Source organism: Lachnoclostridium phocaeense (assembly GCF_959599685.1).
GTDB classification, from domain to species: Bacteria; Bacillota; Clostridia; order Lachnospirales; family Lachnospiraceae; genus Claveliimonas; species Claveliimonas monacensis.
This window is the reverse complement of the sequence record NZ_CAUGIN010000025.1, coordinates 1-41,592: the sequence shown is the minus strand read 5'-3', so window position 1 is coordinate 41,592 and position 41,592 is coordinate 1. Positions and strand designations below refer to the sequence as shown.

Genomic DNA, 41,592 nt, shown 5'->3' with positions numbered 1-41,592 from the left:
AGATGGGTGAACCCGGGCATGATCGTCTCCGTATGCTCCTCCATAGTATTCAGAATGGCAAACAGCAGCTCCTTTAACAGGTTGTCGATGAGATGTACTTCATCTCTTGTGTAGAGCTTCATATCCAGCGCCACCTGGTCATTTCTGCTCCTTCCTGTGTGGAGTTTCTTTCCCGGCTCACCGATCCTCTCTGTGAGCACTGCCTCCACGAAGCTGTGGATGTCCTCATATTTATCCGAGATCTCAAGCCTTCCCTTTTCTATATCATCCAGGATCCCCTCCAGACCTTCTACGATCTTATCCTTGTCTGCGTCTGTCAGGATCCCCTGCTTTGCAAGCATCATCACATGCGCGATGCTGCCTCTTATATCCTGGGCATACAGCCTTTTATCAAAGGAAATAGAGGCATTGAAATTATATACAAGCTGATCCGTCTCCTTTGTGAAGCGTCCGCCCCATAACTGTGCCATTTTCGATCCCCTTTCTTTTGTATAAATATTTATAAAATGTTATATATACGCTATAGTTTATCACACTTTCACCGCAAAACACAACTAAAACTGCTGGTTTCTGCGTTTTTCAGCCTCCCGGAACGAAAATTCGCAGCCGCAGTAGTCCTGTCTGTACAGTCCGTACTCCCTGGACAGCTCTATGGAACGCTTGTATCCGTTCTTTTTCTTGAAATCCGAGTGAAGGTATCTCACTCCGTACTCTTCCGCCAGCCTGCCGCCGATCTCATTGAGCTTTGCCGCGTTTTTCATGGGACTGATGCTCAAGGTAGTTGTAAAATAGTCAAATCCGCCCTGCGCGGCTATCTGTGCTGACTCCCGCAGACGCAGCTCATAGCACCGCATGCATCTTTCTCCGCCCTCTCTCACATGTTCCAGTCCTCTTGCCATCTCGTAAAACTTCTCTTTGTCATAGTACCCTGCAAGAAACGACACCGGATGCTTTGTCTCCATCCCGCTGATCAGCGTCTGCTGCTCCAGGATCCGCTTGGTGTACTCGCTTTCCGGAAAAATGTTGGGATTGTAATAGAACACCGTGATGTTGAAATATGCACTCAGATACTCCAGCACGTAGCTGCTGCAGGGCGCGCAGCAGCTGTGGAGCAGAAGAGAGGGCACCTGTTTCTCCTCCTGTAGCCTTGCAAGGAGCTGATCCAGTTCTTTCTGATAATTGACAGCCATCATCTCTACCTCACCTTTTCTGCCCGCTCAAGGAAGGACCGGATCACACTGCATGACTGGTGGAACCTCGCCTCTTCCTCTTCTGTGAGAGCCACTTCCAGGATCTCCTCTACCCCGTCTTTTCCAATCACGCAGGGGACGCCTGCTGCCACATTCTCTTCCCCGTACTCTCCTTCCAGAGCCACGGAGACAGGCCAGATCAGCTTCTGGTCATGGAAAATGGCTTTCACCAGCTTGGAGGCCACTGCGGCTATGCCGAATTCTGTACAGCCCTTTCCTTCCACCTCTGCAAATCCTTCCCATTTAATGTCCTTTTCCATCTGCTCCAGATCGATCTTTCCGATTGTGTCCGGCCTTTCCTCTCTCAGCTCCATAAAGGACTTGCCGTTCAGCGTCACCCTGGAGTAGATGGGCACGTGGGAGTCCCCGTGCTCTCCCATGCAGAATCCCTGTATGGACTGGGTACTGTATCCCGTAGCCTGGGAAATATATTTATAGAGACGGAATGTATCCAGACTGGTTCCTGTAGAGAAAGCTTTTGTCCGGTCAAAGCCGACTGCCCTTCTCACATATTCACAGATCACATCCGCCGGATTGGAGATACTGATAAAAAATCCATGGAAACCGCTCTCCTTAATTCTGGGAATAATATCCTGTATCATGCGTACAGAGTCGTCCAGCATATCCAGCCTGGTCTCCCCCGGACGGCGACTGCGCCCTGCGGCCATGATCATAACAGACGCATCCTGCGCGTCCGCGTAATCTCCCGCATAGACTTTCACTGCATTTCCAAGGCCCGCGGCTGCGTCACTTATATCTTTTGCCTGCCCGGCCGACTTTTCTCTGTCTATATCAATCAGAACAATCTCGTCAGCTTCCCCTGTGTACACCAGGCTGAGCGCACAGTGGGAACCCACATGTCCTGCTCCGATGATCACGATCTTCTTCCATGTCTTCATATTACGTGCCTCCCTGTCCTTTTTAAATGTAAGTCTGTCTTCCACTGACAGCCCATCCGGCCTGCCGTTTTCTGACGGTAATTAGTATATGGCATTTTTATACCATATGCAAGCACCCTTTCAGCTGCCAGGCATAAACTAATATAGATTCACTGTACTTCAGGACATTTTGATCAGGAGGTTCCCATGGAAGAGATCTTAGAACTGAAACATATTTACTATTCCTATCATACAATGGATGGAGAGACCTCTGCACTTTCAGATATCTCATTTACCATGAAAGAGGGCGAATTTGTGGCTGTGGTGGGACCTTCCGGCTGCGGCAAGTCCACCCTGCTCTCACTGGTCTGCGGCCTGCTGCAGCCAGAGAAAGGCCGGATCAGAGTGCGGGGAAAAGAGCTCAAAGAGAGCACCACAAACATCGGATACATGCTGCAGCACGACCAGCTCTTTGAATGGCGAACGATCTACAACAATGTCATCCTGGGCCTGGAAGTACAGCACATGCTGACCACCAAGTCACGCCAGAAGGCCCACGAACTTTTAGACACCTACGGGCTGTCTCAGTTTGAGAACGCAAGGCCCTCCCAGCTCTCCGGCGGTATGCGCCAGCGGGCGGCTCTTGTCCGCACCCTGGTGCTGGAACCGGATATCCTGCTCCTCGACGAGCCTTTCTCCGCCCTGGACTACCAGACAAGACTCCGGGTCAGCGACGACATCGGCCAGATCATCCGGCGGGAGAAGAAAACGGCCATCCTGGTGACCCATGATCTCTCGGAGGCCGTATCCCTGGCTGACCGGGTCATCATCTTAAGCCCCCGGCCCGCCACCATACGTCAGACACTGCCCCTCATCTTTGAGCTGGAAGAAGACACACCCCTGAACCGGCGGGGCGCCCCGGAGTTCAAGACCTATTTCAATCTAATCTGGAAGGAACTGAACAGCAATGAATGAACAATCTGCAGCCCAGCTGCGCTATCTGAACCGACAAAAGAGACACCGCCTGACCGTGGTCCTGTCCAGGGCGCTGATCCTCATCGGCTTCTTCTGTCTCTGGGAATTCTGTGCAGACAGAGGGTTCATCGACTCCTTTATCTTCAGCAGCCCCTCCAAGATCGCTGCCTGTTTCATGGATATGACCCGGGACGGAAGCATCTACCGCCATATATGGGTGACTCTGTATGAAACCCTTGTCAGCTTTCTCCTGGTCATTGCCATCAGTATTCTGATGGCAGTTGTCCTCTGGCTGTGCCCGAAGCTCTCAGAGATACTGGATCCATATATGGTGGTGCTGAACAGCCTGCCTAAATCCGCGCTGGCTCCCCTCCTCATTGTGTGGCTGGGAGCCACCACCACCACGATCATCGTGGCCGGCATGTCCGTGGCCATCTTCGGCAGCATCCTGAATCTGTACACAGCCTTCCGCACCACAGACCCGGAGAAGATCAAGCTGATCTACACGCTGCGGGGCACCCGCATCCAGGCACTCACAAAGGCGGTCATCCCAGGCTCCATCCCTGCCCTCATCAGCACCATGAAGGTAAACATCGGGCTCTGCCTGGTGGGCGTGATCATCGGGGAGTTCCTGGCCGCAAGACAGGGACTGGGGTACCTGATCATCTACGCCAGTCAGACGTTCAAACTCGACTGGCTTCTGATGTCCATCGTGCTCCTGTGCATCATGGCCATGCTTCTCTACGCTGTCATCAATCTTCTGGAGAAGCTCTACCAGAGGCAGATCTCCGGAAAGTAAGCAAAAAAGCAGCCGCGTCCGAAAACGCAGGCTGCCTTACATAGCCATATATTTCTCCTGTCATTGCCTACAGCTGATTCAGCTTCTCCACAATGGCATCCAGCCCCTCATCGCTGAAGGGATAGCGGTGTGTGGTCTTCTCTTCCCTGGTGGCCTCATAACAGAAGGGACCTTTCCAGATTGTCAGAAGAAACTCATCCCTGTCTTCACCGGACACTTTCTCGATCCGGTAATTCAAAGCTCCCTTGCTGCCGTTGAACTTTGACTTCTTATAAAAAGCCAGCGGAAAGATCATCTGCCTCGTAACAGCCATGTCTGTCCCTTCCTTTCCTTCCTAGATCTCAAAGGTCTCCATATCATCCGGCACATACAGGCTGCCGTGATAGAATTCTCTGCCCTCGTTTGTGTAGAGCTCTTTTCTCCTGGCAATATTCTTGTCCTCTGTGTGGTAGAGGATCAGATTCGGGATCTGAAGCTCCTCAGCAGTCTGGCAGGCCTCCTTCACTGTACTGTGGTGCTTTTCATAGGGACCGAACTCGTCCGCCTCCCCGTACAGGCAGAATGCCTCGTGCATCAGCCAGTCACTGCCCTTCACAAACTCATAATCCCTCTCATTGTAGGGCTCGTCCCCGGCGCAGGTAAACTTCACATTGCCCGGCAGCATGATGGTAAAGCCGTATTGCTTGGCCTTTGTGGACCAGATGTCAAAAAATGTCACCGGACATCCAATGATCTCCTTTGTCTCCCCGTGCTCCACCGGAATGAGTTGGATGCGCTCACCGATGTGCTTTGTCACTTTTTTCTGGATGGTAAGGTCTGTGATCGTCTTGATGACCGGGATCAGGTCGCTGTGGCAGTAGATCCGCAGATCCCCCTCATATTTTCCCTTGTTCATATTCTGGCCGATCATGCGCACAAGCCAGATCAGCCCCAGAAGATGATCGATGTGCTCGTGCGTGATAAATATATCATGGATGTCCTTCAGCGGGATCCCTGCATCCTTCAGTCTCTTTAAGATCTGGTTGCCGCCGCCTGCGTCCACCAGGAAATGTCTGTCACCGTCGGAAAATGCAAAGCAGGTGTTATAGACCTCTGTCACCGCCGCATTTCCGGTTCCAAGTATCGTAAGTTTCATATTCCTTTTCTCCTTCCTGAAATCTGCCCTATTATTCTAACATATTCTTCCTTATTTTTTCATTAATTTCATTGACTTTTTTCAGACGGAAAGCTATATAAAAAATAAGAAGTACTATTCTACCAAGAAATAAAAAGGGAGTGAGCGCCGATGGACATTAAAGTTACGGAGGATATTTCCTCAGAATTTGTGGAGATCGTCAGAGATATTCTGGAGGATGAGGAGTTCCGCAAGCTGTCCGGCTATATCCAGCATGTAAAGACGACGCGGCTGATCCACAGCCTCAATGTATCCTATATCTCCTGGAAGATGGCCAGAAAGCTGGGATGTGATGAGCGGGCGGCCGCAAGGGCAGGCCTTCTCCATGATTTCTTCCTCTACAGATTCAGCGATCCAAAACCGGTGAAAGAATTCCAGGCATTCTACCACCCAAAGGTGGCTGCCAGAAACAGTAAGGAGCGGTTTGACATCTCTGAAAAAGAACGTCTGGCGATCCTGTCACACATGTTTCCACTGGGTCCCCTCCCCACAAGCAGGGAGGCCTGGATCATCACCTGCGCGGACAAATTCTGCGCCACGGCCGAGCTGTGCTGTCTGCCTGTGGCTTTTGCAAAAGAGGGCCGCGTTGTGGTGAACCCGGCATAGTCAAAATCAGAAAAACACAACAGAAGAGGGTGACGAAAAATCATCAAATCAGATGATTGAGCGTCACCCTCGCTCCGTTTATAGAAAAATCAGAAGAGTCCCCCTTTGTTTGTGGATATTCTCCTGATTTTTAGTGTGCCTTATAATAAGGAACCTTGTTTTTGGCTCCGTTAAGCTGGTTCTTTTATCGATAACAAATGACTTCCCGCCCGATCGTTTTGTATTTTCGCATGTAGTTTATTCAGATTATACCACATTCCGAGCAAAAGAATCTTAGTTTTGTGATCCACTGCCGGATTTCTGCCTTTGGCAGAGTAAGCCTGATACAGTAAACTGTAATCCCATCTCTCCAGTTCGCGGCTCAGCAATCGGACAGATTCATCATCAAGAACCAAACCTTCCAAATTTAATGGCAAACCTATTGATACGGCTCGCCGAATTCGGTATGATTTTTATGGTATAGGAGCATTGCTCCATAGATGAATGACTCATCTATTTTGCAACGCACCCTTCTTGATACCAAAAGACGGGCTTACTCCGCAATCCCGTCTTATTTATCACTATATATAAAGCCGGAAATCAGACTCGAACTGACGACCCCTTCATTACGAGTGAAGTGCTCTACCGACTGAGCTATTCCGGCTTAGCAGCTTTTTTTCAAAAGCCACAACTAATATTATATCGTATTTCCATTAAAATGCAAGAAGTTTTTTCTTTAATTTCCGCTCCGCAGGACCGCTGCCTCTAGGCCCCTGTAAACTGAATATCCACCACACATATCTCCGCCTTTGTCCCGACCCGCATATTAGGGCCAAAGAGTCCGGCTCCGGAAGTGACGATGCTGTGCATCTGCCCTTTTTGCAGATAGCCGCAGGGATTCTCCCACAGAAACTTCATAACCATATTGCCGGGGAACATCTGTCCGTCGTGGGTATGGCCGCCCAGGTCCACGTCCACTCCCGCATCCGCCAGTTCCTGCAGCTCTTCCGGCTCATGGTCCATCACAAGAACAGGCTTTGTCAGGTCCATGTCGGCCGTGATCTCCTCCGGCGTCTTCCGAACCGTGATGCCACGCCCCGGCTTCCCTGCGTCAGCCCTGCCAAAAAGATAAAAGCTGTCATCGATGAACACGCCCTCATCCTGAAGAAGTGTGATACCCGCCCGCTCCAGAAAGGCGTCCATCCTGGGATCGCTCTCTTTTTTCCCGTCTTTGCTTCCAAAGGTAAATCCGGCCAGTATCTTCTCCTGTATATCGTGGTTTCCGTAGCAGGCGTAGACGCCGTATTTAGCGGAGATGCCTCCCAAGATCTGAACCAGTCTGTCCGGGTCATCCAGAGCATCATACTCATTGTCAAAAATGTCTCCTGCGATGACCACCAGATCCGGCTTCTCCCGATTGATCTTCTCCACCATATCTTCCATCTGCCTGCAGCCGATATTGTATCCCAGATGTAAATCCGCTGCCAGCACAACCTTCAGGTCCTCCAGCCCTCCCCCGGACTTATCAACCGCCACCTGGTACTTCGTCGTGTGGATGATCCTGGCGTTCACCACGCCCCAGAGAGACAGTACAGCGATCAGCAGTGCTGCCGCGCCTCCGGCTATTGCCCGCCGCCTCCGGCTCCGGGGCCTGCTTTCTGCCCCATCCTCTTCATGCGCCGCGCCGCCCTTTCTGGAACGGCGGCGCAGCCAGGCGGCCAAGCGGATCAGTTCTGTGCAGGCCAGGATCAGCAGCGCGTACAACAGCACGCCCAGCCAGTAGTTGCCCACAGACTTGAAAAAGCGCTGGAGGCTGCCCGCCGGCAGGAAAAATCCCACCAGCAGGGACGTGGCAAAGAAAAGATACATCAGACCGGATACGATGCGCGCCGGCCGACTTCCAAAAAGTCCATGGCATACAGACAGCCACTGTGTCAGTCTCCAGAAAATATAGATATTTACAAGTATGTATAGGGGGGATAAATATATTGCAAGCACGCTGTTTTCTCCTCGTAATCTGTAATGCCTTTTCCAATGTTAGGGTGCTGCGCCGAATAGATGCTGTCCACGGCAAATACCGTCAGAAGAATCAGACACAGCGGGATCAGGATCCAGGAGCGGATGCGCTGGATCTGGTTGTCAAGAAGGGGCGCCAGCATATAGACGATGGCAATGCCTCCTATGCCAAAGACCAGCAGGCCTTCCGCACAGATCCTCCCGTTCAGGTTCAGGAAGTATCCGCTGTAATCCCACCATCTCTCTCCGTCGTGGAGGATCTCCAGAGCCAGTGAAGTGGCGTACTCCACACAGCCGCAGAGAATGACAATGCCGGCGAACTCAAGAACTGGCCGATTCCTCAGCCTGTTCAGGAGCATGAGGATCAGCACCCCTCCGCCACCATAGATGGGCAGCCATGGTCCGTGGAGTACTCCTCTGTTGACAAATTCTCCATCTGTCACCAGATGCAGGCTGACCTCCCAGGCCCACCCGATCACAGAGAAGATGAAAAACAGAAGGATAATAGACCATATAGAATAATGCCTGAGATAGTGGATCGTCTCTATCTTCGGCCTCTTCTCCACTTCCGGCACGGCGGAAAGCCTGCTCGGATAGGCCTTTCTGTCCACGGCGTCCTTTAGGAGCTCCATCTTCACCCGCCGGGCCTGCATCTCTTCATATTCTTTCTCTTTTTTTGAATTTGTCAGAAGAACACCCAGGCAGTCTGCAAAAAACTTCCGCACGCCGGACAGCTGCAGAATGTCCCTGGGCCGGCGTATCAGTGCAGAGATGACATCCTCATAGGCAAGGTAGATCAGCTCATCCTCCGGCATCTCATAGAGGTAGGTATCATTCAGAAACTCGCAGCCCTTCATATGCGCCTTCTTCGCCTCAGCCCGGAGATCCGCGTAATACTCACTGAAAGAAGCCGCCCTGTAAGGGTTTGAGTAGAGGATCTCGGACAGGCCCAGTGTCGCAGCTCCAAGAAAAGTCCACGGAAGAAAGGAGAGCTCGTAGACGAAACACTCCCATTTGTGTCCCTTCATCATCCTGCGTGACAGGCTGATGGCCTCCCTGGAGGAAATATCCGGGTTCTCCGCGGCAATATAGGGTACCAGGTAATAAGAATAGTACTTGATCACACCGCCAACGATGGTGAAATTCCAGAGCATCTGGTAGAGGGAGGTGCGGAACATAGTACAGCACACCTTTGTCCACTTCTTCACCCGCAGAAGGAACACCATACGCTGGAACGGAACCTTCTCGTAGATGCGCCCCTCCAGGAACACACGCCTGGAGATCACTTTAAATATATTGACAAAGAAAAACCATACCGCAAAGAGAAACGCCGCTCCCAGAAGGATAAGGCACAAAACGGCAAGGTTTTCAGAGCCCGTCAGAGAGTGAAGAACCGCCAGCATGCTGACCAGTATGGAGCCGGAGGTCACACTGTTCACCAGGCCGGCCAGCACCCCCCTTGTCCTTCCAAAAGCAGGATTCCCGCTTCTGGACCTCTCCACCTCTTCCTCCTTAATCTCCTGGGACAGCGCTCTTCCCTCTTCCTCGCCGTCTTCCAGGATATCGTACATAACGTCCGCAAAGCCCTCACTGGTCCCGGAAGGTTTCTCCAGACGAGTCTGCGCCTCATACCCGGAGGCAGGGGATATCTCCAGCGCATTCAGGGAGGAGGCAAACTCAGAGCCTATATAGGCTGCGATCAGGCAGATTGCCACATACAGGATATAATGTCTTTTCAGGGCTCTCCTCGCCCTGCGCTTCATCTCTTTTCTCGTAAGCATGTTTCTTCCCCCTCTTTTCGCTGTGTCACATCTGGTCTTTTCCAGCGCTGTGGACAGTAATCTGCGTGTAGGGGATATTGATCCCCTCCTCATCAAAAGTCAACTTGATATCCTCCAGCAGCTTCCAACGTATTCCCCAGTACTCCTCCATCCTTGTCCAGGCCCGTATCCCCAGGACTACGCTGCTTGTCCCCAGGGAGTCCACGAAGACGGACATCTCCATGTCTTTCAGTATGCCGGGCGTATTCCGGAGCATATCCTCCAGTATCTTCTTGGCCTTTCGAAGATCCGACTCGTAGGAAATATCAATCCGCAGGTCAAGCTGGCGCTCATCCTTGGCAGTCACGTTGGTCAGGCTGTTGTTCGTCAGCATGCCGTTGGGGATGACAATGGTCTTATTGTCCACAGTGGTCAGCTTGGTATGAAAAAGCTGGATTTCCTTGACCGTTCCCTCATTCTTGTTATTGTCCTCTACGATATAGTCGCCCACGACAAAAGGCTTCAGTGTCAGAATCAGCACGCCGCCTGCAAAATTGGAGATCACTCCCTGCAAAGCCAGGCTGACCGCCACGCCTGCCGCAGCCAGAATGGCCGTAATGGATGAAAGATTCACTCCGAAACTTGTAATCACCAGGATCACCAGCACTGTGTACAGGCCGTACTTGATGATAGAGTCTGTAAACTGGCTCACCCCTGTATCTGCGTTGGAACGGGCAAAAGCTCTTGCCGCAAATCTGCGGACTGCCTTGATGATATATTTTCCTGCAATGATCAGGATCACCGCAAAGAGGATCTTAAACCCAAAACCGATCATATCCGGGATATGGTCCTCTATAAACTGGAGAAACATGTTCACATTCTCTACGGTCTCCTCTGTTGTCTCAGCAATTTCTTCTGTATTCACAGGCATCTCCTCCTTATGATATAGAATCAGTCTACTCCTTCAGGGCCAGAAAAGCGCTCAGGTTCCCCCTGTCCCACCCGGACACCCGGTGGGAAAACAAAATCCGGGGATTGCAGCAGGTACACAGGTTCGTCACAGCGATGTGCTCCGGCAAAAGCCCGGCTCCTAAAAGATTGAGCTCATTGGCTTTCCACAGATCAAGCTGGTACTTCCCCCTGCCTTTCTGCTCTTCTTTCTGGTAAAACAGTTCCCCCCACACGGACGGATCGTAGTTCTCCTTGAACTGTCCGATCACATCCTCGCTCACTTCGTAGCAGTCCTGGCAGATCGAAGGACCCACCGCAGCCAGGATATCCTCCGGCCTGCTTCCAAATGCCTCCTCCATCTTTCTGACAGTCACACCCGCCATATTGTGCACCGTCCCCCTCCATCCGGAGTGGGAAAGCCCCACCGCCTTGCGGACCGGGTCCACAAAGTAGAGGGGAACACAGTCCGCGTAAAAGGTGACAAGGCACAGTCCCGGCGTCTCTGTGATCATGCCGTCGGTCTCCGGCAGGCTCTTCCCGGCATCCTCCTCTGTGACCAGCGCCACATTGGTGGTGTGAGTCTGGCATGTGTAGACCATCTTCTCCCTGTCCACACCGATGGCCGCGGCAATCCTTCTCCGATTCTCCTCCACAGCCTCCGGATCATCGCCTCTGTGGATGCTGATGTTCATGGAAGCGCATCCTCCCTTACTGACTCCTCCCAGCCTGGTAGAAAATCCCTGATTCACGATCCCCGTCTCCTCCAGAAGGGGGAAGGAAAGATAGGGCACACCGCCCTTTTCCTTTTCAACGATCATATGTCTCTGATCTTTGTATTTTAATCCAATACCCATGCGTTCACTCCTTATACTCAAAAGCACCTTTGATCAGTGTGATCTTTTCCCGGCTGCCCTCAATGCCTACAACGTCAAAACGGCAGGGAACCCCTGCCAGGTGATGCTCCATCAGATAAAAGAGGGCGCACCTTGAAATGATCCTCTGCTTCCGGGGCGTCACAGCCTCCAGCGATCCGCCCTTTCTGGCTGTCTTTCTGTATTTCACTTCGCAGAAGACAAAAAAGGAACCGTCCCGGGCCACAATGTCAACCTCTCCTGCCCGGCATCTGTAGTTGAACTGCAGGATCTGATAGCCCTGCCCCTCCAGATAAGCCCCCGCTTTTCTCTCCCAGTCAGCTCCCATCTGTCTTTTGTTGTATGTCTGCCTGTGTGCCTGCTCTCTCACCAGTTTTGTATCTCTGGCATGGCCGCTCCCGCCCTGTCCACAGGCCAGCCTTTGTCACTGTACAAAATGCTGGATAAATGTCCTTCTGTGGATAGGAGTGGGACCGTATGTCTTCAGAGCCTCGATGTGGCTCTTTGTCCCGTATCCTTTGTTGGATGCAAACTCATACTCGGGAAAGACCTGACCATACTCCCGCATCAGTCTGTCCCTTGTCACCTTGGCAATAATGCTGGCTGCTGCAATGGAGACGCTCTTGGCATCCCCCTTGACGATGGGGACCTGGTGAACCTTTAGATCCGGTATGGTGACCGCATCGTTTAAAAGGATATCCGGCTGTACCTTCAGCTGCGCCACCGCCATCCGCATGGCCTCATAGGTGGCCTGCAGGATATTGATCTCATCGATGCGCTCCGGCCCCACGATCCCTACGCCCACTGCCAGGGCCCGATCCATGATCTCATCGTAGAGCATCTCCCGCTTCTTCTCCGAGAGCTTTTTTGAGTCATTTACATATAAGATCTTCTCATCTTTTGGAAGAATGACAGCGCCCGCCACCACAGGGCCCGCCAGAGGGCCGCGGCCAGCTTCATCGATCCCGCAGATGGCGCCCCAGGCGGCGTACTCCTTCTCGTACACACACATAGCCTCCAGGCGCTCCAGCTCTTTTTTCAGCTTCTCTTCCTGCTTCCTCTTCTTTTCTTCTTCCCGCTTATTCATGTCTGATAAATCCCGCCTTGTCAAATGGATAGATGCGCACCCAGGCCCGGCCCAGAAGGTCGCTCCTTTTCAGCACGCCTACACTGGGATCACGGCTGTCCGAGCTATGGTTCCGGTTGTCACCCAGCACAAAATACTCGTCTGCCCCCAGGGTGATGGGCTGGTCGGCAAGCTGTCCGCTCTCCATGGGCTCAGCCCCGTAGATATCGCTCTCCAGCAACTCACCGTTGATATAGACATAGCCGCCGATCACCTGCACCGTCTCACCGGGCAGGCCGATGATCCTTTTGATATAGTATGTGTCCTCCTCATATTTATAAGGAAATACGATGATGTCATATCTCTGTGGATCACGGAACCTGTAGGAAATCTTATCCACGATCAGATTGTCCCCGTTACTTAATGTGGGTTCCATGGACTGTCCGCTGACCATGGTCCTCTGCCCCACATAGGTGATGATCAGGTAGCTTAGTCCTATAATGATCAGTATATAAACGATCCATCCCAGGAGCTCCCGGAATATACCGTGTTCTTTCTCTCGTCTGCGTCTTGCCATTTTATTCATCCTGCCTTTTTCTTACTTCCAATCATTTTATCATATCTGATCCGGATATTCCAGCGTCAGCCTTCCCAGCCTTCCATCCCGGAAGTCATCCAGCAACAGAGTGGACGCCTTCTCCATATCCAGCTCGCTTCCCCGCACAAGGCAGTGACGGCTCCTGGCGATCCCTTCCAGGATGCCATAGGCGTCCCCGTCCTCCTCTACACTGTATTTCTCCGCAAGGACACCCGGGTAGTTCTGCTGCATGAACTTTACGAACTCTGCGGCAAGCTCTGTCCTCTGCAGGATCTCATCCTTGATGGAGCCTATAAAAGCCAGCTTCATGCCCACGGACTGATCCTCGAATTTAGGCCAGAGAATGCCCGGCGTATCCAGCAGCTCCACATTTTTATTGAGCCGTATCCACTGTTTCCCCTTTGTCACGCCAGGTTTATTTCCCGTCTTGGCGCAGGCCTTCCCCGCCAGGCTGTTGATAAAGGTGGACTTGCCCACATTGGGGATCCCCACCACCATGGCGCGCACCGGCCTGTTCAGAATGCCTCTCTTCCGGTCTCTCTCGATCTTCTCCTTGCAGGCCTCCTGTATGACCGCGTGGATGCTCTTCATCCCGCCTCCCTTTTTGGAGTTGACCTTGACACAGGAAAAGCCTTGCCCCTGGAAATACTCCATCCAGGCGTCATTCCACTTCTCCTCCGCCAGATCCGCCTTATTAAGAAGGATTAGTCTGGCCTTGTTCTTTCCAAGTTCGTCAATGTCCGGGTTCCGGCTGCTCACAGGGACCCGGGCGTCTGTCAGTTCGATCACCAGATCGATCAGTTTTATATTCTCCTGCATCATCCGCTTGGCCTTTGTCATATGGCCTGGATACCATTGAAAATGCATGTGTTTCCTCCTTATAATAAATGTGCTCTAAGAACGCACCAGCCCAAAATCTTCCCAGGGCGAGACGATAAACCAGACTTTCCCGTATATATAAGACCGTTTCACAGCCCCCACGTCCGCCATGCGGCTGTCCTCGCTGTTCTCCCTGTCATCTCCCAGCACAAAGAATTCATCTCCTGCCAGTTCGATCTCCTCCGCCGCAATGCCGGGATCCGTGATCTCGCTGATCCCGTAATCCTCCTCCAGCTTTTCGCCGTCAATGTAGATCTCCCCTTCCAGTATCTGCACCGTCTCCCCCGGAAGGCCGATGATACGCTTGATATAGTAGTGGGAGTTCTCATTTCCCTTGGGCTTAAATACGATAATGTCTCCTCGCTTCGGCGCTGTGGCGTCATATACGATCCGGTTCACAAGCGTCACGTCCCCGTTGCTGAGAATGGGGCTCATGGAGTCCCCCACCACGGCCACCCTCTGCCCGAAATACCACACAAAGACAAAGGCAAACAGACAAACGACGGCGATCTTGCCCGCCCACACTGCCACCGGTTTCAGCATCTCGATCCGAAATGTATTTCTTCTTCTTCTGCGTCGTCTTCTTCTGAATTTCAATCCTCTCATAAATCTTTCCCTGTCAGGCTCCCCTGTCTGTATAGCATAAAAGGGACAAGATACAGTATGTATTTGTCCCTTCCTCTTTGTTTTCTTATTTTACTAATTCTTTTACCTTGGCTGCTTTTCCTACGCGGTCTCTTAAGTAGTTCAGTTTTGCACGTCTTACTTTACCTCTGCGTACAACTTCAACCTTCTCTACGTTAGGAGAATGAAGCGGCCATGTCTTCTCAACACCTACTCCGTTAGAATTCTTTCTTACAGTAAATGTTGCTCTTGTGCTGCCACCCTGTTTCTTCAGGACTGTTCCCTCGAAAACCTGGATTCTTTCACGGTTACCCTCTTTGATCTTTCCGTAAACTTTTACGGTGTCGCCTACTCTGAACTCAGGCGCGTTCTCTTTGAGCTGTTCAGCTTCAATGTTCTTGATAATATCGTTCATTGTGTGACCTCCTTGTTATTCGGACGTTCTTAATACATTTTTCTATTCCCGCCTCAGCGCGGAAGCGTATCAGAGGACCATCTCTTTCTTCTCACAACGCATTTTATCATAGCATATGTACAGGAGAATTGCAAGGAAAATTTCCGCCATCTTCCCCTCTTTTTAGGACATTCTCAAGGACCCGCATCCGTCGGACCTGTCAGAACGGGCCATAGCCGATGCCGTGTGCCACCATGATCAGGATAAAGGCGCTCACTATGAAAGAGAGATAGATCTTCCAGCAGAATCTGATCCAGGAGCCATAGTCCACCCCGCACATGGACAGCTGGACAAGGGAGCTGCCCGGCCAGAAGCTGTTGGTGATGCCGTCGCCGTACTGGTACGTGAGCACCAGCACCTGCTGGTTGATATGCAGGATCTTTCCAAGCGGCTGGAGAATAGGCATGATAATGACCGCCTTTCCGCTTCCCGATACTACCAGGAAATTAAAGAGGGTCACAAACACAAAGATGATCAGCAGCGCCAGGATCGCGCTCTTGTTCTCCAGAAGCTCTCCCATGGCGTGGACAATGGTGTCCATGATGCAGGCCTGGTTCATAAGCACCACTACTGACTGGGCAAGGCCCACGGCAAAGGCCGCCGCGAACACTCTGGTGGCGCCTTTACAGAAAAGCTGGCAGGCCTCACTTGGGCTGAACCGGAAAATAACGGTCAGCACAATGCCAAACATGACATAGAGAGCCGCGATCTGGGCAAAGGACCATCCCTGTGTGATACAGCCGTACCCCTGGATGACGATGACCGCAAGAAAGGCCAGCAGTCCCAGCACTCTTCGCCCGGTCATCTCCTCCGTGTGCCCCATCTCATCCTCCGTCTTCTGCCCCATGTACTCTTCGCTCACGATACTTTTTGTCGGATCCTTCCGTATCTTTCGGCAATAGCTGTACAGGCCCGCAAGGCCGATCAGATAGAACACCACCAGCCCCACAGCCCGGTAACCGATGCCGGAAAACATGGGCAGTCCCACGATCTGCTGGGACACGCCGGTGGTGAACATATTCATAAGGCCCGATGTAAAGCCCACCGTGCTTCCCACGATAGCCAGACCGGCGCCCACGATCCTGTCATACCCAAGGGCAAAACCGATGCTCACTGCCAGCGGGTAAAAAGGATAGGCAGCCTCCCCGTATCCCAGGACTCCAAACACCACAAAGATGGTGTAAAAGATCCACACAACGGAAAATTCCCGTCCCTTGGTCCGCTTTAAGATAGCGCCGATCCCCGCGCCGAACGCCCCGCTGACCTCCAGAAGGTAGATGACGCCGGAACTGATGAACAGAGTCCCCATGATAGTGGCACCGTTCACAAACCCGTTGTACACTGCCTCAAAGTAGTTCATAAATGTGATAGGATTCTCATTTTCCACATACCGGAATGTGTCCGGATCCACCACCGATATCCCCGTCGTCTCATCGGTGATCCGCTCGTAGCTTCCGCTGGGGATCACGTAGGACAGCGCCACCACCAACAGCATGATGAGCAGGAGGATGATAAATACATGAGGCATGTGGAAGCCTTTGCTCCTGGATGTTTTCTTATCCATTTTCTTCACTCTCTTTCTCTCTATGATAACGCCTGTGCCTCCCGGCTATCTGCGGGAAGCCAGCCATGAGATGGCTGTGTAAGCGTGAAGGGCAGCTCCCAGAGGAAGCACGTCATCATCCAGCACCATATGTGGATTGTGGAGGGGCGCATTTCCCGGCTGTCCCGCTCCGATAAAGGCAAACATGCCCGGCACTTCCCTGGTGATATATCCGAAATCCTCTGTCCCCGTCATAGGCGGGATCTGGCAGACATTCTCTTTCCCCAGTATCTCTTCCGCAAAGGGGACAAGCTCCCGGCACAGCGCTTCATCGCTGTAGGTGCATGGCGTGTGGAACACGGTCAGATCATATTCCCCTCTCCAGGCTTTCACATAGTGGTCGATGACCTCCGGTATCCGCCTTGTCAGATGGTCTGCTGCCTGGACATCCAAAGTCCGCACCCCGATATGGAGCTCCGCCTCCCCGGGAATGATATTGACAGCCGTGCCTCCCTTTGCCACGCCGCAGGTCAGGGCCACCATGGCCGCAGGGTCCGCCTCCCTTGTGACAAGCAGGTTGACAGCCTGGTACACCTGGTTCATGATCATCAGGGGATCAATGCAGAGCTGTGGCTGGGAGCTGTGACCGCCGCTGCCCCTGATCTTCAGGATAAACGTATCCAGGGAAGCCGAGTTAACGCCCACTGCATACCCCAGTTCCCCTGTTCTTGTGACGGACTGGACATGGAGCCCGAATGCGGCGTCCACCTTCGGGTTCTCCAGAAGACCGTTCTCCACCAGAACTCTCGCCCCGGCGCCAGTCTCCTCGCCGGGCTGGAACACCAGCTTGACACTCCCGGCAAGGGAGTCCTCCCTCTCTTTGAGGATCTGTGCTGCCCCCAGGAGCATAGCCGCGTGGCTGTCATGGCCGCACATATGTCCATATCCATTCCCGGATCTAAACTCCAGATCACTGTCCTCCCGGATGGGAAGGGCGTCCATATCCGCCCGCAGCAGGATGCATGGGCTGCCATGTCCGATCACGGCCGTCACTCCCTCGGCCCGCTCCATCCTGGGAAACCCTGCTTCCATAAAATCCCTGGTCACTTGTTCCGGCAGATCCCCGCCGCAGTTCTCCCACGGTATTCCCATCTCATCCAGCCGTTTTCTGATATAATCCGCTGTCTTTGGCAGTTCCATCCCAATCTCCGGTATCTGGTGAAGGTACCGCCTGTCCGCTGTGATCTGTTCCCGGAGCTCCTCCGCTCTCCTTCTGATCTCGGCCGCTGTCACTCCCATAATCTCTCACCTGTCTTTCCTAATTCCAATGCCCTGGTATGCCGCAAAAAGTCTGCACGCTCTATAAAAAAGAAAAGAGTCCCTCTGACGGAACTCTTCGAACTGACAACTGCCCATAACACTCCGCTGCGCATTGTCTCTATATACTATACTGTAAGTATGTGCGATCCTTGCAAAAATATGATCGCGATTATCATAGCATTTTCCACAGCCTTTCGCAACTATTTTTCGGAATTTTTCTGTCAGCAGCAAAAACTTATCGGTTCTCTGGCAAACTCTCCGCAGAGAGCCACTGCCGCACAACGGACACATTCTCCTCCACTGCCTAGGCGATCCTGTCTACGGTCATTCCCATGCCTGCAAGGTTGATCGCCACGGCTCGTTTGCCTTCCTGTCTGCCTCGATTTTCGCCTCGGAGTTCTCCCCTCTTCTCTATCATATCCGTCAATTCACACATACGCTCCACGCCTCCTTCTTCACCTTTTAAAAATTTCACTCGCCGGGATAAGGCTCCCTGGCTGTCATCCTCCGGATCCGCCGTTTTGAAATAACGCATCAGAGCTGCCACTTCTGACCCGTCATCCACCTGTGCGTTAATATAAGTGACATGACTGCCATCCTCATACAACCTCAGACATGGCTTTTGCCCTTCTGTCAAAGATTTGCTGACATGACACACCGTCCTGCCCACCTTCCAGATATCTGTCTCACTCACGTAAAAAATGTATCGGTCCGGCATTCCGCTGTAATCCTCTCCCTTTCCAAGGAGACTGCTGTCTGTCATAGCGCTGTAAAACCGAACTCTCCGGGCGTGATCCACATAGGCCTTCCGCTGTACCTCAATGGCGTAGAGGGCTCCGCATATATCCTCTGCCAGCACGTCCAGTCGGACACTCTTTGTCGCAATTTTCGAGATGCTGTACTGGGTCTTCACTCTCCGGAGAGTCAGTTCCTTTTTCCCCGTGAATATCCGCAGCACATACTCGCAGGCCGGGATGTCCTCCAGAGCCACTGACATGAATACGTCACTCAGCAGCGTAAACTTCTGGATCTCCCGAACCCGCTCCTCGCGGGTCAACACCTCTGGTTTTTCTTGATTTTTTATGATCATTTAATCACAAGACACGATACTCCCGATAAAATCCTGCCTGCAATTGCTAAAATCTTTCATTATGATTATGTATATTATAGGCTGTGTGTCACAAGAAGTAAAGGCTTTTATGTGAATAAGTTCGAAACAAAACACAAGGCAAAGAAAAAGCGCAGGATATCTCATAAGAGACTCTGCGCACTTCTTCTATACTCTACTTGCCGATACCTTTGGCGTAGAATCAATTATAATTAATTCCGGAACATTAACTCCTTCATCTACTTTCCGATCACGTAAATCGCATACCTTCTGTACCTTTCTTGGATGTCCAAGATCAACCAGAACATAGACTAAATTATCTGTCTGTTCTGCTTTTCCATATTCTTCGATCTGTACTTCAAATCCATGAAGATACTGATCATTAGACGTAAGTTTTACTTCTACAATTGTAATATCTTGCCCTCTGGAAATCTTAAAATCCACGGGGCCTCTCCCTTCATCTGGTTCACAGCTCATATCAAGATTATTCGCGTTAATGTAACTTATACCTGAAAGATGAATTACTCTCTGAAGTATTTTCTCTCTTTTTCGGCTATTTGCTCCCTGTATAACTTCCCACCCCTTATTATATTCAATCCATTGCTTAAAGCATGACAAGATATCTTCAGCCGCTGTTAAACTGTTAATCTCATTATGATTACTTTTCCAATCAATCTCCGAATGAGATATGGATTGCTCCAATTTCGACAGAAAATATTCAAAATTATCCCAAGGATTAAAAGCCGAAAGTTCTTCTTCTCGATATCTATCCATAACGCGTCTACATGCGTCAACATTTTTAAATACTTTATTTCGTAAAATTGTCTTTCTTTGTGCGGCAGTATACTGACTCCACTCATTTGCCACTTCTGCATTCATTTCTGAACGAATGGTCTCATTTTGAGAAACGCAAAAATCTATGTCTTCCCAACACTCAGCAACTGGAAGTTTATGCAAAATTTCTACTGGAACAAGAAAGACAGAGTCACCTCTATACGGATTGATAACAAATTCTTTCTTAAATGGTATATCTGGATAGTTTGCTTCTGTGATTCCCAGTTCCCGATTAATCCGTTTCGTATATGCCTTGATATCGTCCAGAATAAGTTTAGCAATCATATCACTCAAACGATCTGCACCTACATTTTCCTGAAAAAGCGGGAGCAATTGAAACATCTCAGGATCATCAATTCCTAATTTTACAATATCATAAGCTGTACTGATAACCTGTCTGCTGATCAAACGTCCAAACGCGTTTCCGCTCACTCCTTTGGCATATCCGAGACAAATCCCATTAACTTCCGCAACTTCAGAAAAATCAAACATTTTTAATGCCTGCCTATAACATATATCGCTCTCATCTTTCTTTGCCGCCTTATCAAGCAATTTAATTATTTTACGAAAATACTCATTGATCTTCTCGTAAGAATTTCTAAATTCTGGAGTCGTTGCTTTTTTTAATCTTTGAAGATTAATAAAGAAATGACTATCCTTATCTAATACCGGATCGAATATACCGATTCCTTCAAATGTCTCATCCATGGATAAATAATCTGATAAAAGCATACTAGAGACACCTCCCATTCATCTTACAAACGAATATCCTCCCAGTTTGTACCGTAATGGTTCTCCCTGTATTGAGCACTAGCCGCCAAAAACTGACTAAGAATTAGCGCTGTATCACTGTAAGTATTTCTTGATTTATCAATTTTTCCTTCCGTATCAGGTTCTGCCAGAAGATCCAGAAATTCAATGGATGGTTCTTCTCGCATAATTTCTTTCAACGGAATTAAAACTCTATTAATCTGACCAACTTTAAATGCATTGATAAGAGCGTCTGGTTGCTTTTTTGATAAAGTAGCCACCTCATCAGACAGTCTTTTCAATAATCCAGTCAATAAATCAAATTGCTCTCGATCCGCACTATCAGCCTGCTTCTCCAATAATGAATCATATCCCGATACAATAGCTTCTAAATCATGTTTCATGCGATTTGCCAGCGTAGAACATTTTGGTGTCCCCGGTACTTTTTCTAATTCATGTATATGACCGTTTTTCAAAAGTTCCAAGTCATTTTCAATACTCGTGATTTTTATAGAAATATCTGTCCTATCCATTTGTTACTCCTTTTCATCTTTTTTCTTACTTATTTTCTGTAAATCCCCATCTTTTCTGGCATAATACAGCCCCTCATAAATATCATACAAGACCGTCTCAAGTGACACCTTTTCCCTTTTATCAGAACCGTCTTTGAATAGCCATATTTTTACATGTGTCTGTGGATTTTCTCTATCAAAGCACCAATGCAGAAAACTTTGAAAATACGGTTCTACTTCTTCCATCATTCTTCCCGGCAGACGAAGCTTAAGAAAAACACTCAAAATGCTGATACAAGGTATCTGTGCACTATTGGCAAATCCTCGTCTTGCCCCAAAATCATCAGAGCAAAATATGTAGGCCTCTGTATTGTATAAAAGTTTAATCGTTTGTGCCAAAACATACGCCTTTATTTCGCCATAACTTTTCTGGTGTCCAATCTGGTTTTCACAAGAGCGAAGAACCGTTAAAAACCGTTCTTGATCATATTCCTCGCTGTCCATCATTTCATCCAGAGGCATAAAATATTGATTGTAGAATTCTGCACTGAAAATATCACATCCCTGTTTTAAGAAACTGCGATAATATGAAAAACAGGAATTGTGAATATACCTACTCATCTCGGACAATATTTTATCATCTGAATAGCAGACAATTTCTCCGGATTCGATTTTATTCTTCAGCCAGACCTGCGCATCTCTTTTCCCGTGATCTGCAAGTTCCTCCTTCATCTTCTGATGACAGAAAAAAGAATACCCCGGAAACGCAAGCACTTCATCGGCAAGTACATGGCTCTCTGTTTTTATAATATTGGCTTTAGACACAAAATCTGTATCCAAAATTGCATATTTCTGTTGTTCTGCCATAATTTCTTACTTAACCCCATATAACTCTTTTATTCTATCCAGTTCTTTCCAGTCGCTTTCCAATCTGCTTTTTGGAAGTGCTTCACGCTCTGTATTGATTGTGAGGTTTTCTACAAGGTTCCCGAATTTTTCATATCCTGATGGAATCATATCCCACCGTTTTGCTTTATCAGTCATTTGCATAAGCTTTTTTATTTTATGGAACGGAATATCTAACATTTCTCTTGCCTTGTCATCAGAAATTATTTTTTCTTCCAACAGCCGGAGAACCATTGCCTTATAGGGAATTGCAAAAATATCCATAAGTGTGAGAATATCATTCATCTCTATTGCTTTTTTATTGATTTGATAAATTCTGATCTGCTGTTCAAGAGCATCGACAGGTACCAGGAGAATCCCCGCAAAGGCATTTGCTTCCATTTCCTCCGCTTCCGTCGTTCCAGCTTCAATCGTCGCCGAATTTAAAATGGATCCCCGCTTTATCAACTCCGGATTATCCTCTTCTAAAAAACATCGTATATGGTATAATTCATGGGCTGCTGCAAAGATCTGTTTAGACATTGGAATACCCGAATTCATCATAACAAAAATGCGCCCGCTTCGAATAAAAGTACAGGCGCATAATTCCGGGTCACGAATCGGGAAACGCAGCCATTCCAAGGGCATTTCCTTTGTTCTCGCATAGTTTTCAATCACAGTAAAAATATCATCCTGAATAATATTCTGCCCAATATAATAGCTGGAAAATCCCGCAGCAATTTCCCTAATTTGTTCGAATCGTTTTAAATCTTTTTTATATAAAATACTGTCAAATAGTAAAGCCATTCTTACATCTCCCATTTTTCAGACATAACTTTCGCGTTTTCACGTACGTTGGCATGAAAAATAATCATATCTGCCAATTTATCCGCTGTACGCAATGCTTCTCTAGCTTCTTCAGATCCAACTTTCCCCATGAAAGCTCTCATAACATCCCCCTCTGCTGGTTCTGCAGGGTTTTGTAACAGATCATCCATTGTAATATGAAAATAGTCTGCAATTTTGTGAAGTTCAGCAACGCTGATTAACCTGGACCCGTTCAACATTTTGCTCATAATCTGCTTTGATACATGAATCGCATTTGCAAGATCAATCTGTTTTGTATTATGCATTTTCATCTGATCCATGATGTTGTTGGCAACTACAATATTAATATCTACCATTATGCCACCTCCATGATTCATTTTCGCTAATTATATTATATTCTAGTCTTTCTCCTTGGTCAATATTTTAAAGACCATTTAGCATCAAAACTCGTTAATCGTTTCTTATTTGTCTCTGATTAAGATACATACATTTCTTTCAATAGCTTTCCCACTAACCTACTCATTAATTCCAATTAAAAGTTTCTAATATTGACCATCCTGCTTATAAAGGGTATACCGGCGAGTACCAAGCAAAACGGCCCATCCGTTTCCATCCCCCGGGGAGCAGTATACTCCCTGTCAGGACAGCAACCGGATGGGCCGCTTTGACTCTTTCCTTATAATACTAGAACTTTCTCCAGACCATCTTATTGACCACGCCTGTGTAACTCTGGATGATCTTCACCACTTTTGTGCTGACATTCTCCTCCACATAGTCAGGCACCGGTATCCCATAATCTCCGCTCTGATTCATTTCCACCGCTGTGCCCACGGCCTGCAGAAGGGATATCTCGTCAATCCCCGCCAGAATAAAGCAGGCTTTATCCAGAGCCTCCGGGCGTTCCGTGGAAGTACGGATGCACACAGCCGGGAAGGGATGCCCTATGGAAGCGAAGAAGGAACTCTCCTCCGGCAGTGTACCTGAGTCTGATACCACTGCGAATGCGTTCATCTGCAGATGGTTATAATCGTGAAAGCCCAACGGCTCATGTCTCACCACTCTGGGGTCCAGCTCAAACCCTGACTCTTCCAGGCGCTTTCTGGAACGGGGATGGCAGGAGTAGAGAATGGGCATATCGTACTTGTCTGCCAGTTTATTGATCGCTGTAAAGAGAGAAAGGAAGTTCTTCTCTGTATCGATATTCTCCTCTCTGTGAGCAGAAAGAAGCATATATTTTCCAGGCTCCAGTCCCAGCCTTTCCAGTATGTCTGACTTCTCTATCGCATCCAGATTCTGGTGAAGCACCTCTGCCATAGGGCTTCCCGTCACATACACCCGCTCCTTGGGAAGGCCGCACTCGTGAAGATACTTTCTGGCATGTTCACTGTAGGCCAGATTGACGTCGGAAATAATATCCACGATCCTTCGGTTTGTCTCCTCCGGAAGGCATTCATCCTTGCACCGGTTTCCGGCTTCCATATGAAAGATCGGAATATGAAGACGCTTTGCCGCAATGGCGGAGAGACAGGAATTCGTATCCCCCAGGATCAGCAGCGCATCCGGCCTGATCTGGCTCATAAGCTTGTAGGAACAGTTGATGATATTTCCCACGGTCTCTCCCAGATCATCTCCCACTGCATCCATGTAGACCTCCGGGTCATCCAGCTTCAGGTCTCTGAAAAAGACACCGTTGAGATTATAGTCATAATTTTGTCCTGTGTGGGCCAGAATGCAGTCAAAATATTTCCTGCATTTGGTGATCACTGCCCCCAGACGGATGATCTCCGGGCGGGTACCCACAATGATCAGCAGCTTCAGTTTCCCATTATTCTTGAACTCTATACCCGTATAGTTTGTCTTCATTCTCTTTCTCCTCGCTCTACACCGGTTCTCCGAATGTGTCCGGGTGCTCCGGGTCAAAAGGTTCGTTCGCCCACATGACTGTCACCAGATCCTCTGTGTCCGACAGATTGATGATGTTGTGGGTATAGCCGGGGATCATCTCTACCACAGTGATCTCCTCCCCGCTGACCTCATAATTGACTACCGGGTAAGGATTTCCGTCCCTGTCCACGCCGATCTTTCGAAGCTGGATCAGTCCCCGTCCGGATACTACCACAAATTTCTCGTTTTTTGTGTGGTGCCAGTGCTGTCCTTTTGTGATACCGGGCTTACTGATATTGACAGACACCTGCCCCCGGTCTGCCGTACGCAGGATCTCCGTAAAACTACCACGGTCATCCCTGTTCATCTTCAGCTTATAGGAAAAGCCATCTGTGGGCAGATAAGACAGATAGTTGGCATAGAGGCGTTTTGTAAAGCCATCGCTCATGTCAGGCACGGACAGATCCTGTCTGCTCTCCTTAAAAGAATAGAGAAGATCCACAATCTCTCCCAGCGTCACATGGAATGTGACCGGACAATAGCAAAATCCCTTCTCATCCCTGTGCTCCTGACCATTCAAAGCCAACAGCAGCTCTTCCACCAGATCATCTATATAGAGAAGCTCCAGCTCTGTGCTGCGGTCGTTGACCTGGATAGGCAGATCATTGGCAATGTTATTGCTGAATGTAGCCACCGCAGAGTTATAGTTGGGCCTGCACCACTTTCCGAACAGGTTGGGAAAACGGTAGATGAGCACTTTGGCTCCTGTCTCCTCGCTGTATCTGCGGAACAATTCTTCTCCCGCCAGCTTACTCTTCCCATACTCACTCCCTGCAAATCGTCCTTCCAGACTGGCCTGGATGCTGCTGGAGAGCATAACAGGCGCCTTATTCTCATACTTTTTTAACGTATCGAGAAGTGTAGAAGCAAATCCAAAATTGCCTTTCATAAACTCTTCCTGCTCCTTGGGGCGATTCACTCCTGCCAGGTTGAACACAAAGTCCGCGTCCTGGCAGTACCGCTCCAGCTCTTCCTGGGTGGAGTCTATGTCATATGTATAAATTTCCAGGTCAGAGGGACACTCCAAGCCCTGTATCTTATGCACACGGTCTTTACCACCCCGGATATTCTCCAGAGAAGCCACCAAATTTTTCCCCACAAAGCCCTTGGCTCCGGTGATCAATATTTTCATTTTCCTACTTCCTTTCCTGCGAGCTTGCCCCCGCTACTGCCTTTCCTCCCACTCTTTCAATTCATCCTGGATATAAGAAAGGGACAGCAGCTTCTCCTTCACCTGCTCTACGTTCAACAGCTCTGTATTATTGGAGTTAAATTCTGTCAGCGGATTTCTCTCCACATCCCCTTCTTTAAAGTATTTGTCGTAGTTCAGGTCTCTCTTGTCACAGGGTACCCGATAAAAATTGCCCATATCAATGGCATGTCCGCACTCCTCATTGGTCAGAAGTGTCTCGTACATCTTTTCACCATGACGGATACCGATCACCTTAATCGGATTGGCCACATGGAACACTTCCTCCACGGCCCGCGCCAGCACTTCGATCGTGCAGGCCGGCGCCTTCTGCACCATAATGTCCCCGCTCTGGGCATTCTGGAAGGCGAAAACGACCAGTTCCACTGCCTCTTCCAGGCTCATGATAAAGCGGGTCATTGTCGGCTCTGTCACGGTCAGCTCTTTTCCTTCCTTGAGCTGGCTGATAAACAGTGGTATAACTGATCCCCTGGAACACATGACATTGCCGTATCTTGTACAGCAGATCGTTGTCTTCTCCGGAGATACCGTCCTTGACTTGGCTACGATCACTTTTTCCATCATGGCCTTGGATGTACCCATAGCATTAACCGGGTAAGCTGCCTTGTCCGTGGACAGGCAGATCACTTTCTTCACCCCCGCCTCAATGGCCGCTGTCAGCACATTCTCTGTCCCAAGCACATTTGTCTTCACCGCCTCAATAGGGAAGAACTCGCAGGAAGGCACCTGCTTTAAGGCTGCCGCGTGGAAGATATAGTCCACCCCGTGCATGGCATTTCTCACAGACTGGATATCCCGCACATCCCCAATATAGAATTTCAGCTTGTCGCTGTATTCTGGAAATTCCCGCTGATAAAAATGTCGCATATTGTCCTGCTTTAATTCATCACGGGAGAATATGCGGATCTCCTTAATATCTGTCTGCAAAAAGCGGTCCAGGACGGCATTTCCAAAGGATCCCGTGCCGCCGGTTATTAAGAGTGTCTTGTCTGCAAATATACTGCTCATTGGTTTTATCTCCTTTACTAAAATATAAATTTGCATAAAAAAAGTTCCCCACTGTGTCCCAAGACGCAGTGGAGAAACCAGATTCTCTCTTCTATATTTTCTTTTTAGAATTTATTAAAATATTGTGTACCTGATTGTTCGTTACTATTTCAGATATCGTTTCAGCTGATCATAGAAGTTTTCTCGAGTACCGGACATAATCACAACTATCATCTCTTCATCAACACGCTCAATCGTATACGCCAGTTCATAATTCGTCTTGTTGTAATAGATGTCATAGCCGAAAATGCCGCTTAAGTCTCCAGATTTCTCTTCTCCGACCGTGTAATCTTCACAAATCTCATCAATTGCTTTTTTATATAATTCTTTTAACTTTTTATCTTTTAGCTTTTTAATAAATCTTGCCGCTGGCGGAAGGAAGCGCACCAGTAACATAAATCATTCCTCCGTACCAAAGACATCATTGTATGATGCAAACTCACCCGTACCTTCTGCTGCTGCTTCTGCTGCCGACAACATGATCTCAACGGCCGGTCTGATCTGAGCCTGCCTTTCTTTAAATCTTGAAAGGAGCTCATCTCCAGACCATCCTTCCGCAATCAACTCAGCAAGGATCTGTTCTGCAAACTCACCACCAGAAGCGGCCTTCACAGGACGGATAACAAGCTCCTTTCCACGCACGACACACTCTGCTTCACTGCCAAATCCCAACGCCTGATAAAACTTCTGCGGAATTGTAATCTGCCTTTTTGAAGAAATGCTAAGAATCTTTCTATTCATCTTCATGCCGCCTTTTTTCGCCGCCGTAAGCATACTTGCTGCCTCCTTACTATTCTATGCAATTAAACAGTTATTATTCACATTTTCTTGGTTTCTTTACTTCTTTGATTACAAGAATATTATACCTACTAGCGGGGACGAAGTCAATGGAATGCTCTGTCTAATACGAAGAGCTGACCGAATAGATCAAACAGTATACTTGCTCAGGTGTGGAGACGGGCCACTCCTTTGTCACCAGGTTATTCAGATGAACCAATTAGTATCCTTTCTAAGCTGCTTCAATTTTCTTTGCAAGGCAGCGTATTGAATTAATAATGATATTGCCATAATAATCACATTACAATAAACTACGACCTCCCAAGATCTAGATACGGTGCAAAAAGCTATAATAAGAGGAATCTTTAAGGTTGCTGCAAAAGCATTGCCTACTATTTGAGGTCTTAAATCATTAATCCCATTTTCAACACAACTAGTTGCATTTACAAATATTAACAGAGATGAGAATACTGCAAAGGCAATTGATATTTTGTATTCGACAATAAGGTGGCTGGATTTATAGAATATGTCAACAAATAATTGTAGACTAAAGGCTAATACAAAACATAACACAGAAAAAACTGTACCTATTATATTAATTGTTCTTTTTCTCCAAATAATTCCCGTATAATCTTTTTTCGAAAAGCACTCTGTAATAGCAGACCAAACAGGGTTGATTATAACTGAGAAAAGAGCAATTACAGCTGAAAACAACCTGAAATATATATTATAAATTACAACAGATTCTGGTCCATCTATTCTTGTTATAATAAATTCATTGGTCGAGTTTATTACTAGCAATAGCAATTGTACGGCAAAAAACTGCCCACCTAATGAAAGTATGCTTTTAGCAATTTTATGATTATAGTACTTAAAAGATGGTGATATCCCTTTTAATCTAGTATTAAACACGACAATGGTTACAATAATAAGAGGAGCAATCATTGTTACAGTATATGCAATAGCGATGTAAACGATTGCGACAGATGGCTCTTCTACACTAAAAATCGATGAGTAAACTATTATCAAAAGATTAATTAGAAGTGTAACAACACTCCCCATTGCAGTTTCTTTTAAAGCATAGAGAACTGAAACTATTAGTTTTAATACAAAGTGTGCTGATAATCCAATAAGGGTAATTATTATTGATACAAACAATGTGTTCCTATCAATGATGGACTCATCAATATTTAATATATAATTCCAATCAATAAATTTGAATACAATACATAAAATCACAAGTATTATTATCGAAACTATTCCTATTAATATATACGCGGATGATATATATGTTTTTTGTTTCTTTGTATCATTCAGTGTTATAGCTTCCACCAATCTATTTCTAAGACCATTTCCTATACCCAAATCAAAGTTTACAATCCAATTTAGTATCGAGATTGTCGTCAGCCATACGCCATAAACCAGTCTATTCCCACAGAAAAAATGCAAATAAGCATTAATACTATATATATTTAATATTAAAGAAAATGCCTTTATCAAAGCAGTACCTAAAATGTTGTTATACATTTTTTTATCTCTATTGTATTTATTAAGTAATTTATTTAACATTATTTTCTCTCCTATTTTATCAAGAATATCTATTACTTTCAGTACAACAGAGAATAGAGAATAAGACAATAATAAAAGATATAGTCTTATAATATAAAAAAGTCACAAAACCCAATTCCATGATTAAGATATATCCGATAAAAATATAGGATATGAATTTTTTTTTGCAAAAGGAATTGACTTTTTTTATCAATAGAGCATAAAAACAAATAAAGTAAACAATCTTGCCAATAGTAAAATTAATTATAAATCCAGAATCCGCACCATATAGTCCATTTTCATGTGCCGCAATAGAAAATCCAGTTCCAATTGGGTACTTTCTTATTGCATCAATATTTTCTGCAAAAATTGTTTGAATTCCATTGCTATAACGTGAAATCCACCCATTTGTCTGTTGTCCAAGAATATCTCGATATACATCTATTAGGTCAAATTGAAATGCAATAAATATAAGAGCAGTAAATCCGATTATTGTCAAAATCAGTTTACGAGGCGATCTCGTCTGATAATAAACAATGATAATAACATCAAACAATAAATACGCAATACTGGTAGAACACCTAAGCATCATAAGTAAAGCAAGAAATATTATAGTATAAATGATATGTTTTTTTTCGCCAAACTTTGTATACCAGTAGTATGACACCAACAGCAATCCCTCATAAACGAAGGAAGCAATATTATGAACGCCAAATGTCATAATAGGTTTTCGAATGGTAAACTGGTAATCCGTAATGTATTGCAGATATTGGGTATAATAATTAGATAACAATGAATTTATATTTATTAGATTTAACAGTGATATAATATTTATTAGAACTATTCCTAACACTAAAAAATCAATAATCTTCTTATAATACCTTAAATCGCTACAAAATGAAAAATTGTTAGCAAAAAGCAACAGTGTAACAATTATACATATGGTTCTCGCATATCCGAATTTCAAATCCCCATTAGATCCATCAATTGCTATAATGGTAGCCCAAAAAAGATAAAGAAGGACAAAAAAAACTATGAGATTTTTATAAGCTGGCTTCTTTCCTCTGATCCATAGAATCAAAGCAAATAAAAGTAATAAGACGTCAGCGATTACTTCATATAGCGTCGATGGGATTCCATTTACTGATAATGGAAAAACAAAAGTTAATACCAGCAAAAGGAAAATTATTAAATTTGTTATTGTATTTTTATTAATAATAATCTTATCCAATTCAATACCTCATTTTTTTCAGGTATTCAGCAAAACTCTCATTTTTGTTCATTCGAAGAACCTTTTTTGCTATTGTACCGGCAATATTTTTTAATCTTTCAGACAAGGGAAGCAATATAATATCACCAATCTTTTTTTCAAAACTACAATTAACCTCAATATTATCGGGATGAATTAATGGGAATGAAATTTTTGCAGTATTTACAAGACAAAACCTATCCGTCATTACAAGTTTAGTAGATGTACCACCATGAACTGAAAAGTTATCTGCTCCAATATTTTTTATTTGGTTTTTTGTCGGTGCGATTCCTAATAAATTATTTGCTCTCAATGAATAAATCATCTGATAATCCCACGAACTTTTCCTTCTATCCGTTTCAATCAGATATTTAGTTCTTTCAACAGATCTGAGCTGCTGTTTCATCAACTTCTTATTGTCGTAACTATTTTTAAATGTTCTTAATTTACCTTGATCTTGTAATGAAGTTAACTCAGCATCATAGTATCGTAAAAATTTTTTTGACCATGATGCCCATCCACAAGGCAATAAATGCTGTGTGAATACATAACTTGTTTCCAACTTCATATCTGTTATGTAATTTGTCCCACAAATCCATAGTACTCTTTCCTCTTCTTCGTATTTGTTTAATAATTCTTTACAATACATAAAAAAACTATCTTCCGGGTAGTTATCGTCCTCTAAAAAGATTGCCTTTTCCTCATGTTCAAACACCCATCTTGCGCCAAAACCAATATTCTCTAGTACTCCTCGATTTGTCTTTGCATAATTTCTAACAATTTCACAATTCCAATCTATTAAATTTTCCACAAACCTTCTGCAATCATTGCATTCTTGTATCTCACTATCGTTCCGTGGTCCATCAGCAATTAGATACATTTTCTGTGGTCTTACCTTTTTAATTTGCTCGATAATACTCCTAAATCCGGATGTTCTTCTAAACATAAATAAAACAATAGGTATATCAAACATACAATCACCTTCTCATTAATGATAATCATCTAATAAGTGTTTCTATAAAACTATTTATTTCATTTATATAAGAATAATAGAGAAATTTTCTGCTCCTATAGCACTTATCTTTTACTCTATGCAGTTCATATGCATCTAAATGAATTATATGTACTAATTGATCCGCAATCGTATCTTGCTTCTCTATATCTACAAAATAACCCGTATCTCCATTATTTATATATTTGTCCAAATCACTTGTTCTGGTTGTTATAACCGGAGTACCACATGATATACTCTCTACTACTTTTGTCGGAAATCCTGCCATTGTTGCACGATTCTTTTCCCGAAGTAAAATAGTAAAATCAGCCTTATTAATTGCTCTTTGGACAGTTTTCATAGCTACTTTTCCATGAAATTGGATAGTGTCTTCCATTCCCTTCAATATTTCGCTATCCATAGGATATGCTGTAAGATATTGTTCTTTTGTTACGCCATAAATGTCAAATACAACATTGCAACCTCGCCTTATAGCCTCAGCGAGACTACGTACCGCCAAATCCAATCTATCTTTAACTTTATCCGGGTGCTTTACTTGTTTTCCTAATCTAAACGGTATACCCGCATAAACTATAGTTATAATAGCGTTTCTTCCTTTGTTTTCCTGAAATTCCGAAACAATTGGCGGTATTACTACAGTTTTGCATCCTTTTCCTTTATAATAATTAGACAGGTAACTGCTTATGGCTATTATTCCATCACTTTTTTTGTTATATACTGCTTTCTCCAGGTAAGTGTCTATTGTCTTTATTGCATTAAAAATCAGATTTCCACCACTAGCTGGTAACCAGTCTACAACATCAGAAACAAGTATAATTTTTTTCTTTTTACAGAATCTGATTAAACTTCTGTCAAATACTGCTAACCCTGGAGAACCGTATCTTACTATAATCCTTGGCTCTCCTACCTTTTCAATGACAGTATTTATATACTTTATATAATTCCCTATTTTATAAATGTTGTAGTTGGGAAAAGCATAATACTCTATGCCTTCCTCGTAGCAGAATGGATATTCAGAATTATCATTCCCCTTACCAATAAGCACGACTCTATATCCAAGCCTTTTAAATATGAGTGCATTTCCATATACTCTTTTCCCTGCCGCATTTGCTTCTGGTTCTCCAAAATTGCCCAAATATATAATCAGCTTTTTTTTCATCAACTTCCCCTCGCTACTTGTGATTTATATAGCTTCTAACTATCTCATTGTATCTTTTTCTGTTCAATTTACTTGATAAGTACATCTCGATGCTCGACATATTTAAGCGCTTTATATACCATTCCATATTTCGCATTTTCTTTCTACCTTCTAGATATACCTGCAAATCTCTTGATCGCTTCTTAATATATTCATCTTGATTGGCATACAAAAAACTTGACCATTTTTTTAGTTTAACCAAAATTTCTTCATCAGGTTGATAACAATCCTCCCTAAATGAGAATGGAACTGGTTTGTAATTTATAATATGGTTATTTTCAATTTCCATAAGAAGTATAAACGATTCCATATTGTCTTTAGACAATCTTATCAATGGTTCTTTAGACTTATAAGTATATACATCATCAAAACAAAAATTGCCAAGGCTATATGCGACAATGCTATTTGACACTTCTTCGATGCCTTGGATAACATGTGGATGGTGGCCATGTATAATAATTTTTTTATCTTTACATAGTTTTCTAGCAACCTCTAAATGATCAAAATTGGGATAATGAACATGTTCTTCTCCCCAATGAATAGAGAGAACCGGTAACATATCATTAGTTATTACTTCAGTTACTTCGTTTTCAACTGCCGAGGGATTAAATACATTTATACATGGTTTTTTTACTCCTAGACCCTTACCATTAGTTGAATAACAGCAATAACCCATAAGTGATAACTTGTTTATATTATCCCGAATAACTGCAGTTTTTCCATTAGCACCAAACCACTTTATTCCAGCACGATCGAGAGTATCTATGGTTTCTTGTAATCCATGGATTCCATAGTCAAACATATGATTATTTGCTAATGAAACATGAGTTACATTAAGATATTTTAGTATTTCAACATCCTTGGGATTCCCCTTTAAATAAGCAGATTTTCCACCTATGGTTTTCGTATGCGTTGTCAACGGGCTTTCCAAATTACCAACCACGAAATCACAAGATTCCAAAATATTTCTTGTAAATCTGAATTTTCGCTGATATAAAGTTGTTTCAGTTGTATTTTTTCCAAATAAAGCAATATCACCAAGAAAAGCGATTTTCAACTGTACTACCTCACTTTCTCTATAACTATCTTGACTATCTCATCTGGAACTATAACTGCCTGTTCATGCCATATGTGGTTTCTATCGACATATGCACCTAAATCCTTTTGAACCTTGTAGTCAAAACCGTAACACATTTCGATTATTTTCCCTTTTCCTGACTTTTTATCCACAACAAAATCAAAGCCCACGCAATCCATATTCAATCTTTTTGCTGCATCGAAAGCCGTATCTATTACATCATTAGTCAATAAAGTACGGTCATAGTAACAGTCTCCGCCACCAGAAGCACGAAAGTCATTTTTTCGTACATTTCTTGCGCAAAAAGTCATCTTATCTCCAATAACGACAACTTTTAGATCGTAACCATCATTTGGAATATATTCTTGGAAATAACAATATCCCTTCTCAATTGGCATCATTTTTGCGTGCGCTCTTGTATTTAAAAACTCAGGTATTTTTTTTATGCGAGCAATAACCATAGACAAATCTTTTGACGATTGAATTTTTGAATAAGCTTTATACGCTAAACTTGGCGCGGGATCAAATCCTTTGCCAAACATTCTTTTGACATACCTGACTGCCTCTTGAGCATTACGTAATAGCTTTACATTATTCGCTCCAGAACCACAACGCAATTTTGCAACGATAGGGTACTCAGCTTTATGTCTAACCCACTCTAAACATTCATCCTCAGCATAAAATACCCAATTGCGAGGAATCTCTGCTCCGATTGACTCAAATGCATACATTTCAGCTATTTTGTCATCAAAATGCCAATTCATACCAGGATAGGGAAATGTCTCTAATCCCAAATTATCTGCAATTTGGATAATATTACGCGCTTCTAATAAATCGGCTATTACAAAATTACTGTAATTCCACAACAATGCTGAATAATTCGGAAGTTTTTTTACTACATCGCTTCTATAACAATCTACAATTTCAAATGGTATATTATTTTCTCTGCAAAATTCTATAAATCTAGGAGTCCACGATGTTGAATGATTAAATATTTTTTTATTTTGGCATATAGCAATAGGTTTCATGCTTTATCCTCCTCGATAAGCTTAATAACAATCTTTTCCTGATAATTCAGTAAGCCCACCTATTATAGATTATCCCTATACCACTTAATCGCAGCCTTAATTCCTCTCTCAAAGCTCCATTCCGGATCATATCCAAGCATTTCTTTCGCTTTCCTAATATCAGCATTACTATGCTTGATATCTCCTGCTCTGTCCGGGCCAAACTTTGGCTCAATATTCACATTAAGGGCATCTGTCAGGTTATAATAGATATCAATCAGGTATTCTCGACCACCATAAGCAATATTGAATGCTTCTCCTGCCACTTCACGTGATGCCAGGCATGCTTTCAGGTTGGCTTCAATAACATTATCGATATACGTGAAATCTCGACTTTGCTTTCCATCCCCATTAATTGTTGGCTGCTCTCCGTGCATCATCTGTTTGATAAACTTCGGAATAACTGCTGCATAAGCTCCGTTTGGATCCTGACGGCGGCCAAATACGTTAAAATATCTAAGGCCATATGTATCCAGACCATAATGGCGTGTATACTGCTTCGCCCATTCCTCGTTACACATCTTTGTTACAGCATACGGAGATAAAAGGTTCCCCTCCCTCCCTTCCTTTTTGGGAAGATTCGGTTCATCACCATAAACCGAACTGGAGCTTGCATATACAAACTTCTTTACACTATTCTGGCGTGCCGCCTCCAGCATGTTCAATGTTCCCTGTATATTATTTGCACAGTAAAACAGGGGCATTTCTATACTTCGGGGAACCGATCCCCATGCCGCTTGATTGAGCACATAATCCACACCTTCACAGGCTTTCATACATGTATCCAGATCTTTAATATCACCTTTTATAAACATATAATTAGGGTTGTCCAAAAACAGATTCACATTCTCCCGTTTGCCAGTTGAAAGGTCATCCAAGCAACGTACTTTATATCCCATATTCAATATCGCTTCACACAGGTTAGAGCCGATGAAGCCTGCTCCACCTGTGACAAGGAAGGTACTCCCTTCCGGAAATTTCAGATTCTCATATCCCATGATTACAACCTCCAATAGCTATATCCCGCACCCTCATATTCTTTCCTGTCGAGCAGACCTTTCAGATCAAGAAGTACTTTCTTTCCTTTTCCAAAAAAACCATCCATCTGCTCCATAGTAAGTGCGGAAAACTCGGTGTGTGCCACTGCCAATACCACAGCATCCATATTCTTAATCGCTCCAATTGTTATAAAATCCACGCCATACAAATGTTTCGCCTCAGCAGCATCTGCTGTGGGATCCGCAATCTCCGGATTAATACCGTACTCTTTCAGTTCCCTCACAATATCAATGACTTTCGTATTCCGGGTATCCGGGCAATTCTCTTTAAAGGTAAATCCCAAGATTGCAACCTTCGCACCTTTTACAGCCTTATCTGCAGCAATCAGGTTCTTTACCACGTTCTCCGCTACATACTTACCCATATCATCATTAATCCTTCTTCCGGAGAGGATTATTTGGCTGTGGTATCCCAATTCTTCTGCTTTATAGGTTAAATAATATGGATCCACACCGATACAATGGCCACCTACCAAACCGGGGTAAAATTTCAGGAAATTCCACTTCGTTCCCGCTGCTTCCAGAACGGACTTGGTGTCAATCCCCATCTTGTTAAAGATGATGGACAGTTCATTCATAAAAGCGATATTGATATCACGCTGACTGTTCTCAATTACCTTTGCGGCCTCAGCCACCTTAATGCTTTCTGCTCTATGTACTCCAGCATCTACGACAATCTCATATACCTTAGCAACGGTGTCGAGTGTCTCCTCATCCATACCAGACACAATTTTTGTAATTGTCGAAAGCCTATGTACTTTGTCACCAGGGTTAATGCGCTCCGGCGAGTATCCAATTTTAAAATCCACGCCACATTTTAATCCAGACTCACGCTCTAAAATAGGTACGCAAATATCTTCAGTTACTCCTGGATATACTGTAGATTCAAAGACAACAATGCTACCTTTGGTCAAATTTCGGCCAAGAATCTCACTGGCTCCCTCCACTGGTGTAAGATCAGGAGTGTGGTCGTCATTGACGGGGGTAGGAACCGCCACTATGTGGAATTTGGCTCTCATCAAATCCTTTTCATTAGAAGTAAACTCCACAGTTGTATTCTTAATCACATCATCTCCAACCTCATTTGTTGGGTCAATTCCAGACTTATATGTTTCAATCTTTGCCGCATTCAGGTCAAAACCAATTACCTTTACACCGCGCTTAGCGAATTCTACTGCGATAGGCATCCCCACATATCCCAGTCCTACTAAAGAAAGTGCTTCTTCCTGATTTTTAATTTTTTCGTAGAGTGACATTCTGTAATCCTCCTACAACTCATTCATATATTTTTCTATGATCACACTTCGATCAAACTCTTTCTCCATTTTCTTTCGCCCACAAATCCCCATCTGTCTCTTAGTCTCATGTGGTAGATTTATAAACTTACGCATCGCATTAACCAAGCTATTGATATTCCGGCATTCAAAGCCGACACCTGTAATATCTTCTTCAAAGGTTTCTTTACATCCAGGAATACTACTTGCTAATACGGGGCGGGCACTTGCAGCAGCTTCCAAAAGAACATTAGCCATTCCTTCATGATAGCTTGGAAGTACAACCGCATGAGCAGCTCTAAGGTATGGAACTATATCCATTTGTTCTCCATGCATCGACAAATATTCCTGCGCATTAAGCTTTTCTAGCTCTGTCTTGTAGTCCTCTTCACAGAAACCTACAAGATCAACTTTCAGATTTTCCCCTTCACCTCTTAGTATTCTTGTTGCCTGAACAAGTTCAGCTACTCCCTTATCTTCCATCAAACGTCCAACAAATAAAAATCTAATGCAGTCGTCATTTTCCGGATATTCCAGCGGTTTCCACTGAGATAAATTGACACCTGATCCCGGTATAAGCTTTAATTTATCTGTTGCTATATTATTCTGTTGAAAGAACTTTCTGTTTTCTTCATTCTGAACAAATACCGTTTTTACGTTTTTAAATGCCTGCCTATAAGCAAATATGATTGCTTGTTTTACAATCCCACCTTTTTCCACCGCTGTGCCAAGTCCAGTAATATTAACTACAATAGGGACTTTTCCTGCTACCATAGCCCCATATAAATTGGGCTTAATTGTATAAGAGAATATGATATCTGGACTTATATCTAAAATTAGCTTTCTGTAGTAGACAAGCAATCCTATCTCATTGATTGGATTCATTCCATGCCTATCCATTTTCACTTCTACATACCTGCACCCCATTTCTTTTAGCAAATCAATGCGCTGCCCGTATGGAGAAGAAATGACGACTTCATATCCTTCTGACAACAGCCTCTCCACAAGTTCACGTCGAAAGTTATAAATAACCACATCATGATTAACCAAGAATAGCACTTTCTTTGGATGTATATTACTATCCTTGGTGTTATACTTTATATTTTGCATAACATCATCTTCTGTTCTACGGATACTTTCCTCTACCTCTACCTTCTGGTAATCTAATCCCTCATATTTACTAAGACTTTGATCATACACCATGTTTCCAAAAGCTTTATTTACCAGTCCATTAACCTTTCCCGGAATCTTACTGGCTATATAAACGGCAGGATTGAGAAAATTAATAGTCTCTATCTTTCTTCCAGAGACCTTCGCAATCTCTTTTACCATCTCACTAGTCTTAGTCCATTCCCCATTTTGGGGAATCAAGACAACAGCGTTTTGTCGGAACTCCTTCACCAGCATAATCTGACACAGGAATTCACATAGATTCTCTATATAAAGCATAGAACGCTCATTATCCACATTCGGAAAAATAGGGGCTTTTTTTGCAATCTTTACCAATGTAGGATAATTCCCCTTACTACCCTTTCCGTAAATCATAGGAGGACGCAGCACTATCACTTTGAAGTTTTTATCTGCTAACTCTCGTACACCTACATCTGCCTGAAGCTTACTGTCTCCATAAAAGTTCGCCGGCGCAGGAACCGTATGCCTGTTAACTACCTTCTTCTCCCCATAAGGAGCAGATTCTCCGTACACAATCATGGACGACATAAAAACAAACTCTTTCACACCCTCTTCTTTCGCTTTTCGGGCAACCTCTAATGCCAAATCAGTGTTGACGGCATAGTACTTCTCTTTTATCTCGTTGGATACATTTCCAACATCAGCATGAGCAATTCCTGCTACGTGGTAAACAATGTCGTAGTATGAAAAGTCATATTCCTTCCAGTCAGAATTCAACATATTTAAGGCATCAACGGAAAAGCTATCTGGATAATGCTCCTTAGCATAAGAGCGAAAAGCTTCTCCTATATAAGAACCAGCTCCAGTAACAAGCACACGCTTGTAGGCGTCATCGTTAACCTCAACAGGCTCACCAAAGCCAATGTGACCTATCAGTTCCTTATCACTTTTCCCCTCTGTATAATGACGACCAATAGGTTGTTTTTTTAACTCTCCTACCCCACCCTCAACCATGCTATCATCTTTTCTAAACACATGAACGCTCCCCAGAAAACACTTGATATCCATCCACGGCCCCATTCTTGACACATATTCTCCATCCAATCTCGCCTTATCAGGTATCTCCAATTCATCCCGCCCATTAATCTGTGCCCATCCGGTCAATCCCGGCTTAACATCGTTAGCACCGTATCTGTCTCGTTCAGCTGTCAGAAGATCCTGATTCCAAAGACCTGGTCTGGGGCCTATCACTGACATATTTCCAATGAAGATATCCCAAATCTGAGGAAGCTCATCCAAACTGTGTGCTCTTAAAAATTTTCCGACCCTTGTTATGTACTGCTCAGGATTCTCCAGCTGATGTGTAGGCACATCATGTGGTGTACACATCTTCATGCTTCTGAACTTATGTAATTTAAAATATCTCTTGTTTTGGCCTACTCGTTTCTGTGTAAACAGAACGGGACCTGGGTCTTCTATCTTAATAGCGAGAGCAATCACAGCAAAGACAGGAGAAAGAATTACAAGGCCTCCGAATGACAAAACTACATCTATCGCCCTCTTAATTCTCTTCTCATAAAATCCCGGTTTATACTCTGAGTCTCCTACTACCTCCAGATGACCCTTTATGCCATCCGCATTCTCTTTATCATTTTCATCTTCAATAAGGACAACTTTCTTACCCTCAAACGGATTTTTCTCTTCTTTATCATCTTCATAAAAAGAAGATGGCTTTTTCTTTCTAGCAAGAATACTCATGCCTATAAAGACAACACCTATAATTGATGCACCAATTCCTATAAATTTCTTGCTTCGTTTCTTGTTAATAGACATGACTTCCTGCGCTCCTTTTAATATTTTTGAGTACGGTAGACATCCAGTTTGTCTCGTAGGCTTCTTTTACATATTCCAGCTCAGGGCCATGCATGGTCGGGCTGGAAAGCCACACTTTATTTTGGAATTTCTCCATTTGTCTTTTTCCTTTCATTTACCATTGACCGATTTTATGGGCAACTTGTCCCTTTTTCTTAATACGTTCTTATACGAAAAAAGCCAATGAACAGTTCTTTCAAACGTCCATTAGCTGATCTTCTTCCAGTCTAATACCAAATTTTATTGTTCTCTTTTCCCCCAGCAGCTCTCTTTCTATGAGAACATACCGTTTCCTCACTCTTTGTCTGACCACGTTTTTCAGATACAGCCCCACGGCTCCCTCAGCGCTGATGATCTGTTTTTCATCATCTACCTGCACAAGTGATCTTCTCACTATGTGCCCCTCGCTCTGGATATCCTCCAGGAACTTCTGCTCTTCCTCTGACACTGGAAGGAATGTCTCCCCATCCTCCTTCAGAAGTTTTGTGAGCTTCGGCACCTTTTTCAGATCAAAATACATGTCCTTGGGAGTGTCTGTATCTACAAAAAGATAGCCGGGAAACATAGGACAAAGATAGATCTCCCATCTGTCTTCCGACTTTCTTGCACTCTCCATCTTTATATAGAAGCATTCTGTATAATGGTCACGGGGAACCAGTTCTCTGATCATACAGGCAAGTTTTTCCTCATCGCCCGTCCTGGTCTGTATCACATACCACATATGTATTTTTGCTCCTTTAGGGTATGCTTCGCCATATCCGCAGTTTTAAAAAAATAAAAACTCCGAACTGGCATGCATACGGATATTACAAAAATCCCCATCTCCCATGGCACTGACCACAGAAAACAGTTCTGATCTTCGTGTTTGTTCTAAAATGATCTGTCTTAGCTTTTGGAAGTGATCTCAAGGCCTGCCTGCACAGGTTTTTCCATTCCCTGCATGGGCATCTCGATATTTGCAAGACGTTTATGACGGTCTATCTTCCGGATCCGTCTCTCCATGCCTATAAGGGGACCTGCGACAATGTGGGTAATTCCGTTCTTTATATAGCCCTGGGACATTTTCAGATGATGCTCCTGTCCTCCCAGTCTTTTAAGAAAGGCTTCCTCTTCCGGTGTTACTTTGACCAGCAGGCTACCATCCCCCTGCCTCTTTATAGAAGCACAGTATAACTCCAGCTGCTCTGACAGAGCTTCCGGGTCTGCAGTTTCCAGAAAGATGCAGTCCGGAAACATGGGACTTCTCTCAGTATGCCAGCTTCCCTCGTACCGTTTCATCCGATCGTACGTAAACGTAAAAATATCATGCAATACCTGTCCAGATATATGCTCCCGACAGGATTCCATGATCTCTTCTGACTTTCCCGGATTGCATTTCAGTACGAACCACATAAAACCACTCCTCATTGTTTCGTAGAATACATAGTTCTTGGAAATTCAGGAAAAGGCTACAACATATAGTGTGA

General features: G+C 45.0%; 42 protein-coding genes, 1 tRNA gene and 2 pseudogenes. 3 read left to right on the top strand and 42 right to left on the bottom strand.

Features of this window, described 5'->3' with window-relative positions; all coding sequences use genetic code 11:
* The 3 genes from Q5911_RS11240 to Q5911_RS11230 all read right to left on the bottom strand — a co-directional run.
* Positions 1–470: lyase family protein (locus Q5911_RS11240; protein WP_303182823.1), on the bottom strand; the 470-nt coding region annotated here is incomplete at its 3' end.
* A gap of 84 nt (positions 471–554) precedes the next feature.
* Positions 555–1,190, bottom strand: coding sequence for an epoxyqueuosine reductase QueH (locus Q5911_RS11235; protein WP_226394182.1), 636 nt, complete (start codon positions 1,188–1,190; stop codon positions 555–557).
* Between the two features lie 5 nt (positions 1,191–1,195).
* The gene (locus Q5911_RS11230; protein ID WP_303182821.1) at positions 1,196–2,149 is read right to left on the bottom strand and encodes an L-lactate dehydrogenase; all 954 of its coding nucleotides are present in this window, start codon (positions 2,147–2,149) and stop codon (positions 1,196–1,198) included.
* Positions 2,150–2,335: 186 nt separating this feature from the next.
* On the opposite strand from Q5911_RS11230, the gene Q5911_RS11225 reads away from it, so the two are divergent.
* Both Q5911_RS11225 and Q5911_RS11220 read left to right on the top strand, forming a co-directional pair.
* Entirely contained in the window at positions 2,336–3,103 is a 768-nt protein-coding gene (locus tag Q5911_RS11225; protein WP_076777568.1) for an ABC transporter ATP-binding protein, read from the top strand.
* Entirely contained in the window at positions 3,096–3,902 is an 807-nt protein-coding gene (locus Q5911_RS11220) for an ABC transporter permease (protein ID WP_303182818.1), read from the top strand. Before Q5911_RS11225 ends, Q5911_RS11220 begins: the two co-directional genes overlap by 8 nt.
* Positions 3,903–3,969: 67 nt before the next feature.
* Here the strand turns inward: Q5911_RS11220 and Q5911_RS11215 are convergent, their stop codons facing one another.
* Positions 3,970–4,215, bottom strand: a complete 246-nt coding sequence (locus tag Q5911_RS11215) for a hypothetical protein (RefSeq protein WP_083582504.1) — start codon at positions 4,213–4,215, stop codon at positions 3,970–3,972.
* Between the two features lie 21 nt (positions 4,216–4,236).
* On the bottom strand, positions 4,237–5,037 hold the full coding sequence (locus Q5911_RS11210; protein WP_226393938.1) for an MBL fold metallo-hydrolase: 801 nt from the start codon (positions 5,035–5,037) through the stop codon (positions 4,237–4,239).
* A 150-nt stretch (positions 5,038–5,187) separates the two neighbouring features.
* Between Q5911_RS11210 and Q5911_RS11205 the strand changes: the two genes are divergently transcribed.
* Positions 5,188–5,682 carry an HD domain-containing protein gene (locus tag Q5911_RS11205; RefSeq protein WP_226393937.1) on the top strand — a complete coding sequence of 165 codons (495 nt, stop codon included), beginning with the start codon at positions 5,188–5,190 and terminating at the stop codon, positions 5,680–5,682.
* 239 nt (positions 5,683–5,921) lie between these two features.
* Here Q5911_RS11205 and Q5911_RS15035 read toward each other — a convergent pair.
* The 37 genes and pseudogenes from Q5911_RS15035 to Q5911_RS11025 all read right to left on the bottom strand — a co-directional run.
* Positions 5,922–6,151 (bottom strand): annotated as a pseudogene (locus Q5911_RS15035) (IS5/IS1182 family transposase); the annotation flags it as partial.
* 101 nt (positions 6,152–6,252) lie between these two features.
* Positions 6,253–6,325: transfer RNA gene (locus tag Q5911_RS11200), tRNA-Thr, on the bottom strand.
* A 101-nt stretch (positions 6,326–6,426) separates the two neighbouring features.
* The gene (locus Q5911_RS11195) at positions 6,427–7,659 is read right to left on the bottom strand and encodes a metallophosphoesterase (RefSeq protein WP_303182814.1); all 1,233 of its coding nucleotides are present in this window, start codon (positions 7,657–7,659) and stop codon (positions 6,427–6,429) included.
* Positions 7,620–9,458 (bottom strand): DUF975 family protein, encoded by a 1,839-nt coding sequence (locus Q5911_RS11190; protein WP_303182812.1) that lies wholly within the window; start codon positions 9,456–9,458, stop codon positions 7,620–7,622. The genes Q5911_RS11195 and Q5911_RS11190 overlap by 40 nt, the downstream gene beginning before the upstream one ends.
* Before the next feature lie 25 nt (positions 9,459–9,483).
* Positions 9,484–10,368: a mechanosensitive ion channel family protein gene (locus Q5911_RS11185; protein ID WP_442913484.1), complete on the bottom strand. Its 885-nt coding sequence runs from the start codon at positions 10,366–10,368 to the stop codon at positions 9,484–9,486.
* Positions 10,369–10,393: 25 nt separating this feature from the next.
* Entirely contained in the window at positions 10,394–11,242 is an 849-nt protein-coding gene (gene pgeF, locus Q5911_RS11180) for a peptidoglycan editing factor PgeF (RefSeq protein WP_303182808.1), read from the bottom strand.
* Positions 11,243–11,246: 4 nt separating this feature from the next.
* The gene (locus Q5911_RS11175) at positions 11,247–11,630 is read right to left on the bottom strand and encodes a YraN family protein (RefSeq protein ID WP_303182806.1); all 384 of its coding nucleotides are present in this window, start codon (positions 11,628–11,630) and stop codon (positions 11,247–11,249) included.
* A 54-nt stretch (positions 11,631–11,684) separates the two neighbouring features.
* On the bottom strand, positions 11,685–12,347 hold the full coding sequence (locus Q5911_RS11170; protein WP_076777576.1) for a ribonuclease HII: 663 nt from the start codon (positions 12,345–12,347) through the stop codon (positions 11,685–11,687).
* Positions 12,340–12,903 carry a signal peptidase I gene (lepB, locus tag Q5911_RS11165; RefSeq protein WP_076777577.1) on the bottom strand — a complete coding sequence of 188 codons (564 nt, stop codon included), beginning with the start codon at positions 12,901–12,903 and terminating at the stop codon, positions 12,340–12,342. Before lepB (Q5911_RS11165) ends, Q5911_RS11170 begins: the two co-directional genes overlap by 8 nt.
* A gap of 39 nt (positions 12,904–12,942) precedes the next feature.
* Positions 12,943–13,791, bottom strand: a complete 849-nt coding sequence (ylqF, locus tag Q5911_RS11160) for a ribosome biogenesis GTPase YlqF (protein ID WP_076777578.1) — start codon at positions 13,789–13,791, stop codon at positions 12,943–12,945.
* Between the two features lie 27 nt (positions 13,792–13,818).
* On the bottom strand, positions 13,819–14,409 hold the full coding sequence (gene lepB / locus Q5911_RS11155) for a signal peptidase I (protein WP_303182803.1): 591 nt from the start codon (positions 14,407–14,409) through the stop codon (positions 13,819–13,821).
* Between the two features lie 85 nt (positions 14,410–14,494).
* Positions 14,495–14,842, bottom strand: a complete 348-nt coding sequence (gene rplS, locus Q5911_RS11150; RefSeq protein ID WP_033125426.1) for a 50S ribosomal protein L19 — start codon at positions 14,840–14,842, stop codon at positions 14,495–14,497.
* 199 nt (positions 14,843–15,041) lie between these two features.
* The gene (locus Q5911_RS11145) at positions 15,042–16,445 is read right to left on the bottom strand and encodes a YfcC family protein (protein ID WP_303182801.1); all 1,404 of its coding nucleotides are present in this window, start codon (positions 16,443–16,445) and stop codon (positions 15,042–15,044) included.
* Positions 16,446–16,490: 45 nt separating this feature from the next.
* The gene (locus Q5911_RS11140; RefSeq protein ID WP_303182799.1) at positions 16,491–17,723 is read right to left on the bottom strand and encodes a M20 metallopeptidase family protein; all 1,233 of its coding nucleotides are present in this window, start codon (positions 17,721–17,723) and stop codon (positions 16,491–16,493) included.
* Between the two features lie 325 nt (positions 17,724–18,048).
* Positions 18,049–18,804 (bottom strand): hypothetical protein, encoded by a 756-nt coding sequence (locus Q5911_RS11135; RefSeq protein ID WP_303182797.1) that lies wholly within the window; start codon positions 18,802–18,804, stop codon positions 18,049–18,051.
* Between the two features lie 216 nt (positions 18,805–19,020).
* Entirely contained in the window at positions 19,021–20,418 is a 1,398-nt protein-coding gene (locus tag Q5911_RS11130; protein ID WP_303182795.1) for a hypothetical protein, read from the bottom strand.
* 23 nt (positions 20,419–20,441) lie between these two features.
* Positions 20,442–20,969: a hypothetical protein gene (locus Q5911_RS11125; protein ID WP_303182793.1), complete on the bottom strand. Its 528-nt coding sequence runs from the start codon at positions 20,967–20,969 to the stop codon at positions 20,442–20,444.
* Positions 20,970–20,972: 3 nt separating this feature from the next.
* Positions 20,973–21,815 (bottom strand): hypothetical protein, encoded by an 843-nt coding sequence (locus tag Q5911_RS11120; RefSeq protein WP_303182792.1) that lies wholly within the window; start codon positions 21,813–21,815, stop codon positions 20,973–20,975.
* A gap of 6 nt (positions 21,816–21,821) precedes the next feature.
* The gene (locus tag Q5911_RS11115; protein WP_076777585.1) at positions 21,822–22,640 is read right to left on the bottom strand and encodes an ImmA/IrrE family metallo-endopeptidase; all 819 of its coding nucleotides are present in this window, start codon (positions 22,638–22,640) and stop codon (positions 21,822–21,824) included.
* A gap of 2 nt (positions 22,641–22,642) precedes the next feature.
* Positions 22,643–23,017, bottom strand: a complete 375-nt coding sequence (locus tag Q5911_RS11110) for a helix-turn-helix domain-containing protein (RefSeq protein WP_076777586.1) — start codon at positions 23,015–23,017, stop codon at positions 22,643–22,645.
* 328 nt (positions 23,018–23,345) lie between these two features.
* Entirely contained in the window at positions 23,346–24,524 is a 1,179-nt protein-coding gene (locus Q5911_RS11105; RefSeq protein ID WP_303182790.1) for a UDP-N-acetyl glucosamine 2-epimerase, read from the bottom strand.
* A gap of 16 nt (positions 24,525–24,540) precedes the next feature.
* The gene (locus Q5911_RS11100; RefSeq protein ID WP_303182788.1) at positions 24,541–25,737 is read right to left on the bottom strand and encodes a capsular polysaccharide biosynthesis protein CapF; all 1,197 of its coding nucleotides are present in this window, start codon (positions 25,735–25,737) and stop codon (positions 24,541–24,543) included.
* Positions 25,738–25,770: 33 nt separating this feature from the next.
* Positions 25,771–26,823, bottom strand: a complete 1,053-nt coding sequence (locus Q5911_RS11095) for a polysaccharide biosynthesis protein (RefSeq protein WP_303182785.1) — start codon at positions 26,821–26,823, stop codon at positions 25,771–25,773.
* Positions 26,824–26,967: 144 nt separating this feature from the next.
* On the bottom strand, positions 26,968–27,258 hold the full coding sequence (locus Q5911_RS11090) for a type II toxin-antitoxin system RelE/ParE family toxin (protein WP_303182782.1): 291 nt from the start codon (positions 27,256–27,258) through the stop codon (positions 26,968–26,970).
* Positions 27,259–27,261: 3 nt separating this feature from the next.
* Positions 27,262–27,603, bottom strand: a complete 342-nt coding sequence (locus Q5911_RS11085) for an AbrB/MazE/SpoVT family DNA-binding domain-containing protein (protein WP_331592447.1) — start codon at positions 27,601–27,603, stop codon at positions 27,262–27,264.
* A 243-nt stretch (positions 27,604–27,846) separates the two neighbouring features.
* The gene (locus tag Q5911_RS11080; RefSeq protein ID WP_303182778.1) at positions 27,847–29,208 is read right to left on the bottom strand and encodes an oligosaccharide flippase family protein; all 1,362 of its coding nucleotides are present in this window, start codon (positions 29,206–29,208) and stop codon (positions 27,847–27,849) included.
* A 19-nt stretch (positions 29,209–29,227) separates the two neighbouring features.
* The gene (locus Q5911_RS11075; RefSeq protein WP_303182776.1) at positions 29,228–30,418 is read right to left on the bottom strand and encodes a hypothetical protein; all 1,191 of its coding nucleotides are present in this window, start codon (positions 30,416–30,418) and stop codon (positions 29,228–29,230) included.
* Position 30,419: 1 nt separating this feature from the next.
* Positions 30,420–31,409, bottom strand: a complete 990-nt coding sequence (locus Q5911_RS11070) for a glycosyltransferase family 2 protein (RefSeq protein WP_303182773.1) — start codon at positions 31,407–31,409, stop codon at positions 30,420–30,422.
* 25 nt (positions 31,410–31,434) lie between these two features.
* A complete protein-coding gene (locus Q5911_RS11065) occupies positions 31,435–32,607 on the bottom strand; it encodes a glycosyltransferase (RefSeq protein WP_303182771.1) in 1,173 nt (390 codons plus the stop codon).
* 13 nt (positions 32,608–32,620) lie between these two features.
* Positions 32,621–33,703 (bottom strand): CapA family protein, encoded by a 1,083-nt coding sequence (locus Q5911_RS11060; RefSeq protein WP_303182768.1) that lies wholly within the window; start codon positions 33,701–33,703, stop codon positions 32,621–32,623.
* A gap of 5 nt (positions 33,704–33,708) precedes the next feature.
* Positions 33,709–34,752, bottom strand: coding sequence for an ATP-grasp domain-containing protein (locus Q5911_RS11055; protein ID WP_303182766.1), 1,044 nt, complete (start codon positions 34,750–34,752; stop codon positions 33,709–33,711).
* A 62-nt stretch (positions 34,753–34,814) separates the two neighbouring features.
* Positions 34,815–35,789 (bottom strand): SDR family oxidoreductase, encoded by a 975-nt coding sequence (locus Q5911_RS11050; RefSeq protein ID WP_303182763.1) that lies wholly within the window; start codon positions 35,787–35,789, stop codon positions 34,815–34,817.
* A 2-nt stretch (positions 35,790–35,791) separates the two neighbouring features.
* The gene (locus tag Q5911_RS11045) at positions 35,792–37,105 is read right to left on the bottom strand and encodes a nucleotide sugar dehydrogenase (RefSeq protein WP_303182761.1); all 1,314 of its coding nucleotides are present in this window, start codon (positions 37,103–37,105) and stop codon (positions 35,792–35,794) included.
* A gap of 12 nt (positions 37,106–37,117) precedes the next feature.
* Positions 37,118–40,087: a sugar transferase gene (locus Q5911_RS11040; RefSeq protein ID WP_303182759.1), complete on the bottom strand. Its 2,970-nt coding sequence runs from the start codon at positions 40,085–40,087 to the stop codon at positions 37,118–37,120.
* Between the two features lie 19 nt (positions 40,088–40,106).
* Positions 40,107–40,241: pseudogene (locus Q5911_RS11035) on the bottom strand (DegT/DnrJ/EryC1/StrS family aminotransferase); the annotation flags it as partial.
* A gap of 81 nt (positions 40,242–40,322) precedes the next feature.
* The gene (locus tag Q5911_RS11030) at positions 40,323–40,847 is read right to left on the bottom strand and encodes a transcription termination/antitermination NusG family protein (protein WP_303182756.1); all 525 of its coding nucleotides are present in this window, start codon (positions 40,845–40,847) and stop codon (positions 40,323–40,325) included.
* A gap of 164 nt (positions 40,848–41,011) precedes the next feature.
* Entirely contained in the window at positions 41,012–41,518 is a 507-nt protein-coding gene (locus Q5911_RS11025) for a transcription termination/antitermination NusG family protein (RefSeq protein ID WP_303182754.1), read from the bottom strand.
* Between the last annotated feature and the right edge of the window lie 74 nt (positions 41,519–41,592).

Bases quoted from the DNA above. Each gene is read 5' to 3' on its own strand.
- Q5911_RS11055 (WP_303182766.1), bottom strand. From the start codon at position 34,752: ATGAAACCTATTGCTATATGCCAAAATAAAAAAATATTTAATCATTCA.
- Q5911_RS11130 (WP_303182795.1), bottom strand. From the start codon at position 20,418: ATGCTTTTATCAGATTATTTATCCATGGATGAGACATTTGAAGGAATC.
- pgeF (WP_303182808.1), bottom strand. From the start codon at position 11,242: ATGGGTATTGGATTAAAATACAAAGATCAGAGACATATGATCGTTGAA.
- Q5911_RS11030 (WP_303182756.1), bottom strand. From the start codon at position 40,847: ATGTGGTATGTGATACAGACCAGGACGGGCGATGAGGAAAAACTTGCC.
- Q5911_RS11215 (WP_083582504.1), bottom strand. From the start codon at position 4,215: ATGGCTGTTACGAGGCAGATGATCTTTCCGCTGGCTTTTTATAAGAAG.
- Q5911_RS11065 (WP_303182771.1), bottom strand. From the start codon at position 32,607: ATGAAAAAAAAGCTGATTATATATTTGGGCAATTTTGGAGAACCAGAA.
- Q5911_RS11185 (WP_442913484.1), bottom strand. From the start codon at position 10,368: ATGCCTGTGAATACAGAAGAAATTGCTGAGACAACAGAGGAGACCGTA.
- Q5911_RS11070 (WP_303182773.1), bottom strand. From the start codon at position 31,409: ATGTTTGATATACCTATTGTTTTATTTATGTTTAGAAGAACATCCGGA.
- Q5911_RS11115 (WP_076777585.1), bottom strand. From the start codon at position 22,640: ATGGCTTTACTATTTGACAGTATTTTATATAAAAAAGATTTAAAACGA.
- Q5911_RS11140 (WP_303182799.1), bottom strand. From the start codon at position 17,723: ATGGGAGTGACAGCGGCCGAGATCAGAAGGAGAGCGGAGGAGCTCCGG.
- rplS (WP_033125426.1), bottom strand. From the start codon at position 14,842: ATGAACGATATTATCAAGAACATTGAAGCTGAACAGCTCAAAGAGAAC.
- Q5911_RS11025 (WP_303182754.1), bottom strand. From the start codon at position 41,518: ATGTGGTTCGTACTGAAATGCAATCCGGGAAAGTCAGAAGAGATCATG.
- Q5911_RS11105 (WP_303182790.1), bottom strand. From the start codon at position 24,524: ATGAAGACAAACTATACGGGTATAGAGTTCAAGAATAATGGGAAACTG.
- Q5911_RS11120 (WP_303182792.1), bottom strand. From the start codon at position 21,815: ATGGCAGAACAACAGAAATATGCAATTTTGGATACAGATTTTGTGTCT.
- Q5911_RS11225 (WP_076777568.1), top strand. From the start codon at position 2,336: ATGGAAGAGATCTTAGAACTGAAACATATTTACTATTCCTATCATACA.
- Q5911_RS11090 (WP_303182782.1), bottom strand. From the start codon at position 27,258: ATGTTACTGGTGCGCTTCCTTCCGCCAGCGGCAAGATTTATTAAAAAG.
- Q5911_RS11110 (WP_076777586.1), bottom strand. From the start codon at position 23,017: ATGGTAGATATTAATATTGTAGTTGCCAACAACATCATGGATCAGATG.
- lepB (WP_303182803.1), bottom strand. From the start codon at position 14,409: ATGAGAGGATTGAAATTCAGAAGAAGACGACGCAGAAGAAGAAGAAAT.
- Q5911_RS11085 (WP_331592447.1), bottom strand. From the start codon at position 27,603: ATGAATAGAAAGATTCTTAGCATTTCTTCAAAAAGGCAGATTACAATT.
- ylqF (WP_076777578.1), bottom strand. From the start codon at position 13,791: ATGCATTTTCAATGGTATCCAGGCCATATGACAAAGGCCAAGCGGATG.
- Q5911_RS11045 (WP_303182761.1), bottom strand. From the start codon at position 37,105: ATGTCACTCTACGAAAAAATTAAAAATCAGGAAGAAGCACTTTCTTTA.
- Q5911_RS11220 (WP_303182818.1), top strand. From the start codon at position 3,096: ATGAATGAACAATCTGCAGCCCAGCTGCGCTATCTGAACCGACAAAAG.
- Q5911_RS11080 (WP_303182778.1), bottom strand. From the start codon at position 29,208: ATGTTAAATAAATTACTTAATAAATACAATAGAGATAAAAAAATGTAT.
- Q5911_RS11190 (WP_303182812.1), bottom strand. From the start codon at position 9,458: ATGCTTACGAGAAAAGAGATGAAGCGCAGGGCGAGGAGAGCCCTGAAA.
- Q5911_RS11040 (WP_303182759.1), bottom strand. From the start codon at position 40,087: ATGTCTATTAACAAGAAACGAAGCAAGAAATTTATAGGAATTGGTGCA.
- Q5911_RS11095 (WP_303182785.1), bottom strand. From the start codon at position 26,823: ATGAGCAGTATATTTGCAGACAAGACACTCTTAATAACCGGCGGCACG.
- Q5911_RS11125 (WP_303182793.1), bottom strand. From the start codon at position 20,969: ATGGATAGGACAGATATTTCTATAAAAATCACGAGTATTGAAAATGAC.
- lepB (WP_076777577.1), bottom strand. From the start codon at position 12,903: ATGGCAAGACGCAGACGAGAGAAAGAACACGGTATATTCCGGGAGCTC.
- Q5911_RS11145 (WP_303182801.1), bottom strand. From the start codon at position 16,445: ATGGATAAGAAAACATCCAGGAGCAAAGGCTTCCACATGCCTCATGTA.
- Q5911_RS11210 (WP_226393938.1), bottom strand. From the start codon at position 5,037: ATGAAACTTACGATACTTGGAACCGGAAATGCGGCGGTGACAGAGGTC.
- Q5911_RS11230 (WP_303182821.1), bottom strand. From the start codon at position 2,149: ATGAAGACATGGAAGAAGATCGTGATCATCGGAGCAGGACATGTGGGT.
- Q5911_RS11170 (WP_076777576.1), bottom strand. From the start codon at position 12,347: ATGAATAAGCGGGAAGAAGAAAAGAAGAGGAAGCAGGAAGAGAAGCTG.
- Q5911_RS11050 (WP_303182763.1), bottom strand. From the start codon at position 35,789: ATGGGATATGAGAATCTGAAATTTCCGGAAGGGAGTACCTTCCTTGTC.
- Q5911_RS11235 (WP_226394182.1), bottom strand. From the start codon at position 1,190: ATGGCTGTCAATTATCAGAAAGAACTGGATCAGCTCCTTGCAAGGCTA.
- Q5911_RS11205 (WP_226393937.1), top strand. From the start codon at position 5,188: ATGGACATTAAAGTTACGGAGGATATTTCCTCAGAATTTGTGGAGATC.
- Q5911_RS11100 (WP_303182788.1), bottom strand. From the start codon at position 25,737: ATGAAAATATTGATCACCGGAGCCAAGGGCTTTGTGGGGAAAAATTTG.